This is a genomic window from Rhizobium sp. AN80A (assembly GCF_030053015.1).
GTDB classification, from domain to species: Bacteria; Pseudomonadota; Alphaproteobacteria; order Rhizobiales; family Rhizobiaceae; genus Rhizobium; species Rhizobium metallidurans.
Window position 1 is genome coordinate 1759874 of the sequence record NZ_JASJPX010000003.1, and the last position, 57671, is coordinate 1817544.

General features: G+C 57.5%; 55 protein-coding genes and 1 pseudogene (2 of these 56 running past the window's edge). 17 read left to right on the forward strand and 39 right to left on the reverse strand.

Annotation, left to right across the window (positions count from 1 at the left end; translation table 11 throughout):
• From P3R82_RS20280 to P3R82_RS20315, 8 genes are all read right to left on the reverse strand, one after another.
• On the reverse strand, positions 1-265 hold the beginning of the coding sequence (locus P3R82_RS20280) for a bifunctional allantoicase/(S)-ureidoglycine aminohydrolase (protein WP_183901040.1). The gene continues 554 nt to the left of window position 1, outside the view; 265 of the gene's 819 nt are visible here — the first part of the coding sequence; the start codon lies at positions 263-265; its stop codon lies beyond the left edge, outside the window.
• 278 nt (positions 266-543) lie between these two features.
• Positions 544-2070 (reverse strand): hypothetical protein, encoded by a 1527-nt coding sequence (locus P3R82_RS20285; protein ID WP_283195077.1) that lies wholly within the window; start codon positions 2068-2070, stop codon positions 544-546.
• An 8-nt stretch (positions 2071-2078) separates the two neighbouring features.
• Positions 2079-2621, reverse strand: a complete 543-nt coding sequence (locus tag P3R82_RS20290; RefSeq protein ID WP_283195078.1) for a hypothetical protein — start codon at positions 2619-2621, stop codon at positions 2079-2081.
• Positions 2622-2871: 250 nt separating this feature from the next.
• Positions 2872-3330 (reverse strand): hypothetical protein, encoded by a 459-nt coding sequence (locus P3R82_RS20295; RefSeq protein WP_283195079.1) that lies wholly within the window; start codon positions 3328-3330, stop codon positions 2872-2874.
• Between the two features lies 1 nt (position 3331).
• A complete protein-coding gene (locus tag P3R82_RS20300) occupies positions 3332-3619 on the reverse strand; it encodes a hypothetical protein (protein WP_283195080.1) in 288 nt (95 codons plus the stop codon).
• Positions 3616-4158, reverse strand: coding sequence for a hypothetical protein (locus P3R82_RS20305; protein WP_283196388.1), 543 nt, complete (start codon positions 4156-4158; stop codon positions 3616-3618). Before P3R82_RS20305 ends, P3R82_RS20300 begins: the two co-directional genes overlap by 4 nt.
• Positions 4159-4169: 11 nt before the next feature.
• Positions 4170-6104, reverse strand: coding sequence for an AAA family ATPase (locus tag P3R82_RS20310; RefSeq protein ID WP_283195081.1), 1935 nt, complete (start codon positions 6102-6104; stop codon positions 4170-4172).
• A 171-nt stretch (positions 6105-6275) separates the two neighbouring features.
• Complete coding sequence (locus P3R82_RS20315) at positions 6276-7736, reverse strand: hypothetical protein (protein WP_283195082.1); 1461 nt, start codon at positions 7734-7736, stop codon at positions 6276-6278.
• A gap of 630 nt (positions 7737-8366) precedes the next feature.
• Between P3R82_RS20315 and P3R82_RS20320 the strand changes: the two genes are divergently transcribed.
• The 9 genes from P3R82_RS20320 to P3R82_RS20360 all read left to right on the forward strand — a co-directional run bounded on the left by P3R82_RS20320 (position 8367) and on the right by P3R82_RS20360 (position 15185).
• Positions 8367-8813: a hypothetical protein gene (locus P3R82_RS20320; protein ID WP_283195083.1), complete on the forward strand. Its 447-nt coding sequence runs from the start codon at positions 8367-8369 to the stop codon at positions 8811-8813.
• A gap of 565 nt (positions 8814-9378) precedes the next feature.
• Entirely contained in the window at positions 9379-10023 is a 645-nt protein-coding gene (locus P3R82_RS20325; RefSeq protein ID WP_283195084.1) for a hypothetical protein, read from the forward strand.
• On the forward strand, positions 10023-10847 hold the full coding sequence (locus P3R82_RS20330) for a hypothetical protein (protein WP_283195085.1): 825 nt from the start codon (positions 10023-10025) through the stop codon (positions 10845-10847). The genes P3R82_RS20325 and P3R82_RS20330 overlap by 1 nt, the downstream gene beginning before the upstream one ends.
• Before the next feature lie 9 nt (positions 10848-10856).
• On the forward strand, positions 10857-11873 hold the full coding sequence (locus tag P3R82_RS20335) for a nucleotidyl transferase AbiEii/AbiGii toxin family protein (protein ID WP_283195086.1): 1017 nt from the start codon (positions 10857-10859) through the stop codon (positions 11871-11873).
• A 107-nt stretch (positions 11874-11980) separates the two neighbouring features.
• On the forward strand, positions 11981-12364 hold the full coding sequence (locus tag P3R82_RS20340; RefSeq protein WP_283195087.1) for a hypothetical protein: 384 nt from the start codon (positions 11981-11983) through the stop codon (positions 12362-12364).
• 94 nt (positions 12365-12458) lie between these two features.
• A complete protein-coding gene (locus P3R82_RS20345; RefSeq protein ID WP_283195088.1) occupies positions 12459-13349 on the forward strand; it encodes a PcfJ domain-containing protein in 891 nt (296 codons plus the stop codon).
• A 64-nt stretch (positions 13350-13413) separates the two neighbouring features.
• Positions 13414-13704: a hypothetical protein gene (locus P3R82_RS20350; RefSeq protein WP_283195089.1), complete on the forward strand. Its 291-nt coding sequence runs from the start codon at positions 13414-13416 to the stop codon at positions 13702-13704.
• Positions 13705-14037: 333 nt separating this feature from the next.
• Positions 14038-14427: a hypothetical protein gene (locus P3R82_RS20355; protein ID WP_283195090.1), complete on the forward strand. Its 390-nt coding sequence runs from the start codon at positions 14038-14040 to the stop codon at positions 14425-14427.
• Positions 14428-14699: 272 nt separating this feature from the next.
• A complete protein-coding gene (locus P3R82_RS20360; protein WP_283195091.1) occupies positions 14700-15185 on the forward strand; it encodes a hypothetical protein in 486 nt (161 codons plus the stop codon).
• Positions 15186-15622: 437 nt separating this feature from the next.
• Here the strand turns inward: P3R82_RS20360 and P3R82_RS20365 are convergent, their stop codons facing one another.
• Positions 15623-15781 (reverse strand): hypothetical protein, encoded by a 159-nt coding sequence (locus P3R82_RS20365; protein WP_283195092.1) that lies wholly within the window; start codon positions 15779-15781, stop codon positions 15623-15625.
• 298 nt (positions 15782-16079) lie between these two features.
• Here P3R82_RS20365 and P3R82_RS20370 point away from each other — a divergent pair, with 298 nt between their 5' ends.
• Positions 16080-16328 carry a hypothetical protein gene (locus P3R82_RS20370; protein ID WP_283195093.1) on the forward strand — a complete coding sequence of 83 codons (249 nt, stop codon included), beginning with the start codon at positions 16080-16082 and terminating at the stop codon, positions 16326-16328.
• Positions 16325-16576, forward strand: coding sequence for a hypothetical protein (locus P3R82_RS20375; RefSeq protein WP_283195094.1), 252 nt, complete (start codon positions 16325-16327; stop codon positions 16574-16576). Before P3R82_RS20370 ends, P3R82_RS20375 begins: the two co-directional genes overlap by 4 nt.
• A gap of 16 nt (positions 16577-16592) precedes the next feature.
• On the opposite strand, the gene P3R82_RS20380 is transcribed toward P3R82_RS20375, so the two are convergent.
• Entirely contained in the window at positions 16593-16910 is a 318-nt protein-coding gene (locus tag P3R82_RS20380) for a hypothetical protein (RefSeq protein ID WP_283195095.1), read from the reverse strand.
• 417 nt (positions 16911-17327) lie between these two features.
• On the opposite strand from P3R82_RS20380, the gene P3R82_RS20385 reads away from it, so the two are divergent.
• Together P3R82_RS20385 and P3R82_RS20390 are read left to right on the forward strand one after the other, a co-directional pair.
• The gene (locus P3R82_RS20385; protein ID WP_283195096.1) at positions 17328-17537 is read left to right on the forward strand and encodes a hypothetical protein; all 210 of its coding nucleotides are present in this window, start codon (positions 17328-17330) and stop codon (positions 17535-17537) included.
• A gap of 344 nt (positions 17538-17881) precedes the next feature.
• On the forward strand, positions 17882-18553 hold the full coding sequence (locus tag P3R82_RS20390) for a hypothetical protein (RefSeq protein ID WP_283195097.1): 672 nt from the start codon (positions 17882-17884) through the stop codon (positions 18551-18553).
• A gap of 217 nt (positions 18554-18770) precedes the next feature.
• On the opposite strand, the gene P3R82_RS20395 is transcribed toward P3R82_RS20390, so the two are convergent.
• From P3R82_RS20395 to iolD, 9 genes are all read right to left on the reverse strand, one after another.
• The gene (locus tag P3R82_RS20395) at positions 18771-19805 is read right to left on the reverse strand and encodes a hypothetical protein (protein ID WP_283195098.1); all 1035 of its coding nucleotides are present in this window, start codon (positions 19803-19805) and stop codon (positions 18771-18773) included.
• Between the two features lie 102 nt (positions 19806-19907).
• Positions 19908-20675, reverse strand: a complete 768-nt coding sequence (locus P3R82_RS20400; protein ID WP_283195099.1) for a sulfite exporter TauE/SafE family protein — start codon at positions 20673-20675, stop codon at positions 19908-19910.
• A 180-nt stretch (positions 20676-20855) separates the two neighbouring features.
• On the reverse strand, positions 20856-21881 hold the full coding sequence (locus P3R82_RS20405; RefSeq protein ID WP_283195100.1) for an ABC transporter permease: 1026 nt from the start codon (positions 21879-21881) through the stop codon (positions 20856-20858).
• A gap of 23 nt (positions 21882-21904) precedes the next feature.
• A complete protein-coding gene (locus P3R82_RS20410) occupies positions 21905-23449 on the reverse strand; it encodes a sugar ABC transporter ATP-binding protein (protein ID WP_283195101.1) in 1545 nt (514 codons plus the stop codon).
• Positions 23450-23506: 57 nt separating this feature from the next.
• Positions 23507-24436, reverse strand: coding sequence for a sugar ABC transporter substrate-binding protein (locus tag P3R82_RS20415; RefSeq protein WP_283196389.1), 930 nt, complete (start codon positions 24434-24436; stop codon positions 23507-23509).
• Between the two features lie 190 nt (positions 24437-24626).
• Entirely contained in the window at positions 24627-25757 is a 1131-nt protein-coding gene (locus P3R82_RS20420; protein ID WP_283195102.1) for a Gfo/Idh/MocA family oxidoreductase, read from the reverse strand.
• A gap of 46 nt (positions 25758-25803) precedes the next feature.
• Positions 25804-26862 carry a sugar phosphate isomerase/epimerase family protein gene (locus P3R82_RS20425; protein WP_283195103.1) on the reverse strand — a complete coding sequence of 353 codons (1059 nt, stop codon included), beginning with the start codon at positions 26860-26862 and terminating at the stop codon, positions 25804-25806.
• Between the two features lie 15 nt (positions 26863-26877).
• Positions 26878-27687, reverse strand: a complete 810-nt coding sequence (locus P3R82_RS20430) for an SDR family oxidoreductase (protein ID WP_283195104.1) — start codon at positions 27685-27687, stop codon at positions 26878-26880.
• A gap of 21 nt (positions 27688-27708) precedes the next feature.
• A complete protein-coding gene (gene iolD / locus P3R82_RS20435; RefSeq protein ID WP_283195105.1) occupies positions 27709-29550 on the reverse strand; it encodes a 3D-(3,5/4)-trihydroxycyclohexane-1,2-dione acylhydrolase (decyclizing) in 1842 nt (613 codons plus the stop codon).
• A gap of 369 nt (positions 29551-29919) precedes the next feature.
• On the opposite strand from iolD, the gene iolG reads away from it, so the two are divergent.
• A complete protein-coding gene (iolG, locus tag P3R82_RS20440; RefSeq protein ID WP_283195106.1) occupies positions 29920-30924 on the forward strand; it encodes an inositol 2-dehydrogenase in 1005 nt (334 codons plus the stop codon).
• Positions 30925-31021: 97 nt separating this feature from the next.
• Here iolG and P3R82_RS20445 read toward each other — a convergent pair whose 3' ends face one another.
• The 16 genes from P3R82_RS20445 to P3R82_RS20520 form a co-directional block, all read right to left on the reverse strand.
• Positions 31022-32170: a hypothetical protein gene (locus P3R82_RS20445; RefSeq protein WP_283195107.1), complete on the reverse strand. Its 1149-nt coding sequence runs from the start codon at positions 32168-32170 to the stop codon at positions 31022-31024.
• Positions 32110-33777: an ATP-dependent helicase gene (locus P3R82_RS20450; RefSeq protein WP_283195108.1), complete on the reverse strand. Its 1668-nt coding sequence runs from the start codon at positions 33775-33777 to the stop codon at positions 32110-32112. Before P3R82_RS20450 ends, P3R82_RS20445 begins: the two co-directional genes overlap by 61 nt.
• The gene (locus P3R82_RS20455; RefSeq protein ID WP_283195109.1) at positions 33774-34199 is read right to left on the reverse strand and encodes a hypothetical protein; all 426 of its coding nucleotides are present in this window, start codon (positions 34197-34199) and stop codon (positions 33774-33776) included. Before P3R82_RS20455 ends, P3R82_RS20450 begins: the two co-directional genes overlap by 4 nt.
• Positions 34150-35727, reverse strand: a complete 1578-nt coding sequence (locus P3R82_RS20460; RefSeq protein WP_283195110.1) for an AAA family ATPase — start codon at positions 35725-35727, stop codon at positions 34150-34152. The genes P3R82_RS20455 and P3R82_RS20460 overlap by 50 nt, the downstream gene beginning before the upstream one ends.
• Positions 35728-35862: 135 nt before the next feature.
• Entirely contained in the window at positions 35863-36774 is a 912-nt protein-coding gene (locus P3R82_RS20465; protein ID WP_283195111.1) for a MurR/RpiR family transcriptional regulator, read from the reverse strand.
• 134 nt (positions 36775-36908) lie between these two features.
• The gene (locus P3R82_RS20470; RefSeq protein ID WP_283195112.1) at positions 36909-37949 is read right to left on the reverse strand and encodes a substrate-binding domain-containing protein; all 1041 of its coding nucleotides are present in this window, start codon (positions 37947-37949) and stop codon (positions 36909-36911) included.
• Positions 37930-38838 carry an ABC transporter permease gene (locus tag P3R82_RS20475; RefSeq protein WP_349294076.1) on the reverse strand — a complete coding sequence of 303 codons (909 nt, stop codon included), beginning with the start codon at positions 38836-38838 and terminating at the stop codon, positions 37930-37932. The genes P3R82_RS20470 and P3R82_RS20475 overlap by 20 nt, the downstream gene beginning before the upstream one ends.
• Positions 38839-38914: 76 nt before the next feature.
• Positions 38915-40435, reverse strand: a complete 1521-nt coding sequence (locus tag P3R82_RS20480) for a sugar ABC transporter ATP-binding protein (RefSeq protein WP_283195114.1) — start codon at positions 40433-40435, stop codon at positions 38915-38917.
• 3 nt (positions 40436-40438) lie between these two features.
• Entirely contained in the window at positions 40439-41425 is a 987-nt protein-coding gene (locus P3R82_RS20485) for a hydroxyacid dehydrogenase (RefSeq protein ID WP_283195115.1), read from the reverse strand.
• Position 41426: 1 nt separating this feature from the next.
• Positions 41427-42245 carry an aldolase/citrate lyase family protein gene (locus tag P3R82_RS20490; protein WP_283195116.1) on the reverse strand — a complete coding sequence of 273 codons (819 nt, stop codon included), beginning with the start codon at positions 42243-42245 and terminating at the stop codon, positions 41427-41429.
• 12 nt (positions 42246-42257) lie between these two features.
• A complete protein-coding gene (locus P3R82_RS20495; RefSeq protein ID WP_283195117.1) occupies positions 42258-43517 on the reverse strand; it encodes an NAD-dependent succinate-semialdehyde dehydrogenase in 1260 nt (419 codons plus the stop codon).
• 22 nt (positions 43518-43539) lie between these two features.
• Positions 43540-43692, reverse strand: a complete 153-nt coding sequence (locus tag P3R82_RS20500; RefSeq protein WP_283195118.1) for a hypothetical protein — start codon at positions 43690-43692, stop codon at positions 43540-43542.
• 181 nt (positions 43693-43873) lie between these two features.
• Positions 43874-44776 (reverse strand): sugar ABC transporter substrate-binding protein, encoded by a 903-nt coding sequence (locus P3R82_RS20505; protein WP_283195119.1) that lies wholly within the window; start codon positions 44774-44776, stop codon positions 43874-43876.
• Between the two features lie 73 nt (positions 44777-44849).
• Positions 44850-45833 carry an ABC transporter permease gene (locus tag P3R82_RS20510; RefSeq protein WP_283195120.1) on the reverse strand — a complete coding sequence of 328 codons (984 nt, stop codon included), beginning with the start codon at positions 45831-45833 and terminating at the stop codon, positions 44850-44852.
• Positions 45834-45837: 4 nt separating this feature from the next.
• Entirely contained in the window at positions 45838-46632 is a 795-nt protein-coding gene (locus P3R82_RS20515) for an ATP-binding cassette domain-containing protein (protein ID WP_283195121.1), read from the reverse strand.
• Positions 46633-46933: 301 nt separating this feature from the next.
• Positions 46934-48124, reverse strand: a complete 1191-nt coding sequence (locus tag P3R82_RS20520) for a Gfo/Idh/MocA family oxidoreductase (RefSeq protein WP_283195122.1) — start codon at positions 48122-48124, stop codon at positions 46934-46936.
• 173 nt (positions 48125-48297) lie between these two features.
• On the opposite strand from P3R82_RS20520, the pseudogene pyc reads away from it, so the two are divergent.
• Both pyc and P3R82_RS20530 read left to right on the forward strand, forming a co-directional pair.
• A pseudogene (pyc, locus tag P3R82_RS20525) lies at positions 48298-51758 on the forward strand (pyruvate carboxylase).
• Between the two features lie 9 nt (positions 51759-51767).
• Positions 51768-52160 carry a tautomerase family protein gene (locus P3R82_RS20530; protein ID WP_283195123.1) on the forward strand — a complete coding sequence of 131 codons (393 nt, stop codon included), beginning with the start codon at positions 51768-51770 and terminating at the stop codon, positions 52158-52160.
• Between the two features lie 323 nt (positions 52161-52483).
• On the opposite strand, the gene P3R82_RS20535 is transcribed toward P3R82_RS20530, so the two are convergent.
• Positions 52484-54163, reverse strand: a complete 1680-nt coding sequence (locus tag P3R82_RS20535) for a hypothetical protein (RefSeq protein ID WP_283195124.1) — start codon at positions 54161-54163, stop codon at positions 52484-52486.
• A 189-nt stretch (positions 54164-54352) separates the two neighbouring features.
• Between P3R82_RS20535 and P3R82_RS20540 the strand changes: the two genes are divergently transcribed.
• On the forward strand, positions 54353-55279 hold the full coding sequence (locus tag P3R82_RS20540) for a DUF6602 domain-containing protein (RefSeq protein ID WP_283195125.1): 927 nt from the start codon (positions 54353-54355) through the stop codon (positions 55277-55279).
• A 187-nt stretch (positions 55280-55466) separates the two neighbouring features.
• On the opposite strand, the gene P3R82_RS20545 is transcribed toward P3R82_RS20540, so the two are convergent.
• The 3 genes in view from P3R82_RS20545 to P3R82_RS20555 are tightly spaced (at most 7 nt apart) and all read right to left on the reverse strand, a layout consistent with a single transcriptional unit that may run on beyond the window.
• Complete coding sequence (locus tag P3R82_RS20545; protein ID WP_283195126.1) at positions 55467-55952, reverse strand: hypothetical protein; 486 nt, start codon at positions 55950-55952, stop codon at positions 55467-55469.
• Between the two features lie 7 nt (positions 55953-55959).
• Complete coding sequence (locus P3R82_RS20550; protein WP_283195127.1) at positions 55960-56925, reverse strand: Gfo/Idh/MocA family oxidoreductase; 966 nt, start codon at positions 56923-56925, stop codon at positions 55960-55962.
• Positions 56922-57671, reverse strand: partial view of a Gfo/Idh/MocA family oxidoreductase gene (locus P3R82_RS20555; protein ID WP_283195128.1) — the 3' portion only. The gene runs 465 nt beyond the window's last position; only the last 750 of its 1215 coding nucleotides appear in the window; the start codon falls outside the window, past its right edge; its stop codon occupies positions 56922-56924. The genes P3R82_RS20550 and P3R82_RS20555 overlap by 4 nt, the downstream gene beginning before the upstream one ends.

Sequence of the window (57671 nt, forward strand, 5' to 3'; positions counted from 1 at the left end):
CGCGCTTTTCCGGCTCCGGCCTGTCACTGCCGCCACCCGGCTGCACTTCCATGATGTATTGCGAGAAGGTCTCGGAGAAGCCGGTCATCGGGCGCGAGATGACCCAGGCGCGCGTGCCCTGCCAATGAGGGAGATAGCTGGTGACAATATCGGTCATCACCGTGCGCGGGATGACGGCATAGGCGGTCGTGAACACCGCCTTGCTCGACAAAAGCTCGGTCTGCGGCGGCAGGCCGCCCATGCTGGAATAGTAATCTCTGCTCATCGATCCGCTTCTCATGACATCAGGTGACAGCAAGGTTTAAGCGCGCGGTCAGGGCGAGGCAATACGCGGATTGGCGGAAGTGTCGTGCTTAGGTGGGGTGTTTGGGAGATCGTGCGGCGATACCAAACGGTCCGCAATCGGTCCGCTGCGACAAGGCGACGTATTCGGAAAAATTCGGGATCGGGCGGAAAATCCTGTGCTGCCGGGATTTTCAGCTGGTCGGAGTGAGAGGATTCGAACCTCCGACCCCCACGTCCCGAACGTGACGGTCGAGATATTCAACCCCCCGCATATCCAGCCCTCACAATTGATCTTATTGAGCTTTTTTGATTCTTGGGCAATTCCAAGTCAAACCAGGCGATTCCGTTTCTGTCAGTTTCTGTCAGTTTCTGTCCGATGTTTTGCGCCCCCCTCGCCGTCGTCTGGCCCGCATCCACGAAGGAGTCGGCAACCTTATCGAGGTCCTCTTCTCGGTGCTTTGCATAGACGTTTACGAGCGTCTCAGTGGTCATACCGAGATAGGCAGCAATAGCCACGAGCGGCAGATGGGCTTGCTGGCAGAGCTTCGTTGCAGTGGTGTGTCGGAAAGTGTGGATGACCGCGTCGGTGTCCTGTCCGAGGACCTCGCGGAAACATTTCCGCATGGACTTCTGAAGTTCCCCGGGCTCTTCTTTGCCATTGGAACTGTACGGGTACATGCAGGGGTAGCGAAGGCCCTGACGCTTCCATTTCACGCAATACCGAACCAACAGGCTGGGCATCCGAATCTTAGGCGCTGACTTGTTGTCATACTCGACTTCATCTTCTCCAAGACGATGAAGCCATCCTCTCCAAATCATTTTGCCCGACGCATCGCGCACCTGCTTCAGCTCGATCCAAGGACGATCTCCCTCGTCTTCGAACGAGGCAAGAGACATGCGGGTCTTACGGGAACCGGTGAAGTAGGCCAGCAGCATGAACCTTGCCAAATGCCGCCAGATGAACACGGTCTGTTTAGGCTTTTTGTCGATCCATCCCATACCGCGCTTGAAATGCGCATGAGTGATCAATCTGATGACCTGCTCATCCGTGAATACGGTGGTGCGCGGATCGTACTTGCCCGTCAGCGGGATTTTGACGTGAATTCGCGTCAGCCGACGTTCATACGCGCACGTCAGTGCTGAGTTCAGGTCCTGCAGGTAACGGAGTGCGGATTCCGGCTGGAATGGCACAGCAGACACATCGAAGGGTTCGGGCGCTACTGGCGGCTTTCGCTTTAGTTCCCGAACAATGCGGCCGCTCTTAGCACGAGCGAGTGCCGCAGCGTCCCATTTCTCTTTCTTTTCAAGGTATGCCTGAACTTTCCGGGCATGTATTGCCCTAGCCCTAGCTTGTGCCTTATCGCGCAGGAACCGCACGAAATCGTCTCTAGCATCTACGTCGAGGTCGTCGAGGCTCATCTCCCCGAAAAACTCCACAATTGTCTTCAGACGGCTAAGGACTTCGTGCTCTCGTGCAACTGCTTTCTTCTTCTTGTCGCTACCGGGTACGAAATTGATAATGCGGACGTCTGCGTACTTTTTGATAGCGTCCGCGACCAGGACTTCCGAACTGTCCTGGTTCTTGACGACCGCCTTCGCGACGGTGTGCTTCTCGGCAATGTATTTCGCGATAGCCACCTCGATCTTGGCGGAGTGATCAGGGTCCTTCTCCCCGAACCCGAGACTGAATTTGACTGGTTTGCCGTCTGCACCGATATCGCGGATGAAATAGGTGTCGGTCTTTTTGTCGAGCCAGGCACGGGCAATCTTACGTGGTCGAGCCATGCGATCTCCTACTTCTTTTTCTGTTTCTTGGCATTGAGCAGAGCAGCATCGAGGAGCGACATCGTCGACATCGCCGCGCCTGACTTCCGCTCTTTCTCTCGGTCCGCGATTGCCGCTTCTGTACGGGGCGCACGGTTGACCCTCGTGGGCTCCGAGAGGCCTCCAAGCGCCAACCAGGCTCGCAGTGCCTGGATTGTGACGGTCCACTTGTTGGATTCCTTTCGGCCTTCCAGATGCCCGTTGCGGATAGCTCGCTCCAAAGTGCTGACCTTGTAGGTTGGACTGGGGAGCCGCTCTCCATTGCGCAGCACCTCCCCGCCAAGGATCGGCAGATAGATCGCATTCGACAGAGTATGCCTGAAATCATCGTCGAACGGCCGGGTTGTCCTACCGGCAGCCTCGACCAAAGCCAGGTCGATCGCTTCATGGAGCGTGCGGCTGGCCGAGGCGCAATACAGTTCGTGCTCAACAATGAGCTCGTCGATATCCGCCAAGAGACGTCGGCTCATCTCAGCGTCGCTCAGTCCGTCCAGCTCGTCATTTTTGTCCAATTCAGATGCTCCACGTTATTTCTGTCCGGGGAGAAACACGATCTCGCTGGGATATGTCAACAACTATTTTGCAACTTTTACGCGGGCGATCGGAAACGTGAGGAAGTGTTGCAATCGAGTCCTTTAATTAATTTATTCAGCAGGTTAGCTATTCTTAAAATTTGAACTCTTCCATTAACTGGATTTAAAGTTGCCGACTTCCAAAATTCAAGAACTCAACCATTGGGAGCACCGCTGCGAGTTCTTGAATTTAAGGCTCGCGCTGGTCGGCTTTATTCACCAAGTCTTGAATTTCGGTAGGATCGACGCCCAGGATTTCCGCCGCGCGCTCCACCGCAAGGCTGCCTTCGGATACCCATCGTACGATTTGGGTGGGAGTGAAGCCCGGGAACAACGAGTTGTGCTCGAGGACGCCATAGAGCGCCTGATATCCAGATGCGCCGGTCAATTGCAGCGCGATTTTCCCAGGCAGTTCGAACCGCCTCCATACGTCGACGACAGGGACGCCGGCGGCGATGTCGTCAGCGTGCGCTTGGGTCATGATCGCAAGCTTGACAGCTCCGTCGCACCGCCAACGTTGCCGAGCGAACCCAACGAGGTCGATCACCTTGTTACGACGTCCACACTCGCGCGCATAGGCGAGTGCAGCCGATCTGATTTCTCCCGCCCGTCGCGTTCGCTGGTCTTGTTCGAGATCACCTTCAAACATCTCAATGAATCCCCATACCTGCCGCCTCTCGCGCGGTCCGCACAATCGTCTCCACAAGCGCCATCCCGTCCACGGGCATCGCGCTCGGGACAGCAGCCACTTCGATAAGGAGATGGCCGCCGGAATCGCGGATTCCGACGACGATAACGAAGGCCCTGACCGATGGCGGAAGATCGCAGAAAGATGCCAATGCGACATGGATCGCTGGCATCCATGCGGCCGGCACGGATACCATCGCTCCCGGAAAGATCACCGAGCCGTAAAGGCTATTGAGTTCGCCGCCCGTCATCCGATCATTCCTGACGTCAACTCGGCAAACGTTCGCGGCTGGAAATAGACGTCAGGCATGTCGACGCCGACGTCGCGTGACCGCCCTACTCCCGGAAGCTTGCCGTGTGAGTGACCGTAAAACTGGAAAGAGCCGTAATGCTGCGACGGCCATGACCGCGCTGCGTAGTGAGACAACCAGATGTCGCGCCCGCCGTCCGTCGTCCGCAGAGCATGCTCTGGCCGCGCTGCCCAGCCGAGCGACGCCAATGTCGGATGGAGGTTTCCGCGCTTATCAACGTCATGATTCCCGATCACTAGGTTTTTGCGTCCCTTGAGCTCTCCGAAAATACCCCGGATACGATCGGCGTCGCGGCTCAGACTGAACGCGAAGTCCCCGAGGTGATAGACGATATCGCTGTCGCCGACGACCGAGTTCCAGGCGTTCACGATGTATTCGTCATGTTCCTCGATCGAACTGAACGGCCGCGGTTGCATCGTGAGCATGCGCTCGTGGCCGAGGTGGGTGTCGCTGATGTAGAATTTTTTAACGAAAGTCATGGCGCGCACCTTCACACGGCAAGAGACAGTTGGGCGTCAGCTCGATAGCGAGCGACGGCGTCACGCACACCGTCGCCGTCGAGATAGCCGGTGCACACCAATTCGTCGGCCAGCCTTTCGATCAGGAAGCGATGATCGCGGATGACGTCCAATGCTCTCGTGAGGGCATCTTGGAGGATGTCATCCACTCGGCGATACAGCGAAAGATCGTACCGACGAAGCTCGGCGAGTTCGGACTCGCCTACGCTGACAGTCGATGCCAATCGATCTCCCATTCCCAGAGCAGCGAGCATGTGCGTAGCGATGTCCGAAGCCGCTCTGAGGTCCTCGGAGCAGCCGTCCGAATGTCGGCCAAAGAAAAGCCGCTCGGCCGCGATCCCGCCGAGCAGTCGGGCAATCTTCGAGGTGTAGAAGCCCTGGTCGCGATGGGCGGCGTCGATCTGCTCGAAGCTTGCCATTCCTGCGGCGCTCGGATGTTCATGCTTGCCGAGAAACACCCGGATACCCAGGAGGTGATCGGTTCCGATGACTTCGTTGACGACCGCGTGACCGAGCTCGTGGATCGAGATGAGGCGCAGCTCTTCCACCGTCCGAGGCTGACGAGCGGGCAACTGCTGACGCACATGCTCAAGGCTGACGTCAACCCGCTCACGACGTGCAGCACGACGGGCGTCGCGCGCCAGACGTTCGAGGCCTGCACCCGACATACCCTCGGTTTGCTCCATCAAGCTTGCGACGTCGAGATCGGAGCGCAGGTGCTGGCGCAAAATGCCAGCTCGCGCCTGGACGTCGGGCATCGGGATTTCAAAGTGCCGGTCCAGACGACCCGGGCGCAGGACTGCCTTATCAATATTCGATGGATCGTTGGTCGCGCCGATGACGACAACCCCCTCTCTGGCGATTGCGCCGTCAAGGCATTCGAGCAGTCCGTTGACTACACCACGGTTCCAGTCGTCATATCGGCCGCCGCCGAGCGAGCCACGAGTAGGAAAATTGTCAACCTCGTCGATGAGCAAGACCGAAGGGGCATGCTTGCGAGCCTCAGCGAACGCATCCTGCATCGCTTTCAGCAAGTCGCCTTGGTGTCCGCCGCCGGTTCCCAGCCAAGAGCTGTAGCTGCCGCCGATGAAATGTGCGCCGAGGGTGCGGGCAAGCGAAGGAGCGAATGTGGTCTTCCCGCAGCCGGGTGGGCCGGAGATAAGAGCGCCGTTGTCGACGTCTTCCCATTTGATTTTGCCATCTCGCCAATCTTCGATGTCTCGAGCCAATTCGAGACCCCACGCCTTGGCGTCTCCATAGCCATGCATCTCTTCGAGCGTTGGAACGACAGGAACGTTGCGGCCATCACCGGCCTTGGGCGATCCAAGCGTAGCTGCCTTGGCGATATCTTCCGCAGCCTGAATTTCGGCGTTCATCCGGGCGGTTTCGAAGATATCCCGCTGTGAGCGAAGCGCGACGAGCCGGCGACGCCAAGGCAACGCGATCAGATTGGCGGCGTCAGCCGCATCAATCGTCCGACCACAAAGCGCGGCGGCTTGGACGACAAGGATCGGGTGGAGTTCCACCGTGACGAGATTGTCGGCGAGATCGATGGAGCGATGGTCGAGTCCGTCAGCCCCATGATCTGCGAAAAAGATGGTGCAGCGAGCTTTGTCGAGGCCGACATCGAGCGCGCCGTCCCGAAGCGTCACGGACTCGATATAATGATACGGTGTTGCGATCGCGCCGTCGACGACATCAGAGACATCCCATCTGTCGTTGGACTCTTTCCGGCCTTGATGGATGATCATAGACGCTTCGTCCTGCCAAAGCTCGCACAACGTCGTCTGCGGCACGATGAAGACGTGGATGCCGGCAGGCGTCGGCCCAAAATCATCGATGATACGAGCGATGTGCAGGCGTGCGAGCGTGCGCTCGAAATCTGCGCGAACGAGACGTTCGGACATGTGATGCCCCTCCGCCACGAATAGCCGGTCCCTTTGGACCTGTTTGAAACTATCGGGCTATGATGAAGGGCATCGCTGGCAGTCTCCTCTTCGAGTTGCGCAACCATGCCGGGCACGGTTATGGATGTCAACGCGGCATCCGGGTGTCTGGTTAATCGGGTACGATCGAACTTAGAATGGGATGTCCGCATCATCGACGTCGTCGTCGCCGGCCATTTGGATGACACTGATCATCCTCAGCGGCGCGTCGTCGTATGTCAGCGCCTTGGGCTGCCACGGTTCTGTTGATGCCGCCACTGGTGACGCCTGCTCGACAACAATCGTTGGCTTGAGAGCCCGCTTAGGAACGACGACAGCTTCCGTCTGCTCGACGGGTTCGAAGTCGCGCATCGTGCCGAAGGAGAAGGTATCGCGCTTGTCGACCCAAATATCGAAGACGTCTTCGATGCCGTAGTGTTGCACGAGACCGATGAATTCTGCCGCCGGGATGCCAACGATCGGCTCACCGTACGAACGGACGGCGTGAAGGTCGGTTTGCCAAACGCTGAAAACGTTATATGGATGGGTTTCGATCAACGCCGCGGCTTGGCGGAAACGGGTCAGCGGAGGATAGAACTTCCGATCACGCGGCTTCATGTCGTAGACGGTCTTGATCATCTTCTCAGCCATCTTTGGAGCGATCCAGGCAAGGTTTGCCTCGCGAACACGCTTCGCCGAGCTGCCGACGGTGATGACCAGTTTCTCGATGTTATCCTTGGTGACGAAGGATACCGAGATTGGGAACCGATGGTGGACGCCCTTGATTGCCAGCAGTTCATCGAGCACGTGCTGCATCGTCTTGTCGAGGACGGACGCCTGCGTCTTCTCCGGCATTCCCACAAACTTGCGGAACTCTGATCTCGTTATCGCCGGGACTTGGTGAAGCAGCTTTCCCGCCTCTAGGCAGAGCTTTAGATAGAGGGGAAACGTGAACTTAGACGTGAACCGCGACATCGCGTTGAGCTCGACGTATGCATAGTCGCTGCTATGCAGCACGGCGAGTTTCAGGGCCTGAGGGAGGCGGAAGAAGACCTGGTCATGGCCGCGAAGCTCAGCAAGGTCTTCGTCGTGTAGCAGTTCAATCATCGGCATGCGACACAGACCCCGTGCGCCTGCCTGATTGAGGCGGAGCGTCATGAAGGCCTCAGAGAGGCGAACAAGCGCTAGCTTGACGCGGTGAATGCTGTTGAGTCCGAGGTAATTGACGATATCGGCGAGCCTGATGGAATGGACGTCTCGCCCGATGCCCGACTTTCTGGCTTCGGCGAAGAGCCTCCAGAACGCTGCCACGTCGTGAGCGCGCAGGGAGTTCGAGACAATATGCATGGTGTCCACGACGATGCGCGGAATCTCAAGGCGCGGCGAAGTCATCGCGTTTGTGTAGACAGCTTCCTGACTAAGGTTACGGCACTTGAGGCCGTACCTGCGATCGCCACGGATAATGTCCTTGCCAACGCGCTTCCGGAAGTGGTCCTTTACTGTGCCGTCTTTTTTGTGAGCGCGTAGATGACCGCCTCGCTTGCCGCTAAGGTCAGGGTACTTCCTTGGCAGTATTTCGATTTCTTCGACGGATGTTGATGAAGCCTGCTGCACGTCTTATGTCTCCCGAACACAATACAAGTATGTTTTTCGGCCATTCCAGACACAAGCGCTCAACAGTGTTTTTTTCTACTTTATTTCGTTTGCCTTTATTCCCAGTGTAGCAGGACGTACTTTCAAAATCTGTTGACGTGGTAGAAGATTAGATAACCAAGGACGGAGACGCGACATCGAAATTTAGACGTCGGCGAGTTCGGGATTAGAAGCCTACATTGCGATAGCAACTTGAAACCTGGGGTTCGGATTCATCCGGGATGGTTTCTAGGGCTTCGCCTTAAAAAAGGACGGGTCGCTTCGCTCGGTCTTTTGTTGCTCTGCCCGACGGCGGAGCCTGGAGCAAGCATCGGTTTAGATGAACGTCGAGAGCGTAGCGACCGAGATAGCTTTCCATGAATAAAGGGGTTCCCTTTGACAATGGGTTTCCTACTAATCATGGGCTCCTCTTAATTTCTTTGATATCCCTTTATCGCCCCGGCGTAGCGCCGGAGGCTTCTAGTGCGCCACAAGGTTTTCAAATTGATTTCTACATGTAGAAACTAAAAATGATTTCTACATGTAGAAATGACTTGCGTCGATCTTGGCCGATGAGCACACTTCTACATGTAGAAATGCTCGGGAGTGAGCATGATGCCGATTAACGACGAGATCGAAGAACCCACAGCGTCAGCCCGCGACGATTTGGGACTCTTGCGCGAGCTGTTGGATGAGACCGACGTCGTCGTCGCCCAACGTCCTGCGAAAAAGTCTCGCAAGCCTGCGGTCGGTATCGACGATATGACGCCTGATGAGTTTCGCGCGTATAAAGCCAGACTTCAAGCTGAGCGGCGCGCCAAGCTCAAGGAACAGGAAGCTGCCGGCCGCCTTCCGTTCGACACCGACACGACTCGGGACGCGCTCGCCGATGCGGCGTTGATGCTGCTCTACTCCGGAGGTCCCGGTGCGGACGCAGTCATGAATTACCTCGGGAAGGTCTTCTCGGACAAACCTGGCGCTCCGTTGACCATTGCCGCTCGGGTGCGGACACGGGCGCTCGAGCCGAAGCTCCTGCGGTTTGCGGGCAAGTCATCGTAAATCGACAATGGGACATCGGCGTCCCATTCTCACATCAGATTCCGATGCGTGTTGTCGCTTGCATCGAAACGCCGTTTCGTAGGCTTGCAACGGCGTTTCGGGAGAATTCAGATATGGCAAGCCAGTTTTACAGAACCACAGAGCGGCAGCGGACATCTGCCCAGGCGACACGCAAGAGACGCGCAGCGGCTGGCAAGCCTCAGCCCGTGATCGTCGACGAGGCGCTATCGTCGGCGATACGTTCCGCGCTCAAGCAGATCAAGACCCAGGGAGATCACACGGTGAAGTCGTCGGATGTCCTCAACTCGATATTCGCGTCCGCTATCGATCACCTTGTCGACGTCCGGGGTCTCGATAGACAGCAATGCTCTTCGGCTTTGTCTGCCCGTCTGATCAAGCGTCGGCGATACACGTGATTTCCAAAACTTTGTCTGTGTTCTCCCCATTACTTCCTAAACGTGAATCGGGATTCACTAAAAACACGGCGTTTCGACTGTCGGCGACGGGGCTACTTCCGCGCCGCCGGTCGTCGTAGCATGGGTCATTGATCAGAGACCACGATCCCATGGCCACCTATGAAGGCTCGGGCGATAAGCCCTCAGTCGCACTTCGGCTCAAGCGAGTAGAAGCAATCCTCGACAATTTACAGCCTGGAGAGGGAGCGCCGTCGGATATCGAGCAGGCGCTGAGCCGTCTCTACGACATGTCGTTGCGCGGTGGTTTGCACACGGGAGGCGACGTCACCGCCGACATGGTCGACGGGTTGTTTTGGTTCCGGCAGCAGTCGATCTCGTCCTCTGAGAAGAAGTCCATCGTCAGTGTTACCTACGGCGACACTGATCAACTGAACCGGGTCAAGGACATACCGCTCATCAAGCAGGTCCTCGGCATCGACCCAGCGTGGAATTTTGCCATCACCGATCCGAGCGCAGACCAGGATCGGGCGTCGCTGGTCGGAAACATCTACGGACACAAATCCATCTACGCCGATATGCACGACCGAGGGCAGAGCGTCGTCGGCATCGTCGGCAATCAGGATCAGCTGACGACGCTCTATGATGACCACGGCTCGGTTTGGAGGGCGATGTACGGTATTTACTACAATGGCGACGAAGACGCGCCGACCAAGTCATTGCTTCAAATGATCCGCGACCTCCGTGACGAGATCGACGATCTCAGGTCGCGCGTCGCCTACCTGGAGTCTCATTGATGAGCCTGAACCTCATCACCGATCTCAGCCGCCACTTCCGCGCTCTTGAGGCAGACGTCATGAAGGCGGCCGCTGCCACCTTGAATTCCACTGTATTCGAAGCCCGCGACAAAGTGATCTCGACGTCGAAGCGGACTTTTGACCGGCCGAAGGACTGGTCGACGTCTAAGGCGTGGGTGTTCACGAAGGCGAAGTCCTCCGACGGCGCTCGAATGTTCGCCGAACTCCGGGCAAAACCTGAGCAGGCGAAGGTGCTGCAATACCAAATCGACGGGGGTATCAGGCATAAGGGCGATCCTGGCGCAACCCGATACGACGTTCCCGTCGGTGTCGACGCCGCGCACACCGATGCGTTCGGCGGCATCGCCAGGGGAGCGCTGAAGAAAGTCGCGAAGGCGGCCGCCAAGGAGAAGAGGGATCGCCGGACAATCGCCGGCCGTCGCGCTGCCGTTCGCGGTCAACGCCTGACGGCGACGTCGGAGGCACAGCGATCCCGTGCGGCGCTGCGCCTGAAGCCGTTGAAGTGGGGCAACAAGTCCGCCAACGAACCCGGCACGTTCTTCGCGAAGATAGGCGACACCCGTGGCTACTGGACGCGTCCAGGCAGGTCGCTGGCGACGTCGATCCGTCGAAAGGGTCTCCGTTCCGTCCAGCCCCGCGGCGACAACAAGCCCAGGCTCATCCTGGCGTTCGCGGATCATGCAAAATACCGCAAGCGTTTGAAGTTCGCAGACGTCATGCAGCGTGCTCGCCTGGCTAAGATGTCGACCGCGAACTTCGCCCGCGAGCTGGCAAGAGTGCAGTCGCGGTCGACGTCCCCCTGAAACGTCGTTTTGTCTCTTGCGTCGCCGGCTCCCAGTCTTCCCTCAAAGGGAGACATCACTATGCAAATTCAAGACTTCAAGATCGCGGCCGAAGCGCTAGGCAGTTCACTCAAGCAAACCTGCCGCAACAAGGGGCTCGACGTCGAGATGGCGGCGTCGCGCCATATAGCGGACCGCCATCTCTACCACTGGCGTTCCGGATTCGGCGGCGCGGTCAAGATGGTCAAGGGTGGTTGCCTATTTGATCAGCATCTGCGCCCGACCGAGGACCTCGATATCGTGACGCCCGTTCGCTGGACCGAGACCGAGCTCGAGAAAGGCTTCGCGCGGATCGCGGAGGCACTGCGTACCGAAGGAATTTCGATCGATAAGATCAAGGTCAAGGAACTGGACGTCACCGACGTCGATCCTGTCGTCCGTGTCGTTATTCAGGGCAAATGCGGCACGCTGCGCGGCAACACGCACGTCGACATTACGTACGCCAGCGGGCCTTTCGCGTTTCCGCAAGACGTTCAGCCCCAAGAGTTGCCCTCGCTACTGCCGAAGAAATTTCCGGGTGCGGTCGTTCACGCCCAGCCTCTCGCAGCGTCCGCTGCCGAGAAATGGCTGGCCGTCCTAACTCAGCGTGACGACGATTGCCGGGCAAAACACGCGCTCGACTTGCTCAGTTTCGATGAGATGGGCGTCGATCCAGACGCCGTCGCTGTCGAACTGCTTCGCGTTGCGCGCCACCGGCGGATTCCACTGACGTCCTGTTCGCCGTCGCCGAAGGCGCTCGACTGGATCGCTTTCCTGCTCCGCGCGGACTCGTGGGACAGGACTGCGGCGCAGCGCCGGATTGACGGCTTCGATCTGCTGCAGTCGCACGCGATGCTGAACGATTACTGGGCGCGAACGCACCAGGCACTGACCCGCGCGGTTATCGCACAGGTCCGCCGCGACAATAGAACCAAGCCTTCGCTCGTCGATCGCTTGGCCGCCGGCCAGATCGCGCCGGGATATCGGCCACCGCAGCCGACGCCGTGAACAATTGGGCCGTCGGCTGTTTTTTGCAGAAACGGCGTTGCGTCATTCCGCCGGCGGCCACAGCATATTTGTACGGACGAAAAAGGAACGTCCCAAGGGAGACATCAATGACTGCACTGAAATCAATTCTCGAAATCGAAACGCGCCCAGAAGTGATCTTTGGTCACATTCACCGCCGCCACGCTGAAATCAATTCCATTCTCGGTGTCGGACCAGAGCGCGAGCGTCTGTACCAGACTCTCCAAGAACACGATCTTCTGGACCTGTATGTTATTCGGAGCTTCTTCAACGCGCTAACGAGATGCTTCGACCCGATCGATGAAGACATGAGACTATGGTCTGCTGTGGCAACCTTGGGCATCGATATAAACCTGCGAACATCGCACAGGTATGTCGGGATCAGGCTGGCACTCAAAGTGATGTGCCCAAGCGATGAAGCATGCACAGCTTACGACACCATCAACCCTAGTCCAGAGCTGAAGGCGGCCTGACCTACAATCACTAAAGCCAAGAGGGCGGCCACCGAGCCGCCTTTTTTGTTGCTTGCAAGCGTCCCCGTCACGCTCCCCATCAGGGAGACGTCACATGAAACACGATCATCACGAATATCAACTAGCGCTTTTCTACGTGTCATCCGAGCTCGATATGCCGGACCGCGTGCTCCAGCCGATCCGGCATATCGTCGACTACAGCCTCGGCAGGATATTTTGGCGGGATTGGCTTAGGTCTGATGAAATCGATCCAGAGTGGGTTCCGACACCAGGGGATCACGACGATCCAGCGTGGCATCGGGTCGACGGCTGGCCTGAGCAGGTCGGCGAGTACCTGCACCGGAAGTGGTCGCGCAGAGCGCAGTTGTGGATGCAATGGCACTCGGTAGATGCGTGGCACGTCGTGGACTGGCTCGTAACTGCTCGAGCAGACGGCCATGCTTGGCTGGCAAACGTTGACAACCAAGGCCGGCCGAAAAAGCTCATGAAGTGCGGCAGCCTCGACCGCCTCGTTCACGAAGCGACCAAAGGCCTGCGTGAACGCAACGCGCGCCTTGCTAGCGACGTCGTTCTCGGTCCGAATGACGAACACTTTGTCCACGACCTCGGTGCAGGTCACACGCTAGTTCGGCTCCGCTCGCGTGCAGCACTTCGAAAAGAAGGCATTCTTCTCAGACATTGCATCGGCCGAGGCAGCTACGACGACATCCTCGGCGATCCCGAGGCTGTCCTCGCGTCCGTGCGCGACCCAGATGGCGCACCCTTGGCGACGCTGGAGGTGCGCGGCGGCTACATTCGCCAGTTCCGATCGCGATCAAACTCAGAGCCGTCGGATGCGATCAAGAACCTGATTGCGGGCGCTGCCGATAGGTTCGGTTGGCGCGATTGGCGTGACCGGCCCGGCTCCCGCGCCGACAATCCGGACTACGGACCCGAGGCGGCGGTGATCCTCCGCGACCTGCCTCCACCCCGTCGCCGTGGTTGACCTGGCGGAATTCCGCCGGCGGATACATCATGGTTAGAGCCGCCAAGACCACAGGGAGAAGTTAGTGCAGCTACTCAATCATTTACACGACGCGCTGGAGAGGCATCTGCCATCGATCGTCGACGAAGGCGATCGACACGAAGCGCTGCGGTATCTGCGGGGCCTCAAGTCCGTCCTGGCCACGAAGGTCGATACGACGGGTTCTAACGTTATACCGTTCGATGACCATCTGATGCGACGTCGTCTCGAGCGCGCAATCGCTAAAACGCACGCTCGACAGATCGCCGAGGCCCGGCGGGTTTATCAGAGGGCGGCGGACGAGTTCGGATGGCATATCTACGATGACATCGACTGAACGTCTCACTCCCGACAACGAAGAACCTGATCGTCCCCCGCCTCCGCCGTGGGGGGAATGGTGGCTCGAAGCCTGGGAGCAGCGCGAACTCGACAACGCGGATGCCGAGGTACCATCACCGCTACCGTGAGTCATATTTTTGCGACTTGCATAAACCTCTAACGACCTTGGAAAGGTTTGATTCCGAGTCGCCGGCTACAAGGCGGGCTCAATATTTCGGGAGAAGTCCAATGTCGACGTCGATCCTCATCCACAGCCTTATACGTAGCGGGTCTTCTTCTCGCTATTCGGCTTGCGGATGCCGGTCAAAAAATCCGTCGAAAGGACTACCGCATGACTCCTGGCTCTTCGGCACCGACGCCACAGCCACAGGCGACTGATCTCAAAACCGAGACTGCCCTGCTGCAGCTTGCGCTGCAGTTGCATCATCTCCGCGCCACGGCTGACGTACTCGACGGCCGCAGCCTGACGCTCGACGACGACGGCTACATGCTGACTCCGAATGCTGTCCGGGAACCTGGACCGTGCGCCGTGTCGGTCGCATTTCCGGATGGCGTCGCCATTGGTGCCGTGTTCGTGACGCTGGGCTTCCCGTTCGCACATCCAAGCCTGGAACACGCGGTGACAATCGTCGCGAAGGCCAAGATGGAGTTGGAGACCGCTCGCGCGGAAGCGCAGCGTCTCATGAATGCCTTCGTGGGTGAGTTCGCAACCGCGGCGTAAAGCCTTTACGACCTCTACGTCCGCCCCGCATGCCGTAGAGGTCGTAAATTTCCGAGAATCGACAAACCGATAAAATGCCGGTCAATCGAGGAATGAGTTTTTCAGGCACTGCCGTTAGATCGGAAATCAGAGACAAAGAGAAGGAGAAGCTACCCAGGGCTACGATAGAACTCCGATCGCGAAGAAGTGGCGACAACCCAACCATATTGGCAATCGCGTTCAATACGGGTCACCGGCTCACCGCCTGCCGGTTGCGAAAGGAGTTCTCGACGATGTCGAAGCCCTATCACCAGCGCCCGGCCAGCCCGGCGCTTCCGTCCCCTCGCCCCGAAGTCGTCCGTCGCCCTGACGGCTACTGCCACGGTGAGGAGAAGTTCCACGTCTGGCGTACCGCCGGTCCTGATACCATCGATCGCGATCGCGGTGTAATCCGCGAATACTCGGTCTACGGTCTGCTCGACTGGCATTCCGGTCCACGCGCGGCGCAGCTCAACCTGTCTCGCCGATGGACGCTCCGCCTTCTTCTTGTCGACGACAAGATCACGGCGGAAGCGGAAGTATTGCTCTATCCGCGCGCCGCCAAGCTCGCGGGTTCCGAGCAGCCTGAACGCGGTACAGTGATCACGTTCCCGGTCTCGACGTCCGATGAGGACGCTGAGGTTCGCGAATTGACGCGCTACGTGCTGCGCCTGGCCGCCTGGGCGAGCAAGCGCCTCGGTCCTGCCTTCGAGAACTATCTCGAAGAACAGGTTCTCTAAGTCTCTGCAAGCCCTCGGCGTCTAACCGCGCCGGGGGCTTTTCCTGCCGGCGAGGCCGCGGCATTCCCATTGTCAGCACATCATAGTCTCAGACAATACAGGGAGAGATTTGATCTCTGAGAACTGGAAAGAGACTAAACCTGCAGTCGGTAGCGAGGAGCCTAAGCCATTTGCAATGCCACGCTATCGCAAGCCGATCCCCCCGCAGAGGACCTTGCAGGCACGATGATCGAGCTACCAAGTTTCTATGCTTCAACCACTTCGTGGACTTGGCGAGAGCTCGAGGAGCGTTTGCCCGCGGTAACGCTTTTCCTCTGCACTGTTAGCCTGTTCCTTCTCAGCGCATGTCTTTTCCTCTTGTTTGGCCTCGCAGCATGTGGAGTCATCCCAATCTCATAACGGGTACAATACCTGTTGTGCCACGAAAGACCCCGCCATCAATGCGGGTCTTCTTTTCCCTGCTGCATGCAGATTTCCGCACCGACCCCGTCAACCAGGATGTGCCCATGCCGCCCGAACTCGATTTTCACATCGCGGAACTTGCCGTAACAACTAAAGCACGAAGACCTCTGAAACACGGCGATCATGACGGTCATCGCCGCCGGCTTGGCGTACTAGGCATACAGGACAGTTGCCCACGCCGCATTTTTTGGTTTCATCGCATTCGCCGTGGTGGTGATGGGCAATCGTATTTCAGGCGAGCTGTAGCGCTGGCACTAAGATCGAGGCTAACAAGCTTGGCATGTAGTCATCCGGGAGCAGCGCCGCCGAAAATGCCCCCCGGACACGGTCTCAATCTCCCGGTACAAGTCGCCGACCCGAGATGGAGACCCGAGACGCCGATGCTCACACCATTCGAAGCCCGACAACGCTTGTTTCAACACCTCACCACCTATGGTCGCATACTGGCGCGATATCCCCGAGGCGCAGCTCCTCGCGGGCACTCCCGACGGCGATCCCGTTCAAGAGCGCTTGTCAGGCTTCTTGTTTTCCACGCTCGTCGCGCTCGACGGCAGCGCCGCGCTCCCGGGTTTCGATCTTGTCCCTCGTGACGACGAGGAGTGGCCATCAACGTCCATCAATGCGGACGTCGAGTTGCATGCCGCATTTCCCGAAGGAATTATTCCACAGAGGCACAAATGATCATTCCAGCCGAGTTCCTGAGCCTGAAGTTGCTGTGTTGGAACCGCGATCCGAGTGTCCCAATCGACTGTGGGACCGCGTGGACCCTGTATAAGCGCAACTGGCGGCTTGTCTGGCAGGACACACTCGATCAGACCGAAACCGAGCTGATCGAGAGCCTGCAAGTTGAGTTCGGCCAAGTTCTCCTCGGCACCGAAGGCGATCCGCCACCCTGGGCGCAGCGCGACGGATCACAAACGGAAAAATGACCGGCGGAGTGCTTGATCACGACGTCGCGTATTTCTTCATAACCAGCTCGGTGTGGTTGCGGACAAAATCGTCTTTATGCTGCGTCTCGGGATCGGATAAATCTTTGGCTTCGACCATGCCCCAAAAACCAGGACCAAGTCGTGTCTTTCCCGCCGTCTTTCTATAAACCAGTACCGACAGGACGACACCATTCTCGTCATGCGAGTCCTTCGAAATTTTGTCCAGCATCGCGCCGATCCGCGTGCGGTGCGCGGGCGTCGTGGTGACCAACCCAATCCAATCCATGATCGGCTTGTAGAAGGTCCTCGTGTCGCCCTTAGCAGTTGTGTCCATCAGGCAGCCGCGAACGCCCTTAACGGAGTGTAGTTACGGCTTCGTCGCCGGCCAGCGATCTGCCGCCAGCTCGACGTCGCGGTTGATCTGGCTTCTTTCCGCCGGCGACCTCATCATCGATATAGTCCCATACGACAGCGAGAAGTCTACACAGCTGTTTCATCACCTCCACGACGCGTTGGCGAGGCATTTTCCATAGATCGTCGGCGAAGACGCGAGGCACGAGGCGCTGCGGTTTGCGACGTGTGAGGATCAGAATCGATATAAGACGAGGTTAGAAAACGCCGGCTTGGGGCGCTGATGGCTAGTGGGAGGTAGTCTTACCCCTCATTGACCTTTTTTGGACACCGCCATTGCTGCCGTGCAATAGACGCAGTTTTGTGCGATGTGGCAGTCCTACTGCAGAATGAAGCCCGCATGTATGTCGTGTCGATCGTAGACCGAGGCGAAGAAAGAAACTTTCTCGCCACCGCTATCACCTTTGCGGACTCCCACGTCAATGCGACGATCAATGGTGCTGAACGAATGTTTGAGCTGTGCCACCTGATTGACATCGAACACGTGGGGGCCATCACCAACGGGAGAACGTCGCAGCGGAGCGATACCCCTCAGCGCTATCTGGCGTGATCGGCAAATTCAGGCGGGCCCGAACGACGCCGATTGCCGTGTTCGAAGCCAATTTAGCGGAAAACGGTTTTTGGCAGACTTCAAGAAACGGGATCGCGGTCTCAACATGTTCCGTACGCGCATCCGTAACGGAATGCGAGAAGGTCAACATTTTGCAGGGCACTACTCGGTGACCGTACGCGCTGTGTTCATCCATGCTCCCGGTTCAAGCCGATCATCGGGATCAAGCACTTCGAACTCCGCCAAGTTCTCCAATGGCGGTCAAGCAAACCTCACCCCACTGGAGGATTTAAGTTCAAAATTCGCGTGTTATAGATCGCCGAACTAGGTTTCGAGGGAAGCAAATGCGACAAGTGATATTGGCTCTTACGGTAATACTTTCACCTGCAATCGCCTTTGCGGAATGCAATTTTGACAAGCCCGTGGGATCATGCCGTGCGACGATATCAATCGACAGCACCTCGGGATCGAAAGGAAGCTATTCCGCCGAAGTGACGGTGAAAACGTCGGCATCCTCTTGCTCGAAGGTCGAATACTTCCTCGACAACACCCCGCAAACGACCGTAATTAAGAGCGGCAACACCGAAGACGAAAGCCTATTTGGGACGCGGCCAATCACCAAGAAATCGTTGCAGGTCAAGAGATGCACGCAGTACGCATCGAAAGAGGCCGAGAGGAAGAGACCGGCTGGGGACGGAGCCGCTGACAGCGTTGGAGCACGATATTTTCAAGGAACGTGGACGGGTACGATTGGCTGGGGAATAGCGCGCGGCCCTGTCACTTTGGATATCTCTGTGAAGGGCACCCGTGGGAGCGGGTCATCACAGTCCAGCGTCGGAGGTCCACAACGGATTGACGGGGCAATTTCGGGCAACCGCATGACCTACCAACATGTTGACGAAGAAGAGATCGTGACCGTCGTGCTTACAAAAGTGAACGACAATACCCTCTCCTACGACGCTTCGTCAGCGCAGGGTGGAGCGATCCACGTGACCGGGAAGCTGACCCGCCGTTAGCCGCGCGCATCCGCATTTCTTGGTTTCCAGCCGCTGCCTATTGAGGTGCCGAGATGTGCGCCCTTTCGGAACTCTGACAGTTAGGCTTGCGCCGATCTGTGGCAAAACGATGAGCCATCGAGGCTAGAATCAGGCCGTCCGTGAACCGCCTCCTGCCGCATTTTCAAGCCTGTGGAATTCCGTAGTCGCGTCATTCGCCGAGCGGAGGCGCAGAGACCTACTGCACGAGATTGTACCTGTTCATCTCGATGAACTCGTTGCATTTAGCGCCCCACTGTATCCGAACACTATCAATATCTTCTGCGTCGAAGCGAGGGCGATATAGCAGCATGATATTCTCGCGGTAGGCCCGGTCCGCAACCTCGTGTAAGCCGTATCCGGTTGCGTAAGATTTGACGGGATTAACGATCCACTCAGTCACGTGGGCGTCCAACAGGTCCATGTTTTGTTTGGCGAAGGCGAAGCCGAGAAAAACGACCTGGCTCGCGCGGCTGATCGCATAGTGCATTCCCTCGACCAACCTCGGGTCTCGTACCGTTTCAGACCAAGTCTGTATATTCTCGGCCATTTGGGAGAGGTTGTCTGTGTCACCATACGGAAATAGGCTTAGGGGACCAAGCGAACCGTAGGGGTGAATGATATTCATCTCATCGACGATCTGCCGTGCCATTTCCCGACCGACAGCAGGATAAGCGTGCACGATCGCCGTTTCGAGGTAGTGCTCGAGGCATCGGTCGTAGTTGAAGCAAATGATCGTAATGTTTCTGCCAATCTCATGAACTTCGCTTGCCTTCACGCCGTTGAAGAGCGCCTTGGCAAAAGTGCTGATCCACGATTTATTTGCAGTTTTGAAGCCAGCGGCTGCATTGAATTGCTCGTGGCGGAGAAGGCTACTCTTTTCTGCCGCGGCAATGGCGTAAGCGATCTGCAATTTGCCCAGCTCTGCGATCCGGGCATCGTCAGAATGTCGAAAAATGTACTCGTCGATGCTCTCCGCCATGTCGATCGTCTCCGAGATTTTACGCATTACAGAAAGCTTTTCATTCAGGAGATCGACGTCGCCTTGTTGGCTCATATTAATGCCTCTGGCGATCACCTCGTAAATCTGGACGACACCCTCTTTCAAACCACCATGGTCGAAGCGGTAGAGACAGTTTTGAGCGATAGTCTCCATGAGCTGCGAGCCGACGGGCATGTCGAACTCTGCGCTGGCTCCAGCACCAACTACGAATACGGTGTCATCACGAAACATGAGGCTCCCCCAGCAATTAGGGGATTAAGGCGAAGAGGATGATTCCCTGCAACCGGAAATATCGAGTGCTCGGCATGGAAAGCGCGACGTAAGCAACCTTGCTTAACCAGACAAGGCCGCTCCTAAGTAGTCGAGGATGAGCTTGAGGGAAAGGATCAGCAGCGTGATTTCAATGATCCTGAAAAACACACCATCTGGCAACATCTGCGTCAGCCTCTTCCCGACGATCGTCCCGACGATTGCCGCCGGCGCGAGCCACAGAACCAGCTTGGTATCGAAGTTGGCGAATTGGTGAAGCTCCCAGTACGGAATGATCTTTGCCGCGTTGACGATGGCAAACAAGATCGTCGCCGTGCCCGCGAACTTCATCTTCTCCAGGTTTTGCGGAAGGACGTACATCTGGAAAGGCGGCGCGCCCGAATGCGAAACGAAGCTAGTGAGCCCCGTTAGCATGCCCCAGAACGTCCCTGGCGCAACCTTGGCATCTGCCTCGCCCCGGCTCGCACGGTAACGACGGCCAAACCATGCGTTCAAACAGAATAACACACCGACAAGCCCCACCAGCATGCCGATGAACAAGCTCGACAGGTAAGCGCTGAACCCCCATCCGACCGCCACGCCGACCAGAGATGCAGGGGTTAGTATCAATAGGTTTCGACGCGAATAGCTGTGCCGATAAAGGTACAGACCTACCATGTCGCTGGCGACGAATATCGGCAACAGGAGTGCAGCCGCGGTTACCGGAGAAATGACAGTTGCCAGCAATGGCACTGACAACGTCCCGACCGAGGGTAGCCCTCCTTTCGACAGACCGACGACAAAGGCAGCAATCGCCGCGATTGCGACGATAAAGGGGGTGTGTTCGATCATGACTGAACCCGTAAACCCTGTGCAAAGAGAGAAGTAGGAGCGTCGACGGCGCTCATTCGATCCCGTCAGAACGTCCGCATCGTGTATCCGTGCAAAGGGAGCCAATAAGTCGAACGCCGGCTTAGCCGGCGTTCATTGCGGGCTTGACCGCAGGGGTGATCAGGCCAAATCGTTCGGCAATCAGACCTTCTTGCGCTTCTGCCTGTACACGTCGGCCACGACAGCGGCCACGATGATCGCGCCTTTGATGATCTCTTGGTAGTATGCATCGACACGAAGGAAGGTGAACCCGGACGACATAACGCCGAGAATGATCGTTCCGATAACGGTACCGGTGATCCGTCCCACGCCCCCAGCGAGCGAAGTCCCGCCGATGACCGCCGCGGCGATAGCGTCGAGTTCATACATCACGCCCATTCCGGACTGGGCGGTCTGAGCGCGAGCAGCGGTGACGATGCCCGCCAGTCCGGCCAAGGCACCAGCGATCGCATAGACCTTGATGAGATGTGCTTCGATGTTGATACCGGAAACACGCGCCGCCTGCGGGTTAGCCCCGATCGCATAGGTGAACTTGCCGTAGCGAGTGTAGCGGAGCGCGATGTGAAAGATCAGGGCGACGACGAGGAACACGATAACCGGCCATGCACCGCTACCAATGAAGTTGAACTGGTCAGTCAGTCCGGAGACGGGTTGACCTTTCGTGTACCACTTCGAGATGCCTCTGGCGGAGACCATCATCCCGAGCGTCGCAATGAACGGAGGGATTTTCGTGTAGGCGATCAGCCAGCCGTTGACCAATCCAGCGGCCAGTCCGATCACAATACCTGTTGCAATGGGGATGATGGCCGGCAGATCGGTCAAATCCGGATAGATCGCTCTGGTCCATGTCGAGGACTGTGCGAAACCCGCCGCGACCATCGCGGTCATGCCGACGACCGATCCAGAGGAAAGATCGATGCCACCGGTGATGATGACCTGCGTGACGCCCACGGCAATGATACCAATCACGGAGACCTGGAGGACCATGATCGTCAGGCGCTGCGAGTTCATCAAGAAGCTCTGGTGGACGAAAATCCATCCCAAGATTTCATAAACGAGCGCGATACCGACAAGCACCAGGAAAATGCTCAGTTCCGTCGGAAGCCTGCGCTTACGCCTTGGAGAGTGATCTTGGGTTGCCGTTTCGGCAAGGGCTTTGCTTTCCATTTTAAATCTCCTCCGATCCGGCTTCAGCGGGATGCGAGTTCCATGACCTTGACTTGTGTGGCCTCGCTACGATCCAAGAAGCCAGTTACTTTGCCTTCGTGCATGACCATGACGCGGTCGCTCATGCCGAGAACCTCGGGCATCTCCGATGAGATCATCAGTACGGCGACGCCCGCCTTCGCGAATTCGGTGACGATCCGGTGGATTTCGGCCTTTGCGCCGACGTCGATCCCACGCGTCGGTTCATCAAGGATCAGAATCCGCGGATTGGTGAGCAGCCATCTGCCGATAAGGACCTTTTGCTGATTACCCCCAGAAAGGTTTTCAATGCGCTCGTACAGGCCTGGCGTCTTCACTCGAAGGCGCTTTGCCATAGCCTCGCAAGCGTCCTCGACGGCGCGCTCTTGCACGAATCCGCCCTTGACGAACCTGTCGTGCAATACGGCAACCTGCATGTTTTGCAGGATATCCAGGATCAGAAGACACCCAGTGTCCTTCCGATCCTCGGTCAGGAACGCCATGTGGTTTTGAATAGCGATTGCCGGCGACTTGATGTCCACCCGCTTGCCGTAAAGGTCGATCGTGCCGGAGCTCGCAGGTGTGACGCCGAAGATCGTCTCGGCGACATTCGAACGTCCCGATCCGACGAGACCTGCGACGCCCAGGATTTCACCCGCCCGCACCTCGAAAGAGACGTTCTCGAAGACCCCGTTCAACGTCAAGTTCTTGACTGAAAGGACGACGTCGCCCATCGCGACCTCCTCCTTGGGGAACATCTGGGTGATCTCGCGCCCAACCATCATCTTGATGATGTCGTCGCGGGTGACGTCGGACGCCGCGTGGGTGCCGATGTAGCGGCCATCGCGAAAAACAGAGAACTCGTCGGCGATTTCGAACAGTTCGTTCATCTTGTGTGTGATGTAAACGATCCCGATCCCATGCGAACGCAGGTCACGGATGATCTGAAAGAGATGCCCGACCTCGGTTTCCGTCAGCGCGGAAGTCGGCTCGTCCATGATGAGAACGTCGGATTCATACGAAACCGCCTTAGCAATCTCGACCATCTGCCTGCTCGCCACGGACAGATGCCGCACCTCGATCTCCGGGTCGATGTCGATCCTCAGGCGCTTAAAGAGCTCCTCGGTCATTCGACGCATTTCACCATGGTTCACGAAACCGAGCCGGTTGCGCGGCTCGCGACGAATCCAGATATTCTCCGCAACCGTCATGAACGGCATCAGGTTCAGTTCCTGATGGATCATTGCGATCCCGTTCTCGAGCGCATCGAGAGGAGACTGCAGTCTGATGGGCACGCCACGCAACGTGACGTCGCCCTGGTCAGGCGTATAGATGCCGGCCAAAATCTTCATCAAGGTACTCTTGCCGGCTCCATTCTCGCCCATAAGGGCATGGACGGTGCCCCGCTTGAGGCGGAACGAGACATCGTCGAGAGCCAATACCCCAGGAAACTCCTTCCTGATGCCTTCCACCGCAAGAAGGTACTCGGAGTTGGGGACGGCACCACTGCGGCGAACCGCGGCCATCGTAGATGGACTGATCGAAGTCATAACTCGCCTCCCATTTAGACAATTGGGGCGCGGTTTGGCACCGCGCCCCAGGTACCGTTAGTTCTTCGCCGTGTACTGAGCGAGGTTGTCCTTGGTGACGAGTTCGAACGGGATGTAGGTCTTCTTTTCGACCTTTTCGCCGCGCGCCAGCTTGAGGACGGTGTCGATAGCGCCGACGCCCTGACCCTTCGCGTTCTGGAACACGGTAACGTCGAGATCGCCGGCCTGCATTGCCGCGAGGGCATCCGCAGTCGCATCAACGCCGCCCACGACGACCTTGTCCATCGGCTTGCCAGCTGCCTTGAGAGCCTGGATCGCGCCGAGCGCCATTTCGTCGTTGTTGGCTATTACGGCGTCAAACTCGCGTCCAGCAGAGAGCCAGTTGGTGACGAGGTCGAGCGCCGGCGTACGCATCCAGTTCGCGGTCTGCTCCTCGACCACCTCGATGCCCTTGCACTCGGGAGACGCCAGAACGTCGTGCGTCGCCTTGGTGCGGCCGCGCTGGCCCGTCGTACCGAGCTGGCCCTGGATGATTACAGCCGTGCCCTTGCCGCCGAGCATCTTGCAGACGGTCTGGGTTTCGAGAGTGCCTGCCTGCTCTTCGTTGGAGCCGACAAAAGCCTGCTTGTCCGGAAGGCTGTCGACGTTCGAAGGAGCATTGTTGACGAACACGATTGGAATGCCGGCTTCAGCCGCACGCTTGGAAATGGCAGCACCCGAATCCGCGTCAACGAGCATGATGACGATCCCATCGACACCTGCGGCGATGAAGTTGTCGACCTGGCTCTGTTGCTTTGCGATATCGCCCTGGCCGTCTTCTGTGTTCACCGTGACGTCCTTGAGGCCCTTCGCATGGTCTTCCATCGAGTGGCGAAGGCCAGTCAGCCAGTTGTCGTCGAAGAGCGACATGGCGACACCGATTGTCTCGGCGTGGGCGGCTGCCGACGTCATGGCAACGATTGCGGCACTGAGCATCAACTTCTTCAGTTTCATTTTCTTCTCCTCCACAGTGACACGGTGCCCCTCGGCGACCGCTTGAAAACCGGCAACAGTTATCCAGCCCGGCGGAAGGTAGTTCCGCTGGTTCCACCGCCCGGCTGCGGTGTAATTTCTTATGGATGCCTTAGCCTCTCACCGAACCCGTCCTCGTCGGGTTCGGTTTGCAGGTCATTTCATGTCAGGCGAACTTCGGCGTGAGCCAGCCGCCGCCCTTTTCATGGCTATCGACAACCGCGTCGACGAACGCCACGCCTTTCAAACCGTCATATGATGTCGGGACATTTGCGCCCGTCGCATTGGGTTCGCGACCGTCGGCTTTCGCCCGGATCGATTCCGCGAAACCCTGGTAGAGATTGGAGAAAGCCTCGATATAGCCTTCCGGGTGTCCTGGCGGTGTGCGCGTGCGCGCCCGTGTCTCCAGGCTCAGGTCGTCACGGCCCCGCTTGATAACCTTCGGAGCGCCGAACAATTCCGTGAAGACGAGTTCGTTCGGTGACTCCTGATGCCAGACGAGGCTGCCTTTCTCGCCGAACACACGAAGGCGGAGACCGTTCGATTGTCCGATCGCGACCTGCGACGACCAAAGCAGGCCCCGCGCGCCGCCCTCGTACCGGATCATGACGTGAGCGTTATCGTCCAATGCTCGGCCTTCCACGAAGGTAGCGAGATCGGCCGCAATCGCTTCGGCTTTCAAGCCCGTCACGAACCCGGCCAGATGATACGCATGCGTGCCGATGTCACCGATCGAACCGCCGCGACCGTTCTTCTTGGGATCGGTGCGCCATGCCGCCTGCTGATTACCCTGCAGTTCGATCCCTGTGGCCATCCATTCGAGCGGATATTCCACCTGGACCACCCTGATCTTGCCGAGGTCGCCGCGCGATACCATCGCCCGCGCCTCGTGGATCATCGGGTACCCGCTGTAGGTATAGGTGACACCGACGAAACGCCCGGTCTCTTTGGCCAGGTCGTGCAATGCAATCGCGTCTTCGATCGTGGTCGTCATCGGCTTTTCGCAGATGACCTCGATCCCGGCTTCGATGAATGCCTTCGCGATCGGAAAGTGTGTGTGGTTTGGCGTGCAGATTGCAACGGCGTCGATACGATCAGGTCGGTTGCGCTCACCCTCCACCATGGACTGGAAGCTATCGTAAGAACGGTCAGCCTCAATGAAGCTGTCCGCTGCAAACGCATGGCCGCGCGCGGCGTCTACATCGAAGGCACCGGCGACCAGCTCGAACTGATTGTCGAGCCGAGCGGCGTAGCGATGGATGCCCCCGATGTACGCACCGAGACCACCGCCGACCATTCCAAGCCGCAACCTACGTTTTGAGAGAGACGAGCTGCTCACCGAATTACCCTTCAATTCCCAGAATTTCATTGTTTACTGTCCGGTCAGCGCCCGACTTGACGAAGTCGTCGAACGCGCGTTCCGAGACACGGATGATGTGGTCGCTGATGAACCGAGCGCCTTCGGCAGCGCCGTCTTCCGAATTCTTGAGGCAGCACTCCCATTCGAGGACCGCCCAGCCATCGAAATCGTAGCCGGAGAGCTTCGAGAAGATCGTGCCGAAATCGACCTGACCATCGCCCGGCGAACGGAAACGGCCAGCTCTGCTGATCCAGGGCTGATATCCGCCGTACGCACCGGTCTTGCCCGTCGGGCGGAATTCGGCGTCCTTGACGTGGAACGTCTTGATCCGCTGGTGGTAGTGATCGATGTACGTGAGGTAATCGATCGACTGAAGCACGAGGTGGCTCGGGTCGTACATGATGTTGCAGCGTGGGTGGTTGTCGACCCGCTCCAGGAACATCTCGAACGTCAAGCCGTCGTGCAAGTCCTCCGTCGGATGGATTTCATAGCAGACATCGACGCCTTCGCGGTCGAACGCATCCAGAATCGGCCGCCAACGGCGAGCGAGCTCGTCGAAGCCGTCGGAAATCAGGCCGTCCGGCCACTGCGGATAGGGATAGAAGTACGGCCACAGGAGCGTGCCACTGAACGTGGTGTGGCGATCGATACCAAACCGCCTCGATGCCTTGGCGGCGCAAAGAAGCTGGTTTACGGCCCATTCTTGGCGAGCCTTCGCGTTACGGTGGACCTTTTTCGGCGCGAATGAATCTGCCGGCAGGTTGAACGACGGGTGTAGCGCGACGAGCTGGCCTTGAAGATGGCTAGCGAGATCGGTGACCTCGAGCCCATGTTCGGCCAACGTGCCCTTGAACTCATCCACGTAATCCTGGCTCTCGGCGGCAAGCTCAAGATCAATGACCCGGGTGTCCCAGGTCGGAATCTGAACGCCCTTGAAGCCCTTGTCGGCGGCCCATCCTGCCAGACCCTTGAGGTTGTTGAACGGAGCCTCGTCTGCTGCAAACTGAGCGAGGAAAACTGCGGGACCCTTGATAGTGCGCATGTCGTTCACCTAAATTTAAAGAGCTGCGGCTGGATGGGGAACGCCGTCGTACGCGCCCCAAATGCCCTGATCGAAGTTCACGATCGCCCCGGTCATCAAGCCTGACTCGGCAGAGGCGAGGAAAGCGATCGCCCTTGCCACTTCGGCGGGTTCGATCAGCCTGCCGTTCGGCTGCTGCGCCGCGGCCTTGGCGAGCCAATCATCCGGCTGGCCGTCAATTTCACGCTGCGTCCGATCTTCCCCCTCCGACGCCATCCAGCCGATGTTGAGGCTGTTCACCCGAATACGGTTCCGGAGAACGGCGTAGGCGGTATTTCTCGTCAACGTGTCCAGTGCGCCCTTCGACGAACTGTACGCCGCGAGGAACGGCTGCCCGCCCATCGATGACATCGTGGAGATATTCACGATCGTGCCTTCGATCTTGTCGCGGCGAAGAAGCTTCACCGCTTCTTGGATCAGGAAGAACGGCGCGCGGATGTTGATAGCGAAGAGCTTGTCGAAGAGCTCCGGGGAGGTGTCGATGATCGTTCCGCGGTCGGTCGCGCCGGCGACGTTGATCAAGGTATCTACGCGGCCAAATGCCCGGTCCGCTTCCGCAATCACATTCCGGCAATCATCCACCACCGAAAGGTCCGCACGGACAAAGAGCGCACGGGAGCCGAGTTTTTCCAGCTTGGCGACCTGTTCCCTGCCCTTGGATTCCGATCGTCCACAAATGATGATGCCTTCCGCACCGCGGCTAGCGAACAGTTCCGCTGTTGCGGCACCCAGACCCTGGGTGCCACCGGTGATGACGGCGATCTTATTCTCGAATTGATTTTCCATCTTCAACCTCGAACTCGCTCGTCACACACCAACACGCTGGCGCTTGCGGCCTTTTTGTTGGTCTTCGGCAGCTGCGTTGACTTCCTTGCGTGCACTGACCTGAGGCACGCCCACGTCCCACCATGCGTCGCCCGGCGTCCAGGTGAATGCGTCCGAAACAATCGTGAGGACGGTGGTGCGGTCTGTCGACTTTGCCCACTCGACTGCAGCACCGAGGTCCGCGAGGCTCTCAACGTGCCGTGTGAGAGCGCCCATGGCTTCTGCGTGCTTTGCAAAATCAACCGCGAACGGTTCCTTCACGCGGCAATCCTTGAGGAGGTTGTTGAAGCCAGGAGTACCCTTGGCATTCTGCAGGCGATTGATGACCGCGTATCCGCCGTTGTCGCAGACGATGAGAATCATCTTGTGGCCGGACAAAACAGTTGAGTACACGTCCGAGTTCATCATCATGTATGTGCCATCGCCGATCATAACGATTGGCGTGCGGCTAGGGTCAGCCATGGCAGCGCCCCAGCCAGCCGCGATTTCGTATCCCATGCAGCTGAAGCCGAATTCGCAGTCGAAAGTGTTCGGCGCTTTGACGCGCCAGTTCTTCATTACTTCGCCGGGCAACCCGCCTGCCGCCGTGATCAGGAGGTCGCGTTCGCCGGCCTTCTCGTTCACGATCCCAACGACCTGAGCATAGGTGGGAATGGCAGCATTGGTCGGCTTCTGATAGCCGTCCAGCGCCGAATTCCACTTCGCGAACTCGGCCCGACCCTTTTCAGTCCACTCGGCGCTTGCCTTGTAGTCACCGACGGCCTCTTCAAGCTCGTTGATGCACTCCAATGCATCCCCGACCACTGCAACAGCCTGGTGCTTATGGGCATCGAAGCGAGCGGCATTGATGGCGACGAATTTGGCGTCCGGCGAAAATGCTGTCCAAGACCCTGTTGTGAAGTCCATGAGACGCGTCCCGACCGCAAGAATCACGTCGGCCTCCGCGGCCATGGCGTTCGCTGAAGTCGAGCCGACAATACCAATCGGACCAACGTGTGCAGGGTGGTCGTGGGTGACAGTCCCCTTGCCGGCAATGGTTTCGCAGAGCGGGATTCCGTGCTTTTCGGCAAATGCAGCGAGTTGATCCTGGGCTCCGGAGTAGCGAGCACCGCCGCCGGAAATGATCAGGGGACGCTTCGCGCGCTTGAGAGTTTTCACAGCCTGCTCAAGGCTACCGCGATCCGGGCGCTGACGCGGCGAACGGTGTACGGTCGGCTCAAAGAAGCTTTCGGGATAGTCCCATGCAATCTCCTGGACGTCCTGCGGCAGACCGATGAACGCAGGGCCGCAGTCCGCAGGATCGAGCATCACGGCGACTGCCTGAGGGAGCGACGAGATGATCTGCTCCGGATGGGTAATGCGGTCCCAATAGCGAGTAACCGCCTTGAAGGCATCGTTCACGGTAACAGTCGGGTTGCCGAAGTGCTCGACCTGCTGCATGACAGGATCGGGGCGGCGGTTCACGAAGGTGTCGCCAGCCAACAGCAGGACGGGAAGTCTGTTCGTATGAGCGACGCCAGCTGCAGTGACCATGTTCAGGGCACCCGGCCCGATCGAAGCCGTTGCGACCATGATCTGACGACGGCGGGTCGCCTTGGCAAATCCGATTGCCGCAAGAGCCATCGATTGCTCGTTCTGGCCGCGCCACGTAGGCAGAACGTCTTGAACGGCCTCAAGTGCCTCCGAAAGGCATGTCACATTGCCGTGTCCAAAAATTGCGAACACGCCCGGGAAAAGCGGCTCGCGCTTTCCGTCGATTTCAGTAAACTGGTTGCAAAGGTAGCGCACCAGGGCTTGAGCCATGGTCAAACGAACGGTATTCATAGATGCCTCCCAGATCGACAAAACGGGTCGATCGCTTTTGTCGGGGAATTTTTATTGCGACATTTCGATAATTGCAAGTGATTTTGCTAGCATTGTCACGAAACATCTTGATGTGATTGTTTTCGCTCATTAAAATACATGCAATAAAAATTGCTCATCCAACACATCAGCAACCTTGGAGGTATTGGTCGCAAGGGCTGGCGTTGTCCATTGACCAAACATCATCGACTCCACCAAGCGTCTACGCTGGATAGACACGCGCGCTCGCCTTTCATCTGGAGAGAATTTTTATTGACAAATTTTTGTTTATGCAATTTTCCTTGCGCTGCGTCGTGATCTGTTTGGGATACGACTACCCTGGAGGAAAAATTGCTCAAGATCGCTCTACTTGGCTGCGGCAGAATCGGAAAAATGCATGCAGCAACAATCGACCGCGCACCGAATGCTACCCTCGCCGTCGTGTTCGATCCGGTTACAGATGCCGCGAACCAAGTCGCAGATCAGTTCGGTTGCGTCGCGGCAGCCACCGCAGACGAAGCTATCGCTCAAGCTGATGCCGTATTAATCGCGACATCGACACCGACCCATGCGGACCTGATCGAGAAGGCCATCGCCGCAGGCAAGGCCGTCTTCTGCGAGAAACCGATCGATCTGTCACTCGAGCGAGTCCTTGCATGCAAGCGTGCAATTTCCGGATCGAAGCTCCCCATTCAAATCGGCTTCAACCGCAGATTCGACCCTGGCCACAGAGCCGCTCGGGATGCTGCTCGTGCTGGCGAGATCGGCGACATCCAACAGGTCATCATCACCTCGCGTGATCCCGGTTTTGCTTCTCGCGATTATATCAAGGCATCAGGCGGCATACTGCGCGACATGACGATCCATGACTTTGATCTGGCCCGCTACATGCTGGCCGAAGAACCTGTTGAAGTTTTCGCGACAGGAAGCGCGATTATCGACCCCACGCTTGCCACCGAGTTTGGCGATGTGGATTCCGTCATGGTCGTTATGAAGACAGCGACCGGAAAGCTGTGCTCGATTACGAATTCCCGCGTCGCCACCTATGGGTATGATCAGCGAGTTGAGCTGCTGGGCTCCAAGGGCATGGTCATTTCCGGCAACCGCCGCCCTCACGAGTTGCAGCGTTTCGGCGGCGAGAGCACTGGGAGCGGAGAACCCTATCTCAACTTCTTCATCGAGCGTTATGCCGAGGCGTTCGCTGCGGGTCTTGAGTCATTCATCAGGGCCGCGATCTCCGGTTCGGCGACGGAAGCAGACTTCGACGATGGCGTTAAGGCCTTGGCTCTTGCCGAGGCGGCGGTTGTTTCGCTGAAGGAGAACCGAACCGTCAGGGTATCGGAAGTCCTCAAGTAGTTCACGAGCAGCCATGTCGTGCGCTTGCGGCTGACGTCTGGTTCGTCAGGCGAGAGATGCCCCCTTAACCGTGATCCCGCCTGGCGATGACGCCAAGCTAGGCGGGCTCGCTTCCATTTCCAAAGTTCATATCGCGATCGGCCCTTGCGGTCAGAAAGGCTTGAAGTCCAGGATATGGAGACGAACCGGCTTTCTCCGCCTGGCTGTACTGCACCACGCTTTCGCGCCAAGACATATCGGAATGAGGTCCGGACATCACCGACAACCTCCCTTCCTTCAACCCAAAGGAATGGAAAAGGTTATTACGGATTTCGTCGCAGACATGGTTCGCCGCTCGCGTCAGCTCCAGCATGAGGTCTTCCACAAGGTCAACATGAAATTCATACCGATCGAAGAGCCTATGGTAACGTTCCTCGTTCCATTCATCGATCTGATAAAATTTCTTTGTAATCAACTCGTCCTCATCGACACGCGAGTTCTCGCAATGCTCGTTGAATTTGCCGATAAAATCGCGAGCGACTACTGCGAAGTTCTGCAGCGCACTCTCAAGCTCGGGATAGCGACGCGGCCAGATACGTTTCACCGTCCAGGAAACTACGATGGTGAGATCATCGCGAACGGATTTCTCAAGCCCTGGCTGCCCGGAACTCAGCACGAAACTCGACCATTCCCTCCAACGGTGCATGTGACAAAGCTTCGCCCATTCGTCCACGTAGCCGGCGTAAATAATATCGTCGCGGACCTTCTGAGCGTCGTAACTGGGGTTAGACCCAACCCAGCCCTCGTGGCCCGCCTTTAAACTTTCCAGACGTTCAACCGTCCAATGGCCCGGCTGCTCATCAACTTGCCTGTGATGGTTTCGGCATAGCAGCAACAGGTTGCCATACAGGTCCCTTTCTTCTGGCGTCAACGAAGAAACGCCGCGTGGACCGTCTACACTCTCGGCGACCATATGCGCCATTTCCCCGATCAATGCGGGGTCGTCGGTCTCGGTCTCGTCGACGACAAGGAGTTTGCGGCAGTCTGGCATCGAGCATCGTGCTGCCGACTTACCCCAGAGCATCTTGGCAGTCTTTGTAGAAATTGGCATCTCTGGCACCCTATGGATTGATATATGCAGGACATCAACTGAAAGCGATGAACGATTAGCTGTCGCTTCGTTGCCGTGCGCGGTGTTGAGCAGGTTTATAAATACGGCAGAGCGTATCCTAGAAACTCCTCGTGCGGACGGCGCGACGTTATCCACCGTCGATGTCCAGGAAAGCCAGTTGGCCGCTCTCGCCTTGCTACGACAGTAAGTATCAAATCTTGCTTTGCTCGCGATATCGCAACGAAAAAGGCGGATCGCTCGTCTGCAATATTGCCCCAGAACGTTTCCTGCTCGACTCCCATTACCGCTACGGTATTAAATTCCAAGCCCTTGCTCTTATGGACGGACATAACTCGTACGGCCCGATCTGCCGCGAATGCGGAGAGGGCCAACTTGACGTCTTCTTCGTGCGAAAGCACGTCGTGCAGTCGATTTATCGCGGCGTCGACGAGTTCGTTCAACCTGCTGCCGTGGGCGTAGTCTGGCGACATGGCTACGATCGCGTCGCGGCCAACCACCTGAAAGAGACGTTCCACAATGCCTTTCAGACCCGCCCGACTTCCTTTTGCAATGCCGCCCCGAGCGATGACGTCTCGCGTCTCGGTAACGAACCTAGTCCATTTGGAACGAGCACGGTATTCCTGCTCATCGTCCATAGCCTGGCCATACACGATCGCGTCTATCAGCCGTCGATGGGCATCGCCACTGTCGGCTGTTCCAGCGACGAGTAGCAGGTCAGTGATGACCTTAACGACCGGCTCAGCGGTGAATTCCTGCGTACTATCCTCCTCACGAAACGGTATTTCGTGCGCATGAAAAGACGCCCGGAGACACTGGCAGACATACTGCTGATCACGGCTGACGAGGATGGCAATTTCCGAAGGTTCGAGACCCCCGTTGATCCGGCTACGGACCGCCGCAGCAAGTTTTTCGGCCTCTTCAGTTGCGTCAGCAGCTGTGAGTAGTGTTATTGAGCCCTCCTCACCTGGCAAGCTAGCTTCATCGACTGCCCCCGACGGGTCCATTTTCCGCACCATCGCGTTCTGCATTCTTTTGAGTCGGGGTTTTGCACGGAAATTCTGATAGAGGTTTAACGGCCTCGCTTGGAAATCCCTCGCAAAGTCTTGAAATATCCCTTCAAGCGCTCCTGCCCATCCCATTATCTTCTGCTTGGTGTCGCCGACGGCAGTCAGTTGCGCACCCGATCCAATAAAGCAGCTTTTCAAGAACTCATACTGTTCACCGGTACAATCCTGGAACTCGTCCAGAAAAACGTGGCTGTATGTGTGTTTCAAGGCATTCTTGGCGATAGTGTTGGACTTCAGGATTGTGGTGGCCAACGGGACCATGTCGTTGAAGGTGATCGATTGCGCTTGCACCCTCCGTTCACCGACGCTGTAATCGGGGTCAAGTTGATCTTGGCCTACCAATGCCGTACGAAATCGATCGATGATCCGCTTCGCAAAAGCGTGGAACGTGTAGCTGTCAAACCGGCTTGCAAGCTCGTGACCACACCTGAGCCTGACCCTGTTCTTTAAGTTCTGGCTTGCATCAGCTTTGAACGAGATCGCGAGGATACGGCTCGGATAACGGCAAGTCCCGGTGCGGAGTAGAAAGTCGGCACGTTGCGCCAAAGCTTCCGTTTTTCCGGCCCCAGGACCTGCGGTGAGCGCTAGGTTTCCGGAAACCGTCCGAGCTGCGAGGAGCGCGTTAGGTTCAAGCGTTAGACCGGCTGCAGGTTTCCACCGCTCCCTAGAGATCATTCGGGAACTGCCTTCAGGGCATCTAGGGCGTGCTTTACAAGACGATCCAACGAGGCGGGCGCTAAGTTTTCGATCATAAAATCGTCAAGTTGTGACATCGCTCGAATATGCCAGACGGGCTTGCTACCGTTCTTGAAGCGACGATTGTAGGCATCGAAATATAACAACTGACCGTCGCTGTACTGATCTGTTGCCGTGTCGTGTGACTTCCCTAAAACTGATTTGAACGCTGCCTCATCGGGAACGACCAATTCGGCATTGTCGATGTCGTATGCGGAAGGAAAAGCGAGCATCATGGCAAAGTCGAGGTCGAGCGGCGTGGAGAAAAAGATGCCTTTCCCTTCGAGCCAGCTGATGACCTTAGGACCGACGCTATCGGCAGCGAATAGTCGCGAGGGGGGAGTTCCATGCTGGATATCCATCGGTAATGGCCGCTGTGACACCTGTTTTCTCCACATCGGAATAGGCCAGCAATTGCTTACAAACATATCGAATTCGGCCCCATCCGCCTTCATGGCGAGAAAGATCGAGGTCGAGCAGCGTAGCGAAGGGAATCTCCAAGCCGTAGAGCAGTCTCCAGAAATGGTTCACATGCCTGCCACCCAAAGGGACAACCGAGATCGAGGCGTCGTCAATTTTTGTGCCAGCCGCGCTTATAAGGCGGGGCAGGACTACCTCTTCACTGTCCCCTTCGCCTAGTACGACATAGCGGGCGAAGTAAAGCTCGGGGTACGCCTGGACCGCTTCCTGCACAAACTTGTGCGCATCAGCCTCTTTTTCCGCATCCGGAAGAACGATCGTCCTCGAGCGTGTCGTCCGGTCAGCAGCCAAGCGCAAATAACGAACGCTTTTCGGATCGACACGACGCATTATCGACGCCGAGTGAGTTGCCAGCACTGCCTGTGCGTCCTGACCTGCAGAGAACTCTTTGAGACTCGCTACGACCCGACCGAGGTAGTGTGGCGATAAACTGTTTTCGGGCTCTTCGACGGCGATCATGTTGAATACTGCCGGACGAAGTTTATCGATGTCGAACTCACTCCCCAACTCTCCAGCGAGGACGCGCTGGCTAAGCTGATGAACCCCCATCACGATCGACAAATAAAGGATCGACTGCTGCCCATCGCTAAGGCGTGAGAAATCGACCCGTTCTTCATCATGCCCAGGCGCAAACACCAGGCTCATGTGGCGCAGGAGAGCTTCGATTTCGTTTCGCCCGAAAAAGACCGACGGATTAGTAAAATGACTACCCTTGTGCAGCGCTGTCCATGACCTAGAAAGGGCGCTGGTCACGCTGGTCATCGCGGCATTGCCGGCAAGTGCAGCGCTGATTTGCTCCGTGAGCCCGTCGACAGCGGTTCGTTCAGCCGCCCAATTTGCCGCCCTGAGTACTCTACCGAGCAGTGCAGTCGTTGAGTAAGAAATATGGTCGGCCGGATCACGTCTGGCCGGCAAATAATGGACTTGAATGCTGTTGCGGTCCTGCTTCGCAACCCGACTTTCGACGGTCGGCTGACCACTCGCATCAGTTTTCTGGACGTTCGTAAAACTCTCCTCGATTTCACCGTCTTGGTCGAGGACCGCCCTCAGGCGGAACCGAACCTGGACCGGGCCGTCCGGAGCGATAAGTTGCATGTGGGCGAAGGCACCGGGAATACAGGGCTTCGGCGATCCGTCATCAACAACGAGTTCTGGAAATTCAAAATCAGCTTCCAGCCAGAGCTGCCGCTCCGAGGGAGGCTCTCTCTCATTGCAAGGGACATGGAAGTCCGATTTGCGGATCTTTCGTTGGCTCGGGTCCAAACTAAACATTCTCGCCAATGCTTGTAGCACCGCGGTTTTGCCCGAGCCATTCGGACCAAGCAAAAACGTCATGTTGTCGAGATCAATGGTCGTCGGAGTTACGCCGAAAGACCGGAAATTACTGAGCCGTAAACGAACAAGTTTCATGATTCCCCCATGACGGATGGATAGCAGACCACCATGCAGCAGGGAAGATTACACTACTGACTTGAGCAACTTTAAGCTGCTTTTGGCACAGTCTCAGCGTAGCCGGAATGCATTGGAATCATCGGATGTATCGCCTTACGGCTTTCGGCGGAGGTTTCCCGTAACGGTAGGAATACGCGGCGCGTCCTTATCGTTGGTCTGGAGCATGGCGGCCAAGGACACCGCGATACACTGCGTCAGACACATCGGCGCTGCTAGGCTGCGGGAAAAGGAGTATTCGTCCTCCGGCACAGTGAAAAGCACCGCAGCGCCCTTCGCCAGCGGAGACAGCTGGCTGTCCGTAATTGCCACCATCGGCGTTCCATTCTGCGCTGCCACATCTGCAATCGCGATTACTTCCTTGGCGTAATGCCTGAACGAGATCGCGACAAGCACATCCCTCGGACCCATCACCTGAGCCATCTCCGGCGCGAGACCGCCGGCAGGATCGAGCAGGACCACCCTTCTCCTCAACATCGACAGAACATAACGAAGAAAGCGCGCGATAGGCTCGGATCGCAGTTGCCCAACGATGAAAATCGTGTCGGCGTCGTTCAACACCGTAGCCGCCTGGGATAGGTTCTCCTCGCTTACCGTGTTTAGGAGCCCTTGAAGCGTAGCGATGTCTCGAACGACCAGATCGTGCAGGAAGCCAAGATTCCCGTTCTTCTTGGTCTTCTCGAGATCGGCGTCCAGCGCGCTGATGCGCTCTCGGTAGCCCGGAGCAGCCGTGGACAGGCGGGTCTGAAAAACTGCCTGCAGCTGTTTAAACCCTGAAAACCCGAAATGCTGGGCAAACCTCACCAGGATCGATGGATGCGCGCCGCATTGCTCGGCAATGACATTGATCGACTGCATCGCCACGACATTTGGATTTTGTGTGATGAACCGCGCGACTTGCTGGAAGCGGTCGCTCAGGTTGTCGTATTGCTTCGTGACCTCGTTGACGAAGCCCTCGTAGTGAGCAAGCTGGACTGGCGGTTCGGTCGTTTCTTTTGTCCGTGGCATGCTGGCGGCTCCCATACCGATTACAAGTTCCCGTCGATGCGACAGGTGAGTTGCCGCTCACAGGTATTGCAAGAAACCAAAATTCGCAATGAATTATGTGGAGGCGCAAACCGCGCCCCCACGATAGCCAACGCTCAGTACGGTGCGTCAGGGAAGTAGTACTGTGCGGCGTTGTCCTTGGTGATGAGCGGGCTACCGAGGACGTAGTGCCCGTTGATCGGAGCCTGGGTTGCGAACTTCATCGTTGTCAGTTCGATTGCCGGGATGATCAGGGTTGGCGGATAGAAGATGTCGGCATCAACCATGTCATTGCCGTCTTGGACGAGCTTGATGACCTTGTTCATGCCCGAGCCGCCCAATACTTTCACGCCCTTGCGATCGGTCTGTTTGATTGCTTCCATCGCTCCGAGCGCGGCGTCGTCATCGCCGGCCCAAACTCCGTCAATCTTGGGGAAGCGCTGAAGGTAGTCCTGCATGACCTCGAAACCCTTGTCCGGGTTCCAGTTCGCGTACTGCATATCGAGAATTTCGATCTTCGAGCCCTTGAGCGCGTTCTGGAACGCCTCGATTCGGATGTTGTCGATCGCCGTAGGAATGCCGCGCATTACGACGACTTTGCCGCCGTCCGGGAATTTCTGCTTGAAGTATTCTGCGGCGGCAACGCCGTACTGCGGATTGTCACCGCCGACGTAGAGGTCCTCGATGTTCTTTTCGGCAAGGCCGCGATCGACAACGGTGACGAACACGCCCTTTGCCTTTGCCGCCTTGACCGGCTCGGTGAGCGGATCGGATTCCTGAGGCAGAACGACGAGGGCATTTATCTTACGGCTCATCAGGTCTTCGATATCGTTGACCTGCTGCGTAGCGCTCGACGACGTTACGACGACAAAGTCGATGTTCGGAAACGCCTTCTTCATGGCTTCGACGGTGCGCTTCGTGTGGTAGACGAGGCCGCCCGTCCAACCGTGGTCAGCTGCGGGGATCGAAATCCCGATCGTCGCGTCGGCGGCGTAAGAGGTGCCCGACAGTCCGGCGAGAGCCAATCCTCCAGCCATGACGACATTCCTGAGTTTACTGAGCATGCGTTCCCCTCCCATTGGGCTTGAGTTTTGAAACGGCGGTTGCCGGTTCGGTTCTGATTGAAAATTGGAGAAACTAGCCTTGAGATCGATCACGTTGCAGAAGCACTGCGATGACGATGATCGCACCTTGGACCGCTCCGTTAAGATACGGTGAGATGAAGCCGGTGAGGTTCAGAATGTTGGAGATGAAGCCGAGAATGAGAACACCGACGACGGTGCCCCAGACACGTCCGAAGCCTCCACCAAGTGCCGTTCCCCCGATGATGACGGAAGCGATCGCCTCGAGTTCCCACATCATACCCGTAGAGGGCGTGGCAGCGCCGAGACGCGGAACGTAGATGACGGTTGCGATACCGACACAAAGGCCCTGAATGACGTAGGTGAGAATGCGAACCCGATCCACTGGGATTGCCGAGTACAGTGCCACGTAGCGGTTCGAGCCGATGGCAGCGACATGACGTCCGAAGCGCGTGCGCCGCAAGACCACTTCTGCAATCACCGCGATCGCGATGAAGACGAAGATCGGCACTGCGATCCCTCCGATGGTCCCGTAATAGATCGGTCGAGCCGCATCGCGGAGAGAGAAGTCCAACGAGATGGAGCCTCCGTCGGAGAGCCAAGTCAGGACCGAGCGAAAAACACCCATGGTTCCCAGGGTCACGATGAACGCTTCCACACGACCCTTAACGATCATCGCGCCGTTGAAGAAACCCGCAACAGCGCCGAGCAAGAGCGAAAATACGATGCCGGCGGCAACAAGGAGCCATCCTGTACCGAAAGACCCTGTGGCTTGGTTCATGACCATGATTGCCACGCCGGCCACCAGCGCGCTCAGCGAGCCGACCGATAGGTCCAGCCCACCGGCGGTGATGACGAAGGTCGCACCGATAGCGATGATCCCAATGATTGCGCTTCGCGTGAATACGTTCGAGAGATTTTCGGCACCGAGGAAGCTGCTGCTCATCAGTGAACCGATGATCATCAGGAAGATTAGCGCAAGGAGCGGGCCTGCGGCCTCGAATGCCTTGAGCGCTTTCTGACGGCCCGAGCCGCCGGCACTACCGACGTGCGTTGCCGATATATCGGACATTTTCCAACTCCTCCTGAACGCCCATTGCGAGCCTTATGATCTCGCCCTCGTTGATGCTGTCGCCCGATAATTCCCCGACGGCCTTGCCTTTGCGCATCACGACAACACGATGCGCGAGACCGACGACCTCTTGCATCTCGGAGGACACGACGACGATAGCCTTCCCCTGAGATGCGAGATCGGCGATGATCTTGTAGATTTGCTGTTTCGCTCCGATATCGACGCCCCGCGTCGGCTCGTCGAAAACGACAAGGTTCGGATCGCTGGCCAAGGTCTTGGCGATAAGGACCTTTTGCTGATTCCCCCCGCTGAGCGAGCCGGCCGTTGTGTCGATGTTCCCGGTGCGAATGTCGTATGCCGAGACGGCTTCGAGCAATTTTCTGCGCTCCGCCTTTTTGTCGATCCACGTTTGCCCTGAAAGCGCTCCAGAGGTCAGTGCGAGGTTGACGACGAGCGACTTGCCCAGCAGCAGCCCCTTTGCTTTCCGATCCTCCGTGAGATAGGCCAAACCCAGCTGCCATGCCTCGCGCGCGGCCGGCAACTTTCGGACAACCCCGTTTAAACGGAACTCAGCACAAGTTGCTGAACGCAGACCGCAGATCGCCTCGAAGAGCTCGGTGCGCCCCGAGCCGACCAAGCCGGCAATGCCAAGAATTTCGCCCCGCCCTACCGAGAGCGTCGCGTCGGAGACAAAACCATGGCTGACGAGATTGCTGACGCCGAGCACTTCGACCGGATGAATCGGCGTGCATTTGGCCGGGAAGATTTCGGCAAGCGGACGACCAACCATAGCCTCCGCCATCTGCGATTCACTTAATTGAGACGCCCGCTCTAGGCGAACAATCTGCCCGTCGCGCAGGACCGCGACCCGATCCGCGATTTCCTTAACCTCGTCGAGGCGGTGAGATGTGAAGATGACTGACCCACCGGTGGCCCTGAATTCGCGGACGCGTTCGAACAAGCGCGCGGCCTCGGTGCCGGATAACACCGCGGTCGGCTCATCCATCAACACTAGCCTCGGGTTGCGAGCGAAAGCCTTGGCAAGCTCGATCAACTGCCAGTCGGAAACCGGCAAGTCCTTGAGCTTCGCTCGCGGATTTGCCGATGACCCGAGCCGCGCGAGGCTTTCTTTGGCAAGGCGCTGCATGGCTTTTGTATCGGTGAAAGGCCCCTTGCGCACCTCTCGGCCAAGGAAAACGTTCTCGGCCACGGTAAGATGTGGGGCGAGGCAGAACTCCTGATGGACCATGATGATGCCTGCGGCCTCCGCTCGAACAAGCGAGACAGGAGCCGAAACACCGTCGAAGGTGGCTGTCCCCGCCGTTTGTTGCGCAAGGCCGGCGATGATGCGCATAAGCGTCGACTTACCCGCGCCGTTTTCTCCAACTAGCGCAAGGACCTCGCCAGGCTCGACATCGAGGTCGATGCCTTTGAGAACAGCAACCTGGCCATAGGATTTCGTCACTTCCTTGAGCGAAAGGAGCGCCATTGCTTATGCTCCGATCGCTGCTCCGGTGGGCGCATGTATCTGGTCGTGGTTTACCACCAACGCCGGGTCGAGCTTCCCATCGAAGAAATTCAGGATGTTGGTCGCTGCGGAAATCGCCATTCGGCGGGCACACGCCTCTGTCAGCCCCGCGTTGTGCGGTGAGACGATCGCCCTTTCGCATCTGAGAAGAGCGCTATCTGCGGCCGGAGGCTCGTCGGCGAAGACGTCGAGCCCCGCTGCGGCGAGACGCCCGCTATTGAGCGCCTCGACCAAGGCCGCCTCGTCAATCAGCCCCCCGCGCGCCGTATTGATCACGATCGAGGTAGGTTTCATAACAGCCAGTTCAGAAGCACGGATGAGAGGTTGGTCTCCGACCTTGGGCACGTGAAGGGACACGACGTCAGCAACACGTAGTCCTTCAGTCAAATCGGAGACCGGCTTCGCTCCGCGGGCCAAGATAGACTCATCCGCCTGGAACCTGTCATACGCCAAAACGTCCATTCCGAGCGCTGACGCGATTTCCGATAGTCGCCGCCCAATCCTGCCGAAGCCGACGACCAAAAGTGTCTTTCCGTCCAGCTCGTCACAATCGAGACTGTTTCGGTAATTCCAGTCCCCAGCTCGCATGCGCTGATCGAACAAAACAGTCCTGCGTGCTGCAGCCAGCATAAGCATCGCCGCATGTTCTGCGACGGCCCTGGAGTTCACATCGCCGACGACGGTCAATGGAATATTCCGCTTGTTGAGCGCGCCAACATCGACCGCGTCGTAGCCCACGCCGTGACGCGATACGATCTGCAGCCGGGGGGCGGCAGCAATATAGTCTCCCGGAAGCGGTTGCGTCCTGATGAGAATGGCGTCCGCGGTCTCCAGATATGGCTGATAGCTCACCGCCGACACTTCTTCGACGTAGTCGAGCTGAACATCCGGCCGGTTCAAAACAGCAAGCCCGTCCGGATGGAGCTTGCCTGCGACAAGAATGCGCACCATGTCAGTAGCCTCCCTTGGCGGCTGCCTCGGATTTCGCGGCATCGCCCCCGGTGAGCTCCCGGAATTTCTTGACGCTTGCCTCAGCTGCACCAGCCAGTAGACGGACGTCGTTGGACACGGTCACGAGATCGAAGCCCCAGCCCACCGCCTCGGCAGCGTAATCTGCAGTGCCGTTGTGAAGAGCAGCTCGTTTCCCTGCCTTGTGGGCGCGGTCAAGAATGTGTTTGATCGCATCGATCATTTCCGGCTCCCTTCTATCGAAGCCGGGAGCATACTTGCGTCCCTGTAAGCCAAGCGTGAGATCGGCAGGCCCGATATAGACGCCGTCCAAGCCCGGCGTCGCCAAAATATCTTCGAGATTGTCAAACGCCTGAGCCGTCTCGATCATAGCGAGGCAGACCATTTCGTCGTCCGCCTCCTTGGCATAGCCCGCCCCGGCGGAGAACAATGCGCGGCTTGGACCAAAACTACGAACACCATGCGGCGGATATCGAACATAGGATACCAGCTGCTCGGCTTCAGCCCGGGTGTTGATCATCGGGCAGACGACCCCATAAGCGCCTGCGTCCAATGCCTTCATGATGTCGGCAGGATCGAGCCACGGGACGCGGACCATGGGAGTGACGCCACTCGCGCGCATCGCTTGCAACATCGGGACAGCACCGTCGTATCCGACAATCCCGTGCTGCATGTCGATAGTTACGGAGTCATAGCCTTGTGCAGCCATGATTTCGGCGCTGAATGAATTGGCGATCGATAGCCAACCATTGAGCACAGGTTTCCCATCCGCCCAGAGGCGTTTAATTCCGTTCTTGATCATGTTTTGATTACCTCAGATGACCATTTGGGCCAGCTTGACGTTGGAATAATCGAGAATGCCCTCGACGCCACCTTCTCGGCCCATGCCGCTTGCCTTGATGCCACCGAACGGGGCCTCCGCCGCGGCGAGGGCAAAGCTGTTGACCCCGACCATACCCGCAGCCAGTGTCTCAACGGCCTCGCGAGCGCGGCTTTGGTCTTTAGTAAACACGTAGGCAGAGAGGCCCATCTCAGAAGCGTTCGCACGCTCGAAGACTTCGTCCTGTCGGGAAAACGGTGTGATTGCGGCAATGGGACCGAAGTTCTCTTCAGCCAGCGCCAGACCATCGTCAGAAAGCCCGGCGATGACCGTCGGTTCAAAGAAGAACCCGCTGTTCATCTCGGCCGGCCGCTTGCCGCCGGTCACGATCTTGGCCCCACGGGTACGAGCGTCTTCCACGACCGCCTCAATCGCGGTCAAACGACGCTGGTTGATCAGCGGTCCCATCTGGGTATCGTCTTTCAACCCGTGGCCGAGCTTCAGCGCGCCAGCGCGCCGTGCAAATCCTTCCACGAACTGGTCGTGCAACGATTCATGCACGTAGAAGCGATCCGGAGTCACGCATACCTGGCCGGCGTTCGCGTACTTCGTCGCGACAGCTAGATCGAGGGTCTTTTCAAGGTCTGCGTCATCGAAGACGATCATTGGGGCATTGCCGCCAAGCTCCATGCTTACACGCTTCACCGTTTCGGCGCTGTCGCGGATCATCTGCTGTCCGACATTCGTCGATCCGGTGAGCGAGACCTTTCGGACGACGTTCGATGCCATGATCGGCTTGTAAGTGTTGGAGGTCGGGCCGATCAGCAAGTTTGCCACACCGGCCGGAACCCCGGCTTCGCGAATACAATCGAACATGATCATGGCAACGCCCGGAACTTCCACCGATGGGCGGACGATGACGGAGCAGCCAGCTGCGAGGGCGGGAGCCACCTTGCGCGCGATCAGCGCGGCTGGGAAGTTCCATGCTGTGAACGCGGCAACAACGCCGACAGGCTCATGGCTAATCTCAAAGCGACCGCCGGGAACGCGGCTCTCCACCACGCGACCGTAGATGCGGCGGGCTTCCTCTGCGTACCAACGGAATTGATCAACCGCCAATCCCCATTCGCGCCCGGCTTGGACGAGCGGCTTCCCGGTCTCCATCGTAATCTGGCGGGCAGCTTCGCTCGCACGAGCGGCCATGACATCCGCGACCTTATGGAGCAGGTCGGCGCGAGTCCAAGCAGCGGTCACTCTCCACTTTTGGAACGCGCGTTCAGCCGGCAATTGCCGCGTGAGTGTCTTCTACCGAAGCCGCGGGTACAACGCCGAGGACCTCGTTGGTCGCAGGATCGGTGATCTCCGTCGACGCGCCGGTTGGTTTACCCGACCAGCTTCCATCGATGAACAGACCAAATTCCTCGTACATGTCTCCTCCTCCTACGCACCCTTAACGACGCGCCTACAATAGAAAATGTAACTCAAAGCAATAAGCAATATTAATTGCGTGTCAAGATTTTTTGCAATTAATGATGCCTTTGCCAGGGACGACACTCCCGGCCCAAAGACCGGGAGCGCCGCAGGTGCCTTGGGAGGCGAAACCCTGTGCCTTACTTGTAGTCGTTGGCATTTTCTTTGGTGACCAGCACCGTGCCGGGGTCAGTGACCATTTCGACCTTCTTGCCGGCCTTCAGGTCGACAAGGGTCTGTATCCCCAGCCCGGCCATCTTCGCCGGAGCCTGCGCCACCGATGCGGTCATCTCGCCCGCGAGGATCGAATTTGCCGCGTCGGGATTTGCGTCGTAACCGACGACCATGACTTTATCCAACTTCGCCGCGGCCTTGAGGGCTTCGACAGCGCCTAGCGCCATGTTGTCGTTGGAACCAAAGATGCCCTTGAGTTTCGGATTCCCGCTGAGGATCGACTCGGTCACGGAAAGGCCCTTCGCGCGGTCCCAGTCGGCGGGTTGAGCAGATACGATTTTCATGCCGCACGCCTCGAGGGCTTCTTTTGCGCCGTTGTAGCGATCTGCCCCGTTCGTGGTCGTCATGACGCCCTGCAGGATCGCTACGTCAGAACCCTTCTCGATATTCTTGCACATGAACTCGCCGGCCAGCTTGCCCCCCGCCAGATTGTTCGTGCCGACGAACGGAACGTCCTTGTTCGACCCAGCGCCGTCGACGAAGACCACGTTGACGCCAGCTTCCTTCGCCTGATCCACGACAGGCCCGAGGGCAGCGGGGTCGGTAGGTGCCAGAGCGATACCCGAGACCTTCTGCGCGATCAGGTCTTCGATCTGGCTGATCTGAGCCTGGATGTCGGTTTCGCTAGGCGGCGCGACAACAAGGACCTCAACGCCCAATTCCTTACCTTTTTCCTTTGCACCCTTTTCGAAGGCGGCCCAGTATGGATTACCTGCAGCTGGGCCCTTCATGCTGACGACGTAGGTGTCCGCCATCGCGGTTCCCATCATCATCGCGAAGGCGACGCTCGACAGAAGTACAGTCTTCATTCTCAATCCTCCCGATTGAATCGTCTCCGGAAATCCACCGAGCGCGCGGAGACGGCACGCGTCGGAATTCGCTTTAGGCTCTGACAGCGGCCTTCCGTCGAAGGACGTCAATGTAAACGGCGGCGATAATGACGATCCCGATCAGGATCATCTGCCAGAAGGCGCTCACGTTGTTGATGTTCAAGCCATTACGTAGGAGGCCCATGATGAGCACACCTGCCAGAACGCCAAGGACGCTCCCCCTTCCTCCGAAAAAGGAAGCCCCGCCGATGATCACGGCCGCGATCGCGTCCAACTCGATGCCGATACCCGCGTTGGGAAATCCGCTTCCAGTTCGGCCGACAAGGAGCAATCCTGCAAGGCCTGCGAAAAAGCCGCAGATCATGTAGACGATGATCAGGACGCGATCGACGTTGACGCCGGATACACGCGCCGCATGCGGATTACCGCCGATCGCGAAAATGTGGCGACCCGTCGATGTAAACCTGAGGAACAGCCATAGGCCGATCGCGCAGACCGCGACTACGACCAGACTGACGGGGATACCGGCTGGAGGATCAAACAGCCCGAGCGTCCAATACTTCAAACCAAGGAAGCGCGTTTCCGGAGCTAGGCCCGTGACGGGTGCACCGCCCGTGATGAGATAGGTCAGCCCTCGGGCGATGTTCAGCGTCCCCAGAGTCATAATGAATGGATGAGGAAGGGTCAGCCAAGTTAAGCCCGCGCCATTGATCCAACCAACTGCCAATCCCACGAGTGGCCCAACAAGAAGGCACAGCTCCCACGGAACGCCCGCCTGGCCGGCTAGAGCTATGCAGACCATCGCCAAGGCCATCGTGGAACCGACTGAGAGGTCAATACCCCCGGTAATGATCACGACGAGCATACCTAGCGCCAAAAGGGCGAGTGACGCGTTTTGCTTGATAATGTTGGATAGGTTCTCGGCTGAGAGAAAGACGTCAGGCTTGATGAGCGCCAGCACCAGCATCATGACCGCGACGACGGCAATAATTCCATAGGTCTCAAGATGTTTGGAAAGCTTAGGATGATAAAACATGATTTCATTTCACCTGGTCGTGGGCGAGCTGTGCTGAATGGCCTTTTGTGCCCATGATCCAGCCGATGACTTCGTTTCGGTTCGTGTCGGCGAGCCTGGACTCGGCGAAATTGGTGCCCTGAAAAAGCGCGATGACGCGGTCATAGCAGTAGAAAATGTCGTCCATTCGGTGTGAGATGATGATCACCGCGACGCCGTGTTCCTTCAAAGACCGTATGAGGTCCAAAACTTTGCCGACTTCCTTGATCGCAAGCGCGGCTGTCGGCTCGTCCATGATGACGAGCTTCGCGTCGAAGGCAGTAGCCCGTGCAATCGCCACCGCTTGGCGCTGACCACCACTCAGGTTCTCGGTATTTTGATCAATCGATTTGACGTGGATTTTGAGCTTGTCCAGATGATCGGCCGCCATCTGTCTGGCTTTTGAATGGTCGACTATTCTAAGCGGGCCGACCTTCGGGCCGGGTTCGCGCCCCAGGTAGATGTTTTCATAGATCGGCATGTTTCCGGCCAGCGCAAAGTCCTGGTAGACCATTTCGATGCCCAACCGGCGGGCTTCCTTGGGGCTCGTAAAGTGAACGCTTTTGCCCTGAAAGATCATCTCGCCTTCGCTCGGCGCGTACAGACCCGACAGGATTTTCATTAGCGTTGATTTGCCCGCACCGTTATCGCCGACAACACCGAGGACCTCTCCCTCGCCAACATGAAAGTTGATGTTGTTCAGCGCGGTAATCGCGCCGAAGTACTTGGATATCCCTTTGGCTTCCAGCAGCACGTCCCGTTTCGATTCTATTGCAGTCAAAACCTCTCCTCCCACCGCCCCTTGGACGTTGGCACTTAGTTCCAGCGATTGATTGCACCCCTCACCGGCGATTGGACACAATGGGTCATGCCCGGGATAGCCAGGGCACCAGTCGGTGAAATGGGAATTCAGGTCTGCCGCACACGCGGGCCGGCAGATCAGGGCGCTCCTAGCGCGCTATGGGCTAAACTCTTCTGTCAAGACTGCTCCTCCCGCTTGACGATATCGAATGCTCCTGCGCAACATTATTTGCAGCTTTGAATTCATGTCAACAAAATTTCCAAACTTCGTTGCAGACTGCTTATATGACACAGGATTTCCACTCACCGCCGGCTTCAGCGGAGTCCACTGCGGCCTCAATGAACTTGACCCCAAGCGCTCCCTCCCAGGCATCAGGGTATTCCAGCAGTCCTTCGGGAAGTTTGGAACCTGTCCGGCGCGCCTCAATTGCGATTGCAAACTCCTCGTAGAGATTCCCCCAGGCGTCGGAGAGAGCTTCAGGATGTCCGCGTGGCATGTGGACGAACCGGGCCGCCGAGACATCAATCCCCGCGCCTTCGCCCCGTGACAACATCTGCGCCGGAGCATCGAACGGCTTGTAGTGGAGATATTCGGGATTCTCTTGGTTCCATTCCAGGCTCGCCCTGTCGCCGAAGACCCTTATCTGAAATCCGCAATGCGTTCCTGCGGCCACCTGGGAAATCATGATCGTCCCCGGCACCCCACCAACATAGCGCACATGCATAAAGGCAGTATCTTCCAGTGGCTTGTCCGGACCCAGCGTATGAAATTCAGCCCGAACCTTTTCCATTTCAAGGCCCGTAACGAAGGTACCCATGTGATGGCAGTGGGTACCGATGTCGCCGGTGGTAAACGCCCGACCTACAAGTTCCGGCTTCACTCTCCAAGCGGCCCCCGCCCCTGCTTGATCCGGCGGAACCATCGCCCATTCTTGAAAGTATTCGACATGCACCTGGCGGATTTTGCCGAGAAGTCCCCGGCGGATCATTGCGCGCGCTTGACGGACCATTGAATGCGCCGCGTAGGCATAGGTGACGCCAAAGATCAGTCCAGTGTCCTTCTGACGACGAACAAGATCAACGGCATCCTCAAGATTGGTGGTGAGAGGCTTGTCGCTGATGACGTCGATACCCTTCGACATGAACGCGCAGGCGATGTCGTAGTGCGTATTGTTTGGCGTGGTGATCGCAACCGCGTCTATGCCGTCATCACGTTCGGCCTCCCTGGCGGCCATTTCCCTGTAATCCGAATATATTCGATCCTCATTGAGCAACCATTCGCGGCCGGACCGCAGAGCAACGTCTGGCCTCGACGAAAGTGCACCTGCGATGACATCCCAGCGATTTGACAGTCTCGCGCCGCGGGCGTGCACTTTGCCGATGAAGCTTCCCCGCCCACCTCCGACAACGCCCAACCTCAAACGTCTTCCCGCCGGGGGAAAAGCCAACGTGCTTCGATCTTCCGTTCCCATACTATCCTCCAATAGCTCCAAAGGAAGATTTATTGCACGATCTTATCCTCCGCAACATTTTTTGCGGACAATCCAGATTTTCTGTCCGCAATTTTTATTGCGCTATTTGACATAAAGCATCAAAATTTGTAAACGCCCTTCTAACACCCTGCGATGCATAGGACGGAGTTCGGATGACCATCAAAAAGATACTTGTTGCCAACCGTTCTGAAATTGCCATTCGCGTGTTCCGCGCGGCCAACGAGCTCGGGATAAAACGGTGGCGATATGGGCTGAGGAAGACAAACTGGCGCTGCATCGCTTCAAGGCCGACGAGAGCTATCAGGTCGGCCGCGGGCCGCATCTTGCACGCGATCTCGGGCCGATCGAGAGCTACTTGTCGATCGATGAAGTCATCCGCGTCGCCAAGCTCTCAGGTGCTGATGCGATCCACCCGGGTTACGGCCTGCTGTCGGAAAGCCCCGAATTCGTCGATGCCTGCAACACGGCCGGCATCATCTTCATCGGCCCGACCGGCGACACGATGCGCCAGCTCGGCAACAAGGTCGCGGCCCGCAATCTGGCGATCTCGGTCGGCGTTCCCGTCGTTCCGGCAACCAATCCGCTGCCGGACGATATGACCGTTGTTGCCAAGATGGCCGAGGATATCGGCTATCCCGTCATGCTCAAGGCCTCCTGGGGCGGCGGCGGTCGCGGCATGCGCGCCATTCGCGACCCGAAGGACCTTGCCCGCGAGGTGACCGAAGCCAAGCGTGAGGCGATGGCCGCCTTCGGCAAGGACGAGGTCTATCTGGAAAAGCTCGTCGAGCGAGCCCGTCACGTCGAAAGCCAGATTCTCGGCGACACCCACGGTAACGTCGTGCATCTCTTCGAGCGCGACTGTTCGATCCAGCGCCGTAACCAGAAGGTCGTCGAGCGCGCGCCCGCGCCATATCTCAGTTGGGAACAACGACGCGAACTGGCCTCGTATTCACTGAAGATCGCGGCTGCCACCGGCTATGTCGGCGCTGGCACCGTCGAATATCTGATGGATGTCGAGAGCGGCAAATTCTACTTCATTGAAGTCAATCCGCGCATCCAGGTCGAGCACACAGTCACCGAAGTCGTCACCGGTATCGATATCGTCAAGGCGCAGATTCACATCCTTGATGGAGCGGCTATTGGAACTGACCAGTCAGGCGTTCCGAAGCAAGAAGACATTAAGCTGAATGGACACGCCCTGCAGTGCCGTATCACGACTGAGGACCCTGAACACAACTTCATCCCGGATTACGGCCGTATCACCGCCTATCGCTCGGCGTCCGGCTTCGGCATTCGCCTCGACGGAGGTACCTCTTACAGTGGCGCAGTGATCACCCGCTACTATGATCCACTGTTGGTCAAGGTGACTGCTTGGGCTCCGTCATCTGGAGAAGCGATTTCGCGCATGGACCGCGCGCTGCGCGAATTCCGTATCCGCGGCGTCGCCACCAACCTGACCTTCCTGGAAGCGATCATCACGCATCCGAAGTTCAAGGATAACAGCTACACCACCCGCTTCATCGACACGACACCGGAGCTGTTCCAGCAAGTCAAGCGTCAGGATCGCGCGACGAAGCTCCTGACCTATCTGGCCGACGTCACCGTCAACGGCCACCCGGAAGCCAAGGATCGGCCGCGCCCGACGGCGGATGCCGCCAAGCCAGTCGTGCCCTACACCAACGGCACGACGATCAAGGACGGCACCAAGCAGCTGCTCGACAAGCTCGGTCCGAAGAAGTTCGGCGAATGGATGCGCAACGAAAAGCGCGTGCTGATGACGGATACCACGATGCGCGATGGCCATCAGTCGTTGCTCGCGACCCGCATGCGCACCTATGACATCGCCCGCATCGCCGGCACCTATGCGCATGCGCTGCCGAACCTGCTCTCGCTGGAATGCTGGGGCGGCGCGACCTTCGACGTCTCGATGCGCTTTCTCACGGAAGACCCGTGGGATCGTCTAGGTCAAGTGCGCGAGGCTGCTCCGAACCTGCTGCTGCAGATGCTGCTGCGCGGTGCCAATGGCGTCGGCTACAAGAACTACCCCGATAACGTCGTCAAATACTTCGTGCGCCAGGCGGCTGCCGGCGGTATCGATCTCTTCCGCGTCTTCGACTGCCTGAACTGGGTCGAAAACATGCGCGTGTCGATGGATGCAGTCGCCGAAGAGAACAAGCTCTGCGAAGCGGCGATCTGCTATACCGGCGATATCCTGAACTCGGCACGTCCGAAGTACGATCTGAAGTACTACACCGATCTCGCCGTCCAACTCGAAAAGGCCGGCGCGCATGTCATCGCGCTGAAGGACATGGCGGGCCTGTTGAAGCCGGCCGCCGCCAATGTGCTGTTCAAGGCGCTGCGCGAGGCGACCAGCCTGCCGATTCACTTCCACACGCACGACACCTCAGGCATTGCGGCGGCGACCGTCCTCGCGGCCGTCGATGCCGGCGTCGATGCCGTCGATGCAGCGATGGATGCCTTCGCCGGCAATACGTCCCAGCCGTGCCTCGGCTCGATCGTGGAAGCGCTGCGCGGCTCGGAGCGTGATCCGGGTCTCGATCCGGAGTGGATTCGCCGCATCTCGTTCTACTGGGAAGCGGTGCGCCACCAGTACGCGGCCTTCGAAAGCGATCTCAAGGGAGCGGCCTCGGAAGTCTATCTGCACGAAATGCCGGGCGGCCAGTTCACCAATCTCAAGGAGCAGGCAAGGTCTCTTGGGCTGGAAACCAAATGGCACCGTGTGGCCCAGGCTTATGCCGACGCGAACCAGATGTTCGGCGATATCGTCAAGGTAACGCCGTCCTCCAAGGTGGTCGGCGATATGGCGCTGATGATGGTCTCCCAAGACCTGACGGTTGACGATGTCGTTAATCCGGCCAAGGACGTGTCCTTCCCTGAGTCCGTCGTCTCGATGCTGAAGGGCGATCTTGGTCAGCCGCCGTCTGGCTGGCCGGCAGCGTTGCAGAAGAAGGCGCTGAAGGGCGATGCGCCCTATACGGTGCGTCCGGGCTCGCGGCTCGAAGACGCCGATCTCGATGCGGAGCGCAAGATGATCGAGACCAAGCTGGAACGCGAGGTCAACGACTTCGAGTTTGCTTCATACCTGATGTATCCGAAGGTCTTCACCGACTTCGCGCTGGCATCGGACACCTATGGTCCGGTCTCGGTTCTGCCTACGCCTGCCTATTTCTACGGTCTTGGCGACGGCGAGGAGCTGTTTGCCGACATCGAGAAGGGCAAGACGCTCGTCATCGTAAACCAGGCGATGAGCGGTACCGACAGCCAGGGCATGGTCACGGTGTTCTTCGAGCTCAACGGCCAGCCGCGCCGCATCAAGGTTCCGGATCGCGCCCACGGTGCCACCGGCGCTGCTGCCCGCCGCAAGGCGGAGCCGGGCAATGCCGCCCATGTCGGCGCGCCGATGCCTGGTGTCATCTCCCGCGCCTTCGTCTCGGCCGGCCAGACGGTCAGCGCCGGCGACGTGCTGGTGTCTATCGAAGCCATGAAGATGGAAACGGCGATCCATGCGGAGAAGGATGGCACGATCGCCGAGGTTCTCGTCAAGGCCGGCGACCAGATCGACGCCAAAGACATGCTCGTGGTTTGGAAGTGAGGATACCGGATGCCCTTGATTAAAATACATCTGCTAGAGGGCGCGTGGACAGCAGCCGATCAGGCCGTCCTGCTCGATGTAGTTCACGATGTAATGGTGGAAAGCTTCAGGGTTCCCACGACAGACCGCTACCAGTTGTTGACCGAGCGTCCTAGAGGCCACATTCGAGCCTTGGACACAGGACTCGGGTACGATCGAAGTGATCGCTTTGTGCTTATGGAAGTCGTCTCCAGACCGCGGGCTCGCGACGACAAGGTCCGGTTTTACCGACGCCTCTCCGAAGTACTCGGTGAGGTTTGCGGCTTGGCACCGGACGACCTGATGATTTCCATGGTGACCAATGACGACGAGGACTGGTCATTCGGCCGGGGCGAGGCTGAATTCGTTACGGGCAAGCTCTGAGCGAAACAAGCTGATACTTCGTCCTGGCGAGCCATCGTTCCCGATTAACAGGCAGTTTTACTGTGGTGCTGTCGTGTACTGGAACGGAACCGGCTGACCTGCACATCGATCGGCTGAGGATCAAGAGTCGGAACTTCCACTAAGCCCGTGCTCTAACGACATGGCAAAGCCCGGGCGCAGGGTGAAACGAATGTGAGGAGATTGAGGCTAACAGAGTGTGGGGCTACCTCTAGGAGGCAGCCCCTTAACAGGTGCGTGTCAAAAGAGAGCTGCACCATGCTCTGCCCCCATAGATATCTAACAAGCGAACCACGTGCAAGAGCTTATCGCTTCAGGTAAGCGCCGCGCACCAGCTTGGCTTTGAGAAGCACAGTCTTTTTCCAGCGCCGAAGGGCAACAAGCCAAAACAGAAGCAAGAGAAGGACAACAATCCAAGCTTTCGAACCAGGCACGGCGGCAAAGACAGCGAGCAGGATGATAGTGATTGCACCGGTCATCAGATTAACCCAAGGACCATATCTACCGAGAGCTACATCACAGCTCGTGTCATCGACCGTTTGCACACTGTCGGCCCCATCCATCACTGCGGCATAAATGACCTGCATGACCTTGGGGTCAGCGTAATAGCTTGTGTGTGCCTCAATCGGGTTAGGAGCCCCAGGGGGAATGGCTTCGATGTTTACGATGGCATCTCGGCGCTCAGAAATACTCTTGCGCAGTGACGTCACCGGCGAACTGATCGGGTCGAAACGAGACCAAAAATTCACCAGCCTAGCGCGCCCAGCTCTACCATCCATACGAAAGGGCGGGAGAGCTATAGAAAGGCGTTGCTCCTCGCGAAGCCGATTATATCGGTGTGAAACGGTGGTATCGATTTGAAAAAAATTGAAGATTAGATCGATCGGGGAACCCACAGTGAAGATCGTGTGAAGTTTCTCAAGGACCCGTAGTCGCTCGGTTTTATCCGACCCGGCTTTGGCACGTCGTCCTTCTTGGAGAAGCGCTTCCGTCGCGATGCTCGTTCCCAGGCTATGGGAGACGATGAAAAAATTTTCGCATTCGTCGCTCGCTGCGACGTGCTTGATGAGTTTTCGAGTGTAGGATACCACACGCTCCCTCGTTTGGAATCGTTGATCTCTTTCAGAGTCAATTGTCCACGTCAGGACATCGTAGGCGTAGCTTTTTATGGATTTCCCCAAGGCGACTAAGGAAAGGAGCGAGGCCAACGTCACACCAACGTATAGGTAGGCGATGGTGCCTGGCATCCCTTGTGCGATAAATTTCCAGGTGCCATAGCATAGATTACCCTCGATCGCGGCAACAGCTATCGAGCCCGAAATGGCAAGTGCAACTTTCCCCGCCCTTACAAAGACCTTCACTCGTGTATTGCAACGCCATTCCGTCGCAAGCAGTACAAGGCCGTCGGCTGTGGTGCCTTTAGTAGCGGGAAGCCCCTGGAGAAATGTCTTGAATTCGCCGAACGATCCACGTCGGTATTTCTTTCGATTCTCCCAGTTTTCGAAATCGCGATAGGCCCTTTCAAGCTTCTCGACACTATTCTTGCTCCGATATGCAGCGAGTCCATGAAGGCACGCGAGCCGAAATGACGGAAAGTTTCGCCACGATGAAAAGGCAAGACGAAAGGGATTGAGCGCGCGCATCAGAAGCCAGAAGCACACATATAACACCGAGTAGCGGCTTTCCGCCTCTGGCACCCAATAGGCTTCGTACACCCTGATGGTTTTGGCGACATACGGCCGCCCATTCACCTCGACGATCCTCTTGAAGTCCACGTAATGTACTACCTGATCGTCGTCCGTGATCGCCGTCCCGTATGTAAAATCTCTCGGTTTTCCTATTCCAATTTTGCTTTGAGATTGCCCATACAGATCGAAGTAATCCAAGAAATTACTAAGAGGCGAGTTTCGAGCCGGACTACCAATCCCGTGAACGTAAAGAATTGCAGTGTGCTTTTGGGACATTTCAATCGCTTCAATAATCAATTTATGGCTGCTCTCATTACGTGAGAACTCCGCATTGATCTACTCCGCATCACGTTATCGATCGAAGCGGCTTCCTGATCCCAACGCCAACGACGGAATTCAATCACAGAGCGATCTCGTGAACACCTGGCGTTAACGAGTGGCGCTTATGCGCGGCACAACAAATACGCGAAAAAGGAGATCGACAAAATGCAACACGTCACGACGCAAATGGCAGAAATCTACCGGAAGCAAGAAGCGTCCCTTCTTGCTCGGATCGCAGCTGTTCAAGTTACCAAAAAGCCAGAGCTGATCGGCGCGGAACTCGAGAACTGTATCCGCCAAGATTTGGAATTTCTTGTTCCGTCCACGCTTCGCGTCGTTGCCGGGTTCATCGTACGTCCAGACGGCGAACGCTCATCGCACTTCGATGGGATTGTGTTGGATGCGCGCTACCCACTCATTGCAAGGGTTGCAGGCAGCGCTCTCGTTCCGCTGCATGCGGTAGTAGCGATCATCGAAATCAAAACGACACTTGCGAAGCGGAGCCTCGACGAAATCATTGATAAGCGCAACGAGACGGACTTTCTTTGCGAGCTTCTGGATGTCGACCTACGAGATCGCCAGAACGTGCATCGACGGGTTGTTGAAGAAGCCGTTACCGAAGGAAAACTAAGCGATGAGGAGAGGCAAACTCAGCTCAAGGGCGCGGATAACATGTTCGTCGGTCCAAATGAAATCCGGTTCTTCGCTATCGCCCTGGGCTCAGATGTCAGTGACGAACGGGTCGCAATAGCCCTGTGGCAACCCCTTTTCTATGATCTCTTTCTACTGCAGTCCAATCCGGCAGAAGGAAAGAAAGAGGTCGATATCGGGAAATTTGGCCCTTCCGATGCACCCTCCCGACAATTTTGGCTGTCGCGTGACCCCCTTGAGGTGACCATGAGACGGTCGAATTTCATGTACGGCTATTTCCTACAATCCGTCATTCAAGCGGGGACAGAGACTTTGTCTCAACGCCCCTCGACTCTTGCCGACGTCGAAGTCCACATCCAACATTATCTGCAGTTTCTGGTCGAGGTCCGTGAGGTCCCGAGCAAGCATCAGCTGGAGGAAGCATTCAAGCGTAAGGTTTGATCACCGGTAGGAGCAACCGCAGGCTCCTACAAAAGCTGATCCAGCTATGCAGCTAACATAGCTGGCCCATGCGTCAGCGTGAATCGAGGTCACATTCACGGAGCTGGGGAAGCCGCGCCGCTCGTGTGCACCGGCTCATGAAGCGTGTTCAAGGCGCTGCACGAACTTGGCGGGTTTACCCGAGCGATTACTCCGCAATACCACTCGTGAGGTCCATAAAGTCATCTATTGAGAGCAACAGATATTCCGTCTCACCATTTTGATGCCCTGGCAGGAGCATGCCGTTAGGCATGACCGGGTCGTCACTCACAACCACCAATCCCGACATGTCGACGATTTTTCGGATCAGGTCGACAACCCGAATTTCGTGTCGTATCCCGGACTTCAACTGACTTGATAATGTTGGCGGCGATAGTGCATTCTCCCGCGTCTCCTCTATCTGATACGCGTCGAGAATGAACGATCGCTGCCATGCTTGAGTTGGTGGCTTTCCTGGTGAGAGAACCCGCTCCATCGCTACGCAAGACTGAACCAAGGCCCTTTCCAATTGATCAATGGGCCGATCACTGCCAGCGTAGTCCTTATCAATGACCTGATGGTAATAGGCCCATACCCTTTCGCGTTGAAGCTCCAGCTCGCGGTGCCAAGGATTTGAGGACGAGACCAAGAGCATCAAACGTTCACGCGACAGGAAGGTTGATTTCCACCCGCTGCCGCGTCTCCAACGCAACGAGCACCTGCTCAGCGATAAAGGTTGCTGCGAAACCATCCCACGACGTTGCTGCTCCTTCCGCGATGTTGCCGTTGGCGATCGCGGTGATCCATTTCTGGTTCTGGATACGATAGGCATCAGCGGATCTTGGAATCCAGTTCTGTGGATATGAGGTCTGTTCGCCGCCATTGACACGCAGCCGCTTTGCCGTGGGCTCGGCGAGCGAGACGGTACCATTCGAGCATACCGCTTCGGCCTGCACATGATAGCCGTAGGTGGCATTCATGAAGACTTCGACCGAAATCACCGTGCCGCCAGCGGTTTCGAAAACAAACAGAGCGGGGTCCTTATCCTTGGTCGGGATTGCGTTAACGGCAATGAGCTCGTCGTCGAGCAACCAGCGGGATATGTCGATCTCGTGGACCAAGGTGTTGGTGACGGGCATCGCTCCCACAAACCACGGTGGAGCCGACGCATTGCGGTGGCTACAATGAAGCATCCGGACCGTGCCCAGTTCTCCAGCACTCAACGTGCCTTTCATGGCGCGATACGAGGGATCAAACCTTCGCATGTAACCTGTTTGGACCAACGAGCGACCCAATCTTCGTTCCAGTCGAACGATTTCAAGCGCCTCCTTGGACGTTGTGGAGAGAGGTTTTTCGCAAAGTACAGGTTTGCCCGCTGCAAGCGCTGCCTTGAGCAGACCGAAATGCGTGTCATCAGGAGAAGCAATCAGTACCGCGTCGACCGAGTGATCATATACAAGTGCCGACGGATCGTTCGTCGTGCGGGCACCTTTTGCCGCCAGTTCGGCGCGCCCAACGTCCTGATCGGCAACCATCGCTAGGTGCGCGCCAGATATCTCTTCGCGAATGATGCGTGCATGGTCTGCGCCCATCACCCCTGCCCCAATGACACCAATCCCGATACTCATCGAAAATCCCCTTTGATATAGCGACCAGGATCAACCCATATGTTGCCGCCGGCTTGCGAGGCTAATGCGGCTTCCACAAAAGCGACGCCCGCCAGTCCCTCAACGGCTGTCGCGAAGAACAGCGGAACATCGACCGATCGTTTCTCCCGCTTTGCTTCTATCGCAACGGCGACCTCGGAATAGACGTTCGCGAATCCTTCCAGATAACCTTCAGGATGCCCTTTCGGCACCCGGGTCATCAGATAAGATTCGGGCAGAAGACCAGTGTTTCCCTTCGAAAGGAGCCGCGGGGCTTCATCCGTCGGGGTGTATCGCAACACGTTCACGTCATCCTGTCGCCATTCGATCCCACCGTCGGTTCCATAGACTCGAATTCGCAGACCGCAGTCATTGCCCGGGGCAACCTGGGTAATGATCATCGTGCCCCGCGCGCCGTTTTCGAAGCGGAGCAAGACGTGAGCATTGTCGTCAAGTCTACGTCCAGGAACGAGGGAGGCGATATCGGCCAGTAACTCGGTGACCCGCTGGCCAGATACGAACTGCGCTAAATGCCATGCGTGCGTACCGATGTCGGCAATCGCGCCACCAGGGCCTGACCTTTTGGGGTCAGTACGCCAGGCTGCCTGCCCATCTCCGGTCTGGTCGATCGGGCGCGTGAGCCAGTCCATGACGAACTCGACATGCACCAACCGGATTTCTCCGAGCTCACCGTTCGCGATCATCGCCTGGGCTTGTCGCACCATGGG

Excerpts from the sequence above, each read along its gene's own strand:
- P3R82_RS20510 (WP_283195120.1), bottom strand. The coding sequence starts at position 45,833 with ATGTTTTATCATCCTAAGCTTTCCAAACATCTTGAGACCTATGGAATT.
- P3R82_RS20490 (WP_283195116.1), bottom strand. The coding sequence starts at position 42,245 with ATGATCAAGAACGGAATTAAACGCCTCTGGGCGGATGGGAAACCTGTG.
- P3R82_RS20285 (WP_283195077.1), bottom strand. The coding sequence starts at position 2,070 with ATGGCTCGACCACGTAAGATTGCCCGTGCCTGGCTCGACAAAAAGACC.
- P3R82_RS20500 (WP_283195118.1), bottom strand. The coding sequence starts at position 43,692 with ATGTACGAGGAATTTGGTCTGTTCATCGATGGAAGCTGGTCGGGTAAA.
- P3R82_RS20460 (WP_283195110.1), bottom strand. The coding sequence starts at position 35,727 with ATGAAACTTGTTCGTTTACGGCTCAGTAATTTCCGGTCTTTCGGCGTA.
- P3R82_RS20505 (WP_283195119.1), bottom strand. The coding sequence starts at position 44,776 with ATGAAGACTGTACTTCTGTCGAGCGTCGCCTTCGCGATGATGATGGGA.
- P3R82_RS20370 (WP_283195093.1), top strand. The coding sequence starts at position 16,080 with ATGGTCGCATACTGGCGCGATATCCCCGAGGCGCAGCTCCTCGCGGGC.
- P3R82_RS20450 (WP_283195108.1), bottom strand. The coding sequence starts at position 33,777 with ATGATCTCTAGGGAGCGGTGGAAACCTGCAGCCGGTCTAACGCTTGAA.
- P3R82_RS20345 (WP_283195088.1), top strand. The coding sequence starts at position 12,459 with ATGAAACACGATCATCACGAATATCAACTAGCGCTTTTCTACGTGTCA.
- P3R82_RS20420 (WP_283195102.1), bottom strand. The coding sequence starts at position 25,757 with ATGGTCGGCGGTGGTCTCGGTGCGTACATCGGGGGCATCCATCGCTAC.
- P3R82_RS20465 (WP_283195111.1), bottom strand. The coding sequence starts at position 36,774 with ATGCCACGGACAAAAGAAACGACCGAACCGCCAGTCCAGCTTGCTCAC.
- P3R82_RS20540 (WP_283195125.1), top strand. The coding sequence starts at position 54,353 with ATGCAACACGTCACGACGCAAATGGCAGAAATCTACCGGAAGCAAGAA.
- P3R82_RS20455 (WP_283195109.1), bottom strand. The coding sequence starts at position 34,199 with ATGGATATCCAGCATGGAACTCCCCCCTCGCGACTATTCGCTGCCGAT.
- P3R82_RS20405 (WP_283195100.1), bottom strand. The coding sequence starts at position 21,881 with ATGGAAAGCAAAGCCCTTGCCGAAACGGCAACCCAAGATCACTCTCCA.
- P3R82_RS20520 (WP_283195122.1), bottom strand. The coding sequence starts at position 48,124 with ATGGGAACGGAAGATCGAAGCACGTTGGCTTTTCCCCCGGCGGGAAGA.
- P3R82_RS20430 (WP_283195104.1), bottom strand. The coding sequence starts at position 27,687 with ATGGAAAATCAATTCGAGAATAAGATCGCCGTCATCACCGGTGGCACC.
- P3R82_RS20550 (WP_283195127.1), bottom strand. The coding sequence starts at position 56,925 with ATGAGTATCGGGATTGGTGTCATTGGGGCAGGGGTGATGGGCGCAGAC.
- P3R82_RS20365 (WP_283195092.1), bottom strand. The coding sequence starts at position 15,781 with ATGACCGTCATGATCGCCGTGTTTCAGAGGTCTTCGTGCTTTAGTTGT.
- P3R82_RS20375 (WP_283195094.1), top strand. The coding sequence starts at position 16,325 with ATGATCATTCCAGCCGAGTTCCTGAGCCTGAAGTTGCTGTGTTGGAAC.
- iolD (WP_283195105.1), bottom strand. The coding sequence starts at position 29,550 with ATGAATACCGTTCGTTTGACCATGGCTCAAGCCCTGGTGCGCTACCTT.
- P3R82_RS20530 (WP_283195123.1), top strand. The coding sequence starts at position 51,768 with ATGCCCTTGATTAAAATACATCTGCTAGAGGGCGCGTGGACAGCAGCC.
- P3R82_RS20325 (WP_283195084.1), top strand. The coding sequence starts at position 9,379 with ATGGCCACCTATGAAGGCTCGGGCGATAAGCCCTCAGTCGCACTTCGG.
- P3R82_RS20330 (WP_283195085.1), top strand. The coding sequence starts at position 10,023 with ATGAGCCTGAACCTCATCACCGATCTCAGCCGCCACTTCCGCGCTCTT.
- P3R82_RS20320 (WP_283195083.1), top strand. The coding sequence starts at position 8,367 with ATGATGCCGATTAACGACGAGATCGAAGAACCCACAGCGTCAGCCCGC.
- P3R82_RS20380 (WP_283195095.1), bottom strand. The coding sequence starts at position 16,910 with ATGGACACAACTGCTAAGGGCGACACGAGGACCTTCTACAAGCCGATC.
- P3R82_RS20400 (WP_283195099.1), bottom strand. The coding sequence starts at position 20,675 with ATGATCGAACACACCCCCTTTATCGTCGCAATCGCGGCGATTGCTGCC.
- P3R82_RS20310 (WP_283195081.1), bottom strand. The coding sequence starts at position 6,104 with ATGTCCGAACGTCTCGTTCGCGCAGATTTCGAGCGCACGCTCGCACGC.
- P3R82_RS20475 (WP_349294076.1), bottom strand. The coding sequence starts at position 38,838 with ATGATCATCGGTTCACTGATGAGCAGCAGCTTCCTCGGTGCCGAAAAT.
- P3R82_RS20480 (WP_283195114.1), bottom strand. The coding sequence starts at position 40,435 with ATGGCGCTCCTTTCGCTCAAGGAAGTGACGAAATCCTATGGCCAGGTT.
- P3R82_RS20360 (WP_283195091.1), top strand. The coding sequence starts at position 14,700 with ATGTCGAAGCCCTATCACCAGCGCCCGGCCAGCCCGGCGCTTCCGTCC.
- P3R82_RS20410 (WP_283195101.1), bottom strand. The coding sequence starts at position 23,449 with ATGACTTCGATCAGTCCATCTACGATGGCCGCGGTTCGCCGCAGTGGT.
- P3R82_RS20355 (WP_283195090.1), top strand. The coding sequence starts at position 14,038 with ATGACTCCTGGCTCTTCGGCACCGACGCCACAGCCACAGGCGACTGAT.
- P3R82_RS20425 (WP_283195103.1), bottom strand. The coding sequence starts at position 26,862 with ATGCGCACTATCAAGGGTCCCGCAGTTTTCCTCGCTCAGTTTGCAGCA.
- P3R82_RS20485 (WP_283195115.1), bottom strand. The coding sequence starts at position 41,425 with ATGGTGCGCATTCTTGTCGCAGGCAAGCTCCATCCGGACGGGCTTGCT.
- P3R82_RS20340 (WP_283195087.1), top strand. The coding sequence starts at position 11,981 with ATGACTGCACTGAAATCAATTCTCGAAATCGAAACGCGCCCAGAAGTG.
- P3R82_RS20385 (WP_283195096.1), top strand. The coding sequence starts at position 17,328 with ATGTATGTCGTGTCGATCGTAGACCGAGGCGAAGAAAGAAACTTTCTC.
- P3R82_RS20390 (WP_283195097.1), top strand. The coding sequence starts at position 17,882 with ATGCGACAAGTGATATTGGCTCTTACGGTAATACTTTCACCTGCAATC.
- P3R82_RS20305 (WP_283196388.1), bottom strand. The coding sequence starts at position 4,158 with ATGACTTTCGTTAAAAAATTCTACATCAGCGACACCCACCTCGGCCAC.
- P3R82_RS20395 (WP_283195098.1), bottom strand. The coding sequence starts at position 19,805 with ATGTTTCGTGATGACACCGTATTCGTAGTTGGTGCTGGAGCCAGCGCA.
- P3R82_RS20545 (WP_283195126.1), bottom strand. The coding sequence starts at position 55,952 with ATGCTCTTGGTCTCGTCCTCAAATCCTTGGCACCGCGAGCTGGAGCTT.
- P3R82_RS20300 (WP_283195080.1), bottom strand. The coding sequence starts at position 3,619 with ATGACGGGCGGCGAACTCAATAGCCTTTACGGCTCGGTGATCTTTCCG.
- P3R82_RS20295 (WP_283195079.1), bottom strand. The coding sequence starts at position 3,330 with ATGTTTGAAGGTGATCTCGAACAAGACCAGCGAACGCGACGGGCGGGA.